This window comes from Streptomyces viridochromogenes DSM 40736 (assembly GCF_000158955.1).
Taxonomy (GTDB): Bacteria; Actinomycetota; Actinomycetes; order Streptomycetales; family Streptomycetaceae; genus Streptomyces; species Streptomyces venetus.
This window is the reverse complement of the sequence record NZ_GG657757.1, coordinates 7,303,274-7,348,168: the sequence shown is the minus strand read 5'-3', so window position 1 is coordinate 7,348,168 and position 44,895 is coordinate 7,303,274. Positions and strand designations below refer to the sequence as shown.

Below are 44,895 nucleotides of genomic sequence, written 5' to 3'. Positions count from 1 at the left end.
GCCCGGGGACGAGACGCCGGTCGGCGACGTCGTCGTACGGGCCGTGTCCGCGCGGCACGACGGGCGGCGGCTGCCGCTCGGACCGCACCGCTCCCCCGCGCTCGGCTACGTCATATCCGGCGAGGGCCCGGACGTACTTCGCCGGGGACACCGGGCTGTTCGACTCGATGGCCGAGGAGGTCGGGCCGGTCGACGTGGCACTGCTTCCGGTGGGCGGCTGGGGGCCGTACCTCGGCGAGGGACACCTGGACGCGGGCCGGGCGGCTCAGGCTCTGGAGCGGCTGGCGCCGCGCAGTGCGGTGCCGGTGCACTACGGCACGTACTGGCCGATCGGGATGGACGCCGTGCGCCCCCACGAGTTCCACGCGCCGGGTGACGAGTTCGTACGGCTCGCGGCCCGGCGCGCGCCCGGCGTGGCGGTGCACCGGCTCGGGCACGGGGAGAGTGTGCGCCTGGAGGTCGCGCGGTGACCTGGACCGTGCCCTTCGCACAGGCCGGCGGACCCCTTCTCGCGGCGTCGGCCGTCACCCCGGCGTCCATCGTGCCGGAGTCCACTCAGCAGGCGGTCGGTTATCCCACCCTCTTCCTGCTGGTGCTGGCCGGGGCGCTGGTGCCGGTGATCCCGACGGGGGCGCTGGTGAGTTCGGCCGCCGTGGTCGCCATCCATCAGACGGCGCCTTTCTCGCTGCTGATGGTGTTCCTGACGGCGTCGCTGGCGGCGTTCCTCGGGGATGCGGCCCTGTACTGGCTGGGGCGGCGCGGCATGGGGTCGAAGAACGGCTCGCGCTGGCTGGAGGCGATCCGGTCGCGGGCGCCGGAGGACCGGCTGGCGCAGGCGCAGGAGAAGCTCGCGGCGCACGGGGTCGCCGTGTTGGTGTTGTCCCGGCTGGTGCCGGCGGGGCGTATCCCGGTGATGCTCGCGTGTCTGATGGCGAAGTGGCCGCTGCGGCGGTTCTCCCGGGGGAATCTGCCGGCCTGTCTGGCCTGGGCCGTGACGTATCAGTTGATCGGGATTCTCGGGGGGTCGTTGTTCGACGAGCCCTGGGAGGGGGTGCTGGCGGCGGTGGGGCTGACTCTGGTGATCAGTGCGGTGCCGGCTGTGTGGCGGCGGGTTCGGTAACGCCGTGGGGGTGTGCGTTGTCTTCCGGGTGCGGGTTGCCGGGGGCTGGTCGCGCAGTTCCCCGCGCCCCTTGCCGCACTAAAGGATCTTTGAAGCGCCGATCGGCATGTCCCAGAGGTTCTCTCGGGGCAGGCCTGCCTTTTCCCATGCTGCCTGTACCCGTGTGAGAGGCTCCAGGACCGGTTCCGCCGACAGGACGAAGGTCGCCCAGTGCATGGGGGCCATCCTGGTGGCGCCGAGGTCCTGGGCCGCTTGGACGGCTTCCTCCGGGTCGCAGTGGACGTCGCGGAGCCACCAGCGCGGGTCGTAGGCCCCGATGGGCAGCAGTGCCAGGTCGATTCCGGGGTAGCGGCGGCCGATACGGGAGAACCAGTGGCCGTAGCCCGTGTCGCCGGCGAAGTGGACGCGCTGCCCGTCCTGGTCGGTGAGCACCCAGCCGCCCCACAGGCTGCGGCAGGTGTCGGTGAGGGTGCGCTTGGACCAGTGGTGGGACGGGACGAAGTCGAAGCGGACGCCGCCCAGTCGGGCCCCCTCCCACCAGTCGAGCTCGGTCACGCGGGTGAAGCGGCGGCGGTGGAACCAGCGGGCGAGACCGGCCGGGACGAACACCGGGGTGTCGCGCGGGAGCCGGCGCAGTGTGGGGGCGTCCAGGTGGTCGTAGTGGTTGTGGCTGATGACGACGGCGTCGACGCGCGGCAGCGCCTCCCAGGGGACGCCCACGGGTGTGATGCGGGCCGGGGTGCCGAGGATCCGGCGGGACCAGACCGGGTCGGTGAGGACGGTCAGACCACCGATGCGGATCACCCAACTGGCGTGTCCCGCCCAGGTGACGGCGACCGTGCGGGCGTCGACGCGGGGCAGCGGGCCCGGTTCGTAGGGCAGCCGCGGAATGTCGGCGAGGCCTTCCGGGCCCGGCCTCACGGCGCCTTCGCGGGCGAAGCGGGCCATGGCCTTCAGGCCGGGGAGCGGGGCGGTCAGCCGGTCGTGGAAGGTGCGCGGCCACACCCGGTGTTCGGCCAGCGGTCTCGGTTCGGCCAGCGGCGGGTACGGGGACGGGAGGGCCGGGTCGCCGGTTTCCTGGGTGGTCGTGCTCGTGGCCGACTCGGACTGCTGCGTCATCGAGGAGACTCCCATCGCTGAGCGTCGTCGCGGAGATCGTCGAAGACCGACTTCAGCCGGGCCAACGCGCGTTGCACGTGCGGCAGTTCCAACGGCGTGGGCGAGGTGAGGCATTCCGCGCGTTCCGGGTCGGAACCGGCCAGCAGTGCGCCGGTGGAGAGCCGCACGCGTGGGGCTTCGAGCTCGTCGCCGAAGCGGTGGCCGCCCGGGGCCGGCATCCCGAGGCGCGCGGAGAGGAAGTCCTCCAGTTCCTGTGCGTCGCCGACGCCGTGCGCGTTCAGCGCGGGGCGCAGCGGCGTGAGGTCGGCGTACAGGTGGCGGCCGGCCTGCGGGGGCCGGGCGAGGGCGCCCGCGGCGACCACGGCCGAGTGCGCCTCGGCGGCCATGCGCGCGTGCAGGCGCACGGCCATGGCGACGCGCTCCGTGACGGGTTCCGGTTCCCCCAGGGCGTAGGCGGCCGCGGCGGCGACGGGGGCGGCGACCCGGGCGTCGAGCGCGGTGAGGACGTCGAGCACGCGCGCGTGGAGGCCGCCGGCGTCATCGCCGACCGGGAACCGGGCCACGGCGGCCGGCCAGCCGGGCGGGAGCAGGGCACCGGCCAGGTCGCTGACGACGGTGACCCGGTCGGGCTGCATCTCGGCGGGGCTGAGCAGTACGGGGTCGTGCGGGTCGTGCAGGGTGTCACGCCAGGTCTCGTCGCTGACCATGTGCAGGCCCTCCCCCATGGCGGCCTCGACGGTCTCGTGCAGCAGCTCGGGAGGGGCGACGGTGGCCGTGGGGTCGTCGGCGACTGACAGCACGAGCAGCCGCGGGTCGCCGCCCTCGGCGCGGACCCGGCGCACGGTCTCCAGCAGGGCGTAGGGGTCGGGAACACCGCCGCTCTCCGGCGGGGTCGGCACATGGAAGGCGGGGCGTCCCAGCAGGCGGGCGTACGGCGCCCACCAGGCGGCGCAGGGCCTCGGCACCAGGACGTCGCCGCCGAGGGCGGCGGTCAGCGCGAGCAGCAGGGCGGGGGCTCCGGGGCCGGCGGCCACGCGGTCGGGGTCGCAGTGCAGTCCGCGCCGGTCCCAGTAGCCGCAGGCGGCCTCGCGCAGGACCGGGCCGCCGCCGACCGGCTCGTGGCCGCCGTGGGAGGCGGCCGCCGCGAGCACCGCGGACAGTTCGGGGAGCACGGGCAGTCCGTCCTCGGGGAGGGGCGGCCCGAAGCGGACGGGGCCGTGGCCTTCCGGGTCGGTCCGCCGCATCCGTACCTCCGCAGTGCCTGGTGCCGCCTTGTGTCGCCTCCGGCGCGCACGCCCGGCTGGTGCCCTCGGCCACTGAGTACCCAGGGTGCCGTCGCCCCATGGGTGCGCGGCCGGGTCGTGACGGTCACAGCATGAGCGGGCCGGGCCGGGGAAGCGAGTGCCGTCCGGGGCCACGGGCGGCGCCGGCGGTCAGCGATACGGGTCGGCCTCGCGGTGGCGCAGCCGGTGCACCGCGGCGGCGCACGCGCCCGCGATCAGCACGCCGCCCGCGACCAGGGCGGGTACGGAGTCGGTGAGGGCGCCGCCGTCGCCGGCGCGTACCCCGCGCTGGACGGCAGCCCCGCCGCACTCGGTGCCGCCGCGCTGTGCGTCCTGGGCGGTGCCGAGGGGGACGTCGGGGCAGGGCTCGTGGGTGGGCTCGTAGGTGGGCTCGTGCGGCTGCTCGTAGCCGCCACCGCCGTCGTGGCTGTCGCCGCCGGCACTGCCGCCACCGCCGTCACCGCCTGCACCGCCGTCACCGCCTGCACCGCCGCCCTGACCGTCACCGCCGTCACCGCCGTCACCGCCGTCATCGCCGTGGGCCACCGTGAACGTCGCACTCCACTCCGTGCCCTCCCCTCCGGGAGCGGCCGGGCAGGTGCCGTCGACGGTCCATGCCGAGTCGTCACCGAGGGCGTCCGGATCGTCCTCGAAGCTCTCCGCGGAGGCGATGTGCGCCGTGCCCCGGTAGGCGGGTCCGGACACCTCGTCGTCGTTGCCGGTCACCTTGCGCAACGGGACCGTGCCCTCGTCGAAGGCCTGCGAGGTCGCGTCGATCGTGTCGGGGGGCGGTCCGCCGTCCGGATCACAGCTGACCGAGACGGTGATCGTGCCTCCGGGTGCGACGGTGGCGGGACCGACCTCGGCGGTGGGGTCGGCGGCCACGAGGGGCGCGAACCCCATCAGGGCCGAGCCGGCCAGGACGGTGACGGAGAGTGCGTGGAAGGTACGGCGCATGCTGCCATCACAGCCCGTTCACGACGGGCTCGCGCGAAACCGGACCCCATTAGCGGGACGGCATCCGCCGACCGAGTGAAGTGGACCGGCCTTCAGAGGCGCGGGGCTGTATCGACAGGCGGCTCCGCCGCGTGGGCGCGACCAGCCACATCCGGCCCGCGCCCGCCACCCGGCATCGATCCCACGGCGCTACGCGACATCCCGCATGACCTGCTCCCGCACTCGACCGCAGGACCGGCTGATCAACCGGGACACGTGCATCTGCGAGATCCCCAGCTCCTCGGCGATCCGGCTCTGTGTCATGTCACCGAAGAACCGCATGTACAGGATCGCCCGCTCGCGCTCCGGCAGCGCCGCCAGCCGGGCCTTCACGGACTCGCGGTCCACGACCGTGTCCAGCGCCGGGTCCACGGATCCCAGCGCGTCACTCAGGGAGTACCCGTCCTCGCTGCCGGGCAGCTCCGCGTCCAGCGACAGGGCGGTGAAGCTCTCCAGCGCCTCCAGACCGGCCTTGACGTCGTCCTCGCTCATCTTCGCGTGCTCGGCGATCTCGGCGATCGTGGGCCGGCGTCCGGAGATGGTCTGGGACAGGTCCTGGGAGGCGACGCGCACACGATTGCGCAGGTCCTGAACCCGGCGGGGAACGTGCAGGGTCCACATGTGGTCGCGGAAGTGCCGTTTGATCTCGCCGGTGACGGTCGGCACCGCGTAGCTCTCGAAGGCGTTGCCGAGCTCGGGGTCGTACCGGTCGACGGCCTTGACCAGGCCGAGGGCCGCGACCTGGCGCAGGTCCTCGAAGCTCTCGCCGCGGCTGCGGAAGCGTCCGGCGAGACGGTCGGCCATCGGCAGCCACGCCTCGACGATCTCGTCACGGAGTGCGTCGCGCTCGGGTCCGGCGGGAAGGGTGGCCAGCCTGCGGAAGGCGTCGGCCGTGTCGGGGGCGTCGTCGTGGGGGTGCCGCTTCGTCCTGGTGTGGGTCGCCATGATGCGTCGCAATTCCCTTGCATGGTGCTTTGGGTTCGACGGTCACCGTGGGAGCGCGAGCTGTGGGACAGAGGCGCCGGCGGTGGCTCTGCGGCGCCACTCCCACGGACGTGCCTCCTGTCCGAAGCACTCAGGTGCGCCTGCCCCCGGCCCCCACCCGCAAACCCGGAGAGGTTTTCTGCCGTCGCGCAGGGTGACTCGGACTGCTGGCTCTGCCCCCATACGTCCGGGAGGTCGTACATGAGCACCAAGGTCGCCGACCATGTCCTGCAGAGGCTGCGCGAGTGGGGGGTGGAGCAGGTCTTCGGCTACCCGGGCGACGGCATCAACGGCCTGCTCGCCGCCTGGGGCCGGGCCGAGAACGAACCGCGTTTCGTGCAGTCGCGGCACGAGGAGATGTCCGCGTTCCAGGCGGTCGGCTACGCCAAGTTCAGCGGCCGCCTCGGGGTGTGCGCCGCGACGTCGGGACCGGGGGCGATCCATCTGCTGAACGGCCTGTACGACGCCAAGCTGGACCATGTGCCGGTGCTGGCGATCGTCGGCCAGACGCACCGCACCGCGATGGGCGGGTCGTACCAGCAGGAAGTGGACCTGCACACGCTGTACAAGGACGTCGCCTCGGAGTTCGTGGAGACGGTGACGGTGCCGGAGCAGCTGCCGAACGTGCTGGACCGCGCGATCCGCACGGCGTACGCGCGGCGCTGCCCGACCGCGATCATCATTCCCGCCGACGTGCAGGAGCTCGACTACTCGCCGCCGACGCACGAGTTCAAGATGGTGCCCTCCAGCCTGGACCGCAGTTCGTGGACGGCGATTCCGTCCGACGACTCGGTGCGGCGGGCGGCGGAGATCCTCAACTCCGGTGACAAGGTGGGGATCCTGGTCGGCCAGGGCGCGGCCGGTGCGCGGGCCGAGGTGGAGCGGATCGCCGAACTGCTCGGCGCGGGCGTCGCCAAGGCGCTGCTCGGCAAGGACGTCCTGAGCGACGAACTGCCGTACGTCACCGGCTCGATCGGCCTGCTGGGCACCCGCCCGTCGTACGAGCTGATGCGGGACTGCGACACGCTGCTGACCATCGGCTCGTCCTTCCCGTACAGCCAGTTCCTGCCGGAGTTCGGCAAGGCGCGGGGCGTGCAGATCGACATCGATCCGCACATGATCGGGATGCGCTACCCGTACGAGGTGAACCTCGTCGGTGACGCGAAGGCCACGCTGGAGCGGCTGATCCCGCTGATCGAGGGCGGACGCGGGCGCGAGTGGTACGACACGGTGTGCGCCAACGTGAGGCGCTGGCGTGACGTCATGGAGCGCCGGGCGGGACTGGACGCCGATCCGATCAACCCGGAGTACGTGGCCCGCGCCCTGGATCCGCTGTTGCCGGACAACGCGATCGTCACGTCCGACTCGGGTTCGACGGCGAACTGGTACGCGCGGCACCTGACCATGCGGCCGGGCATGCGCGGCTCGCTCTCCGGCACGCTGGCGACGATGGGCTGCGGGGTGCCGTACGTGATCGGCGCGAAGTTCGCGCACCCGGACCGGCCCGCGATCGCTCTGGTCGGGGACGGGGCGATGCAGATGAACGGGATGGCGGAGCTGATCACGGCGGCGAAGTACCGCCACCTGTGGGACGACCCGCGGCTGGTGATCGCGGTGTGGAACAACCACGATCTGAATCAGGTCACGTGGGAGATGCGGGCCATGGAGGGCGCGCCGTCGTTCCTGCCCTCGCAGGAGCTTCCGGACGTGCAGTACGCGGCGTTCGCGCGCTCTCTGGGGCTGACCGGCATCCGGGTGGAGAAGCCGGAGGACGTCGAGGCGGCCTGGCGTGCCGCGCTGGAGGCGGACGCTCCCGCGGTGGTCGAGTTCCTGACCGACCCGGCTGTCCCACCGATCCCGCCGCACGCCACCTGGGACCAGATGGAGGCGGCCGCCGCGTCGGTCCTGAAGGGCGACGCGGACCGCGGATCGATGGTCAAGCAGGGCTTCAAGGCAAAGGTGCAGGAGTTCCTGCCGGGGCGGGAGAAGAAGTAGCCGCGGCGGCGGGGTTCACGTCGGCCGGTTCGCGCCGGCCGGCGTCCTCCTGCGGCAGCAGCAGTTCCTCGTACCGGCCCAGCACCAGCACCGCTCCGAGCATGAGCAGCGGAATGAGCACAGCGAGCATCGCCATGGCGTGTCCTTCCCCAGGGATGTGTGGGGGGTGTGACCCGGGTCTCCCGCAGGCCGTGGCGCAAACCAATGCGACGGCGGTGATCCGGTGCGCCGCGCCTGTGTCGGCCCGTGGTGTTCGGGTACGCGGTGCGGGCCCCCGAACGTCTGGAGGGAGACATGCAGCGAGGCAGCGACCGGCTGAGCGTCCACCGTGACGACGAGATGAAACACGAACTGCAGGGTCTGCTCAGGTCCGGGCACCCCACGCGCAGTGAGGAGTGGCACGACCCCGAGCCGGCCGCCGATGACGACCCCGAGGTCGCGTACGGGCCGGTGGCGCCGGGCCGTGCGTCGACGTCCCTGGAGTCGGTGCGGCTGGAGCTGGCCCGGATCCTGGGCCGCAGGGCGTTCCCCGCGAACGCCCGTGAGCTGACCCGCGAGCTGCGCGGGCACCAGGCACCCGACGTCCTCGTCGAGGCCGTGGAGCGGCTGCCGCACCAGGAGCGCTACGGCAATGTGCAGGAGCTGGCCGAGGCCCTGATCCGGGCCAGGGAGACCGGACCGGAGGAGTACGCGTAGGGACGGCGCCGGGGCGCACCGGGTCCGGCGTCGTGCCGGCCCCGGTGCCCCCGCCCGCCAGGGAACGGAGGGAGGGCACAGTGAAGGCCGAGTTGGTGAAGGACGTGATGACGCCGGGTGTGGTCGCCGTGCGCCCGGACGCCTCGCTCGTCGAGGCGGCCCTGTTGATGCGCACGCAGAACATCGGCGACGTGGTGGTCGCCGAGGGGCAGGACGTGATCGGTGTGCTCACCGACCGTGACATCACGGTGCGGGCCGTGGCCGACGGCGCCGATCCGATGACGGTGAGCGTGCAGACCGTGTGCACGCCGGATCCGGTGACGGTGACGCCGGAGGACCGGGTGACGACCGCCGTCACGCTGATGCGTGAGCACGCGGTACGCCGGCTGCCGGTGGTGGAGAACGGGCTGCCCGTCGGGATCGTGAGCCTCGGCGATGTGGCCGAGGCCGAGGATCCCGCGTCGGCGCTCGCCGACATCAGCCGCGCCGATCCGGATGCCCGGGGTGGTGCATGAGCACGGACCAGGCGAAGCGGATCAGTGCCACCGGCGTCACAGTGGACGTAGGTGACGCCACGACCCGCTATCTGCTGTACGGGCTGCTGCCCAGCTGGTTCGTCCCCGGTGTGGCCGACTGGGTGATGCACCGGCGGACCCGTATCGAGGAGACGGCGGGCACCAAGGAGTCGCTGATCCACTCGCTGATGATGGCCGAGGTCGGCATCCCGATCGCCCTGACGCTGCGCTACGAGGTGAACCCGCTGCTGCTGACCGTGCAGTTGGGCGGGGCCGCGGTGCACGAGGCGACGGCGCTGTGGGACGTGCGCACGGCCGTGCGGAGCGAGCGGGAGGTCAAGCCGATCGAGCAGCACATCCACAGTTTTCTGGAGTCGCTGCCGTTCGGGGCGCTGGCCGCCCTGATGTGTCTGCACGCCGACCAGGTGAAGTCGCTGCTGCGCGGCGGCGCGGGTGATCCGGACGCGTGGCGTCTGGTGCCGCGCCGGAGGCCGCTGTCGCCCGGCTACCTGGCGGGCATCGCCGCCGCCATCGGCACCTGCGTGCTGCTTCCGTACGGCGAGGAGTTGCTGCGGTGCGTGCGTGCCGGCCGCAAGAACAGCAAGAGCAGCAAGAGCAGCAAGAGCAGCAAGAAAGGACGTTGAGCATCATGCGTATCGCGTTTCTGGTCGCGCCCGAGGGCGTCGAGCAGGTCGAGCTGACCGATCCGTGGCAGGCGGCGAAGGACGCCGGCCACGAGCCCGTGCTGGTGTCGACGCAGCAGGGCGAGATCCAGGCCTTCAACCACCTCGACAAGGCGGACACCTTCCCCGTCGACGAGGTCGTGGGCAAGACCACGCCGGATTCGTTCGGGGCCCTGGTGCTGCCGGGCGGTGTGGCCAACCCGGACTTCCTGCGGATGGACGACAAGGCCGTCGCGTTCGTCCGGGACTTCTTCGAGCAGGGCCGCCCGGTGGCCGCGATCTGCCACGCGCCGTGGACGCTGGTCGAGGCCGACGTCGTACGCGGCCGGGAGCTGACCTCCTGGCCGAGCTTGCAGACCGACATCCGCAACGCGGGCGGCACCTGGGTCGACAAGCAGGTCAAGGTCTGTGACCACGGGGCCGGCAAGCTGGTGACCAGCCGCAAGCCCGACGACCTGAAGGCGTTCTGCGAGACCTTCCTCGACGTCTTCGCCGAGGAGGCCGCCTGATGGCGTTGCCCGCCGACCGCAAGCAGGAGCAGCGCGAGGCGTCCCGGGCGGATGACCCGGCCGGCGGGCCGCTCACCACCGACCAGGGGGTCGAGGTCGATCACACCGACGACTCCCTGGCCGCCGGGGAGCGCGGCCCGACGCTGATGGAGGACTTCCACTTCCGGGAGAAACTCACCCGTTTCGACCACGAGCGGATCCCGGAGCGGGTGGTGCACGCGCGGGGCGCGGGCGCGTACGGCTGGTTCGAACCGTACGAGTCCTGCGCGGAGTTCACCCGCGCGGCGTTCCTCCAGGACCCGTCGGTGCGCACGCCGGTGTTCGTGCGGTTCTCGACCGTGCAGGGCCCGAAGGGCTCGGCGGACACCGTGCGGGACGTGCGCGGCTTCGCGACCAAGTTCTATACGTCGGAGGGCAATTACGACCTGGTCGGGAACAACTTCCCGGTCTTCTTCATCCAGGACGGCATCAAGTTCCCTGACTTCGTGCACGCGGTGAAGCCGGAGCCGCACAACGACATCCCGACGGGCGCGTCCGCGCACGACTCCCTGTGGGACTTCGTCTCGCTCCAGCCCGAGACGCTGCACGCGATCACCTGGCTGATGTCGGACCGGGCGATCCCGCGCAGCTACCGCATGATGCAGGGCTTCGGCGTGCACACGTTCCGGTTCGTGAACGCCGAGGGGCGCGGCACGTTCGTGAAGTTCCACTGGAAGCCGAAGCTGGGCGTGCACTCGCTGGTGTGGGACGAGGCCCAGGAGTGCCAGGGCCGGGACCCGGACTTCAACCGGCGTGACCTGTGGGACGCGATCGCGGCGGGTGAGTATCCCGAGTGGGAGCTGGGCGTACAACTCGTGCCGGAGGAGGACGAGTTCGCGTTCGACTTCGATCTGCTCGACGCGACGAAGATCATCCCGGAGGAGCAGGTGCCGGTACGGCCGATCGGCCGGATGGTGCTGGACCGCAACCCGGAGAACTTCTTCGCGGAGACCGAGCAGGTCGCGTTCCACACGGCGAACGTCGTGCCCGGTATCGACTTCACCAACGACCCGCTGCTCCAGGCACGGAACTTCTCCTACCTGGACACCCAGCTGATCCGGCTCGGCGGGCCCAACTTCTCGCAGCTGCCGGTGAACCGGCCGGTCGCGCCGGTGCGCAACAACCAGCGCGACGGCTATCACCAGAGCGCCATCCACTCCGGCACGAACTACTTCCCGAACTCGCTCGGCGGTGGCTGCCCGGCCCACGCGGGCGCCGGCTCGGGCGCCTACACGCATTACGCCGAACGGGTGGACGGCCACAAGATCCGGCGCCGCAGCCCCAGCTTCCAGGACCACTACAGCCAGACGGCGCTGTTCTGGAACAGCATGGCGGACTGGGAGAAGCAGCACATCGTGGAGGCGTTCCGGTTCGAGCTCGGCAAGGTCGGCGCGAGGACCGTGCGGACGCGTACGGTCGAGCACCTGGCCAAGGTCGACGGGGACCTGGCCGCGCAGGTGGCCCGGGGCATCGGGGTGCCGGAGCCGCAGGCCGCCGAGGCCGCGTCCAAGCAGTCCTCCCCCGCCCTCAGCCTGGAGTCACTGCGCGGCGACGGTTCGATCCGGACCCGGCAGATCGCGGTGCTCGTCACGGACGGCGTGGACGCGGAGCAGATCACGTCCGTGCGGGAGCGGCTGGCCGCCGAGGGGGCGGTCGTCGAGGCGCTGGCCGCCACGGACGGGACGATCACCGGGGCCGACGGTGAGACGTACGCGGTCGACCGTGCGCTGCCGACCGTGGCGTCCGTGCTGTACGACGCGGTGCTGCTGCCCGGCGGGCCCGTCGGTACCCCGCCGACCGTGGCCGACCCGGACGCGGTGCGGTTCGTGCGGGACGCCTACCGGCACGGCAAGCCGGTCGGCGCGCTGGGCTCGGGGGTGGGCATCCTGTCGGCTCTGGAGCCGGAGGGCCTGCGGCTGTCGACGGAGTTCCACCGCGTGGTCACCGACCAGGGCGTGGTCACGGACACCTCGCCGGGTCCGGCGAGCGAGGAGTTCCTGGACGCGTTCGTGGGCGCCGTCGCGGCGCATCGGCACTGGGGACGAGGGCCGGTGCGGCACTGAGCGGGGGCCGGGCCGGGCTCGTTCCGGTCCGGTCCGGTCCAGTCCGGTCCGGTCCGGTCCGTTCCGGTTCGCCGTGACCGGTCCGCCGTGACCCGGTTCGCCGTGATCCGGTTTCCTTCCTCCGAGGGGCTCAGGTGCTGGGGGCGGTGGGAGTCGCCGACTCCCCGCTCCCCCGCTCCCGGGCCCCTTCGCGTGTGCGGCCCGCGGCTACCGGGCGGCTCGGGTTGCGGCGCAGGTACTCGCCCTCGAGCTGGGCCATGCGCTCGTTGTGGGCGCGCAGCGCGTCGTTCGAACCGTAGAGCAGCGTGTCGTGGCGCGTGCGGTGGATGTTCTCGAGCTCTTTCATGAGCTGCTGGTCGTCCAGCCGGTCAGGGTCCACTCCGGTCATGGTGTCGCCCCGCTCCTCGTGTTCGTTCATGCGGTCCGGGTACCCGCCCGGGGAGCAACTGAGCACTACCCCCGAGCGGCATCCGGGAGGGAGCCATGGATCTCGCTTTTCTGCACCCACTCTACGAACACTCCGGCCCCTGGGCCTCCGTGTACGTCGACACCTCCCGGCATACGGAGGACACCCCCCACGAGCGGCGCCTGACGGCGCAGGCGATGGCCAGGGAGCTGGCCGCGCAGGGCGCGGACGAGGCGACCTGCCGGGCCGTGCAGAGCGCGATCGAAGACCTGGCACACTCATCCGAACCACACGGCCGGGCCCTGTTCGCCCGTGCCGGCGAGGTGGTTCTCGACCCCTCGCTGACCCGTCCCCCGCAGGGCGGCGACTGGGCCGAATGGGCGCCGCTGCCGCGGGTCACGCCGCTGCTGGAGCTGGCGGGCGAGGACCCGGTGTGCGTGGTGGCGTACGTCGACCGCAAGGGCGCGGACTTCGAGCTGCGCAGCGCGCTGGGCCGGGAGGACTCCGGGAGCGTCACCGGCCGGCAGTGGCCGGTGCACCGGACGAGCTCCGCGGACTGGTCCGAGCGGCACTTCCAGCTTCGGGTGGAGAACACCTGGGAGCACAACGCCGCGGAGATCGCCGACGCGCTCGCCGTGTGCCAGGAGGAGACACGGGCCGACCTGCTGATTCTCGTCGGTGACGAACGTGAGCGGCGGTCCGTGCACGAGCGGCTGCCCAAGCGACTGCACGACCTCGTCGTCGAGGCGCCGCACGGCAGCGGCAGCCGGCTCCTCGACGAGGACGTGGAGCGGGCCCGTGCCGAGCACGTGGGGCGCCGGGCCGAGGCGGAGCTGGACCGGTTCAGGGCCGCACGGCACTCCGACGAGGAGGGCCGGGCCGGCGCCGTGGAGGGCGTGCCCGCGCTGATCGAGGCGGCTCGTGAGCACCGCATCGACGAGCTGCTGATCAGGCTGGACGGGCCGGACGCGCACCGCGAGGTGTGGATCGGTGAGGATCCGGACCAGGTCGCGGTGCGGCGTACGGATCTGAAGGTGCTGGGCGAGCAGAACTCGTGGTCGGCCCGGGCGGATGATGCGTTGATCCGGTCGGCGGTGGCTACTGACGCGCCTGCGCTGGCGGTTTCCCAGGAGGAGGTGCCTGTGGGGGGTCTCGGGGCGTTGCTTCGTTGGAAGTGAGCGGGGAATGTTGTGCGCCCAGCCGCCGTAAGGGTGCTTCACACATCGCGTGTGCGGGTGCCTTTTGGCTGGTCGCACAGTTCCCCGCGCCCCTGGGGGCCGCGCCCCCAGGGGCGCGGCCCCCTAGCGGGCTCGTTCCACGCGGCGTTCGTCCCAGACCGGGGTCGGGGTCTCGCGGACTCGGCCGTCGCTGCCGAAGACCAGGTAGCGGTCGAAGGAGCGGGCGAACCAGCGGTCGTGGGTGACCGCGAGGACCGTGCCCTCGAAGGCCTCCAGGCCTTCCTGGAGCGCCTCGGCAGACTCCAGGTCCAGGTTGTCGGTCGGCTCGTCGAGCAGCAGGGCCGTCGCGCCCTCCAGCTCCAGGAGGAGGATCTGGAACCGGGCCTGCTGGCCACCGGACAGGCGTTCGAAAGTCTGCTCGGCCTGGTTCGTCAGCTCGTAGCGGCGCAGCCGGGACATGGCGGCGCCCCGGTCCTGGGCGTGCTCCTTCCACAGGATGTCGAGGAGGGTGCGGCCCCGCAGCTCCGGGTGCGCGTGGGTCTGCGCGAAGTGGCCGGGGACGACCCGGGCGCCCAGCTTCCAGCCGCCCGTGTGCGCCACGTCGTCGCCGGCGAGCAGGCGCAGGAAGTGGGACTTGCCGGAGCCGTTGGAGCCGAGGACGGCGACACGTTCGCCGTAGAAGACCTCCAGGTCGAAGGGCTTCATCAGGCCGGTCAGCTCCAGGCCCTCGCAGGTGATGGCCCGGATGCCGGTGCGGCCGCCCTTGAGCCGCATCCTGATGTCCTGCTCACGGGGCGGCTCCGGGGGCGGGCCGGCCTCCTCGAACTTGCGGAGCCTGGTCTGGGCGGCGCGGTAACGGGAGGCCATGTCGTGGCTGTTCTCGGCCGCTTGACGGAGCGTCAGCACCAGCTTCTTCAACTGTGCGTGCTTCTCGTCCCAGCGCTTGCGCAGCTCCTCGAAGCGGGCGAACCGCTGCCGGCGCGCCTCGTGGTACGTCGCGAATCCGCCACCGTGCACCCAGGCGTCCGCGCCTGCCGGTGAGGGTTCCACGGAGACGATCTTCTCGGCGGCGCGCGCGAGGAGCTCGCGGTCGTGGGACACGAAGAGGACCGTCTTGCGGGTCTCCTTCAGCCGCTCCTCCAGCCAGCGCTTGCCGGGCACGTCCAGGTAGTTGTCGGGCTCGTCGAGCAGCAGCACCTCGTCGGTGCCGCGCAGCAGTGCCTCCAGGACGAGGCGCTTCTGCTCACCGCCGGAGAGGGTGCGGACGAGCCGCCACTGCGCCTTGTCGTACGGGACGCCCAGGGCCGCCGTGGTGCACATGTCCCACAGGGTCTCCGCCTCGTAGCCGCGGGCCTCCGCCCAGTCGGCGAGGGCCTGGGCGTACCTCAGCTGGGCGGCCTCGTCGTCGACGGTCATGATGGCGTGCTCGGCGGCGTCGACGGCCCGGGCAGCCTCGCGGATGCGGGGCGTGGCGACGGACACGAGCAGGTCCCGCACGGTCGTCTCGTCGCGTACGGATCCGACGAACTGGCGCATCACGCCGAGGCCGCCGCCCACGGTCACGGTGCCGCCGTGCGGCTTGAGCTCACCGGCGATCATGCGCAGGAGGGTGGTCTTCCCCGCCCCGTTGGGTCCCACGAGGGCCACCACGGCCCCCTCCCCCACCCGGAAGGACACATCGCCCAGCAGGGCCCTTCCGTCGGGCAGGTAGTACTCAAGATGTGCTTTTTTCGAGTTTTACGCATGGGGCCCGATTCTGTGGGGAGCGAGGGAGCGGCGGCAAACGCATTATGTCCCCGTGGGGCCGCGGGACGCCCCCGTGGGGCCGCGGGTCAGGAACCGAGTGCGGCGCCCTGGTCACGCAATCCGCGCCATCGGCGGCTGGCCCGCCGGGGTGCTCGCGGCCGTGCGCGTGCTGCGGGCCGACCGGCACCCGCTGGAGGCCGAGTTCCAGGGCCGTACCCGCCCCCTGTGGCTGCTGTTCGCCGGGAACGGCACCTACCACCGCATGGGGCTGGCACCCGGCCGCCGGACGGACCTGGCGGACGGGCAGCTCGACGTGCGGGTCGCGCACGGCGGGCGCCGGCCGGCCGTGCGGCTCCTTGCCGCCGCCCTCGCCGGACCCCTGACCCGCTCCCCCGTCCATGCCGCCGTCCACGTGGGACGACTGCACCTGGACCACGTGGCGCCCGGCACGCTCCTCGCCTACGACGGTGAGGTCACCGAGGTGGCGGGCCGGGTGACGCTGGAGAAGCTGCCGGAGGCACTGACCGTCTACCGGCCGATGCCCCGCCGCTGACTGACGCACTGTCAGTCCATATCGCGGGATACGGGTCTCATTATTCGGCCTGACTGCGTACCGTGATCCCATGCCGACCCGAACGGAAGGGGTGGGATCCGCCATGCCGGAACCACGGGAGACCGCCGTCTACACGCACGGGCACCACGAGTCGGTGCTGCGCTCGCACACCTGGCGGACCGCCGCCAACTCGGCCGCGTACCTCCTGCCTTCCCTCAAGCCGCACATGAGGATCCTGGACGTCGGATGCGGGCCGGCCACCATCACCGCCGACCTGGCTCGGCTCGTGCCCGACGGGCACGTCACCGGCGTCGACCGGGCGCCCGAGATCCTGGAGCAGGCGCGCGCCACGGCGGCCGGGCAGGGGCTCGGCAACGTGGACTTCGCGGTCGCCGACGTGCACGCCCTGGACTACCCGGACGACACGTTCTGTGTTGTGCACGCCCATCAGGTGCTCCAGCACGTGGGCGACCCCGTGCAGGCGCTGCGCGAGATGAAGCGCGTGGTCCGGCCGGGGGGTCTCGTCGCCGTGCGGGACGCCGACTACGAGGCCATGACCTGGTTCCCGGAGTCCGAGGGGCTCGACGACTGGCTGGACCTCTACCGCCGGGTCGCCCGTGCCAACGGCGGTGAGCCGGACGCCGGGCGGCGACTGAAGGCGTGGGCGCTGCGCGCGGGATTCACGGACGTCACGGCGAGCTCGGCGACGTGGACGTTCGCCACGCCGGACGAGCGCGCCTGGTGGAGCGGACTCTGGGCCGACCGGACGACGGCGTCGGCCTACGCGGAGCGGGCCCGGCTGGGCGGGCACGCGACCGAGGAGCGGCTCCGGGCCGTGGCCGACGCCTGGCGGGAATGGGGGCGACGGGAGGACGGCTGGTTCAGCGTGCTGCACGGAGAAATTCTCTGCAGAAAAGAAGCCTGATCCCCGTTTTACGGGAAACCAGTAGAGCAGGAGGTTCGAATTATGGTTCCCATTCTGCTGGTGCTGCTTCTGGCTTTGATTCTGTTCGGCGCCGGATTCGCGGTAAAGGTGCTCTGGTGGATCGCGTTGGCGGTTATCGTGCTGTGGCTGCTGGGATTCGTCGTGCGGGGCACGTCGGCGTCCGGGGGCAGGGGCCGCTGGTACAGGTGGTGAGTGAGCCCCGTGGTACAGGTGGTGAGTGAGCCCCGGGGACGGGGGTCAGCCCCCGTCCCTGGGGAGCAGCGGTCCGAGCGGCCCGAGGTCCAGATTGAGGTCCTCGGGCCGCAGGTCGTAGCGCTCGCGCAGTTCCGTCATCCGCTCCTCGAGCAGCATCAGCGTGAGCCCGATCCGCTCCTCCTGCTCCTCGCTCAGGTCCCCCACGTCGAACCGGCGCAGCGCCTGGCGCTCCATGAGCTGGCGCAGCAGCTCCACCACCGTCAGCACGAGTTTGAGCAGGTCACGCTCGACGGTGTCGGGCTCCAGGTTCAGCCTGTTCCGATGCTGCCCGGGGCGCTTGTCGGGGCTGTCGGACGACGTCACAGCAACTCCTCGAACGGGGAGGGCACCTGGGCGTTCACCGAGCTGATGAGCGCGTTGAGGTCGATACGGACGAGATCGACGTCGGCGATGCGCAGGGTGATGTCCCCCGTGATCACGACACCGCCGGCGAGCAGCCGGTCGAGCAGGTCCACGAGCGCGACCTCACGGCGTTCCACTACTGTCACGGCTTCTCCCCGCCGGTCATGTGGCCTCCCCGGCGAACGAATAGGCCGCCCAGGGGCCGGTGAGTTCTATGCGCATTCCCGGCAGTTCACCCTTGGTACGGTCCACCAGTTCCACGAATTCCTCGGAATGCGCCCGCGGCACGAGATATGCCGCGTTCAATACGTTCCGCCCGGTGGCCTTGGAAAGGGCGGGATTCTGCGGCGGGTGCAGCCGTGCATCCTCCGCGAATGCGGAAAGCTGCTCGTGCAGGTGGGTCGAGAAACTCTCGGCCTTTTGCCACATTTCCTCGTGCGACCGGGTCTGAGCACGCCGCTGGCGAAGGTAGTCCCGGCCCGAGGCCGCCTTCTGCGCCGGCTGGGCGGCCTTCTTCGGCTCGGACTCGGCGTACACCTTGACACCCCACTCGACCCGGCCCTCCAGCCGGTCGAGGGTGCGCCGGAAGTCCTCCTCGCGGGCCTCCAGCATCGTCCGTACGCCGCTGTCGTCCCGGAAGACGGTGCCCAGCCGGAGCGGCAGCGGCGTCGTGACGGTCGTCAGCGCGTCGATCACGCCCTGGTGGGCGCGGGCGGTCTCGGTGAGCCAGTCCAGATCCTCCAGATGCCGGTGGAGCGGTTCCTCCGCGAAGTCCCGCTCCGGCACGTGGCTCACCACGGCGACGAGGCCGTGGTGGGTCAGCCCTCTGGGCGGATCACCCGCCACCCCCTTCAGCTGGGACTGGAGCGGTGTGCCGAAGGGGCGGCAGACGGCGTAGACGTACCGCAGACCGGTCACGGTGCCTCCTTCTTCTCCGCGCGGCCGGTCTCCAGTTCCTCCAGCCGGGCCAGCCTCTCGCGCAACTCGGCGTTCTCACGGGTCAGTTCATCACGCCGGGCCCGCGAGGACAGCGCCGGGTCGCTTTCCCACCAGTCGATTCCCATCTCCTTCGCCTTGTCCACGGAGGCGACGACCAAACGCAGCTTGATGGTGAGGAGTTCGATGTCCAGCAGGTTGATCTTGATGTCGCCCGCGATGACGATGCCCTTGTCCAGGACCCGTTCCAGGATGTCCGCCAGGTTGGCGCTGCTCCCCTGGCCGTAGGGCTCGGGCATCCTGCTGGGCGTCGTCATCGCCGGCTCCCTGCCTCCACGTCCTCGTCTTCGTACTCGTCCTCCTCGTACTCCTCCTCCGGCTCACCCTCGGGCTCCTCCTCGCCTTCGGCCTCCTCGTCGTACTCGGCCTCGGCGTCGTCCTCGTACTCGCCCTCGGGTTCCTCTTCACCCTCCTCTTCTTCCTCTTCCTCGTACTCGTCCTCGGGCTCCTCCTCGGTGCCCTCCTCCTCGGACTCCTCCTCGGCGAGCGCGTCCTCATGGCTGCGGACGACGTCGCCGTCGCGGATCTCGCCGCGCCAGCCGTCCTCCGCCTCGCCCTTGATCGTGATGAAGCGGACGAAGTTCTTCAGGTCGAGCCGGGTACGCCGGCCCTGGGCGCGCCATATGTTGCCGGTCTTCTCGAAGAAGCCGGAGGGGTAGTACTCGATGACCAGCAGCACACGGGTCAGGTTGTCGGTGAGCCGATGGAAGGAGACGACGCCCTTCGTGGTGCCCTTGGCCCCCTCGGACGTCCAGGCGATGCGGTCGTCGGGGATCTGCTCGGTCGTCTTCGCCTTCCAGCTGCGGTTGGACCACCAGACCTTCGCCTGCCAGTCCGAGTGGGTGTCGTCGTCGCGACTCGCGCTCTTGACACCCTTCGCGAAGGTGCTGAAGTCCTGGTACTGCGTCCACTGGTCGTAGGCGGTGCGCAGCGGCACACCGACGTCGATGTGCTCGATGATGACGGTGGGCTTGTTGCCGGAACGGCCCTTGCCCTTGCCCTTGCCGCCGCCACCCAGGTTCTTCAGTGCACCAGTGACCTTGTCCTTGACGCTTGAGCCGCCGGTCTCCAGCGCGGCGCGCAGCGGTCCCTTGCCCTCGGCGAGCTTGCGGCCGCCGTCGAGGGCGAGTTTGGCGAAGCCGGGGCTGTTGCCCTCGGCGATGTCGTTCAGCTTGCCGGTGGTCTCGCCGAGCTTGCGGCCGACGCCGGTCAGCATGCGGGTGGCCTGGGCGGCGAGGTACTCCTGCAACTCGGCCTTGAGCCGGTCGGCGGCCTCGCTGTGGGCCAGGTCCGTGAGTGGGTTCTTCGTCGCTCCGTCAGCGGCGGACTTCGCAGAGCCGAGAGTGTCGCTCATCCCTCACCGCCTCCCTTCGGCAGTCGGGACCGCGCACTGCCGCCCCGGCCGCCGGCGGTCGCCTTCTTCGCGGCCGTGGTCTTCTTCGCCGGCGCCTTCCGGCCCGCCGTCTTCTTGGCTGGGGCCTTCTTGGCGGGTGCCTTCTTCGCGGGGGCCTTCTTGGCGGTCTTCTTCGCAGGCGCCTTCTTGGCAGGTGCCTTCTTCGCCGCCGGTTCCGGCTCCTCGTCCTCCTCGGGAGCGGAGTCCTCCGGCTCCTCCGGCTCCTCGTCCTCGTCGTACTCGGCCTCTTCGGCGTCCTCGTCGCGTCCGCCGGGCACCGCGCCCGTCAGCTCGTCGCGCATCTGGGCCGTGCGGCCGTGCAGCCGGTCGGCGAGCGAGTCGAGCTGCCGCTCGACCATGGCGCCGGAGGCCGCCTTGCCCACCCCGCGCAGGTCCCCGCGCAGTTGCTCCCCTATCTCCTTGAACTGCGGGTTGTTCCGCAGTTGCTGCTGGAGCAGCTCCGCGACCATGCGCGGACTCAGGTTCAGCTTCTTCCCGGCGACCAAGCCGCCGACGGCGATCGCCATCTTCAGCTTCTTGGTGCGCCCCAGGAGGTAGCCGGCCCCCACCGCGAGGCCCAGTCCCGTTCGGTTCATTGTGCCGTCCCTTGTTGGCCTGTTCCCGCGCTATTGCGCGTAGCGGTCTCCAACCGGTCGAGGAGTTCGTCCTCGAGGCGGTCGAACTCCTCCTCCGTGATCTCCCCGGCCTCCAACTGCTCCTCCAAACGGGACAGTTCGGCCCGGACCGTGGCGGGGTCGTAGTAGATCCGCTCGGCCTCCTGGAGTACCTGTTTGATGGCCCAGGCGCTGCCGCGCACCGGTGCGAGCGGCAGCAGCAGCACCTCGGAGATCAGGCCCATGTCGTCACCCCGCTCCGGTGTCGGTGCCACTCGCCGCTGTGCCCGCCGGCTCGGCCGGCCCGGACTCGACGAAGCTGTACGGCGGCAGCGGGCCGTTGATCCGCACCTCCAGGTGCGGCATGTCCTTGCGGGCCTGCTCCACCGCGGCCAGGAAGTGCTCGGCCGACTCCCGGTCCACCAGGAACGACACGTTGGCCAGCCAGCCGGTGGACTCGGGGCCCACGCTCACGTCCTCGGCGACGGGCTCCAGGACGCTCTGGAGTGCGGCGGCGTCGTCGGCCTCCTTGGCCTTGACCGCGGCCGCCACCAGCTCGCCGAGCCGGATCTTGTCGTCGTAACTGCCGCCGCCGGACTGCCGGTTGGCCTCCGCGAGACCGCGAATGTCCGGGCTCTCGGCCATCACCTGGTGCAGGACGGCCTCTTCCACGTGGTTGGCCTTCACGTTGTACTCGACCCGGCCGTCCAGGGCCCGCAGGCGCTCCTTATAGTGCTCGGCCCGTTCGGCGAGCACGCCGGTGATCGAGTTGTCGTCCGGGGCGACGCTGCCGAACCGCATGGGCAGCACGCAGGCGGCCGCGCCCGCCTCGCTGAGCACGTTCTGGTGGGCGAGCAGGTCCCTGCGCTTGGGCCGCAGCCCTTCGGGCGCGTCGCTGACGACGGCCGCCAGATCGCCCTCCCGCAGGATGCGCACCGGGCGGGGCGGGTCGCCGACGCCGCCCATTCCCTCGGGGAGGGAGGGGTGCGTACTCGCCGCGATGCCGTAGACGTAGGTGCTCACTCCTGCTCCTCCTTCCGGCGGGACGAGGTGCTCTTACGGGCGCGCGGGCGGGACTCGCCCTGGCGCTCGGAGCCTTCCTCACGCGCCTGCTTGAAGGCGTCGGAGATGGTCTCGGCGGCGCCGGACAGCGCCCCCTTGGACTTGCCGCGGGCGCCGGACTCGGTCATCTCGCCGACCAGGTCGGGCAGGCCGGGGTCCTTGCGCGGACCGGCCTCCAGGTCGAGCCGGTTGCACGCCTCGGCGAAGCGCAGGTAGGTGTCGACGCTGGCGACGACAACACGTACGTCGATCTTGAGGATCTCGATGCCGACCAGGGACACCCGGACGAAAGCGTCGATCACGAGCCCCCTGTCCAGAACCAGTTCGAGCACGTCGTAGAGACCGCTGCTGCCGCCTCCGCCGCCGGTCTGCTGTGCCGGTACGACAGTCATGCCGGATACTCCTCCTTCTCTAGGGGTGTGGGTTCGATCGGGCGGCCTAGCGGCCGCCGGGCCTGCGCGCGTCGGACCGGCCACGCTCGTAGCGACGGACGCGCCGGTAGCCGGTGAGCTGCCCCTGGGAGTCGAGCTCCACCTGGTAGCTCGCCATCAGGCTCATCGTGTCGGGCACGCGCTCGAGTTCGAGGACCTCGACCTCCAGCTGCCAGCCCTCCTCCGTCTGCTCGAAGGACGACACGGACTCGGCTTCCATACCGGTGAGCTCCGCGAGCTGCCCGCGAGCCTGGCGCAGCACGTCCATCGGGCTCGGCCGGTCTTCGGCCTTGTGCCGACCGGTCGATGTGCGCGACTTCTGTGAGTCCTGCTCTTCCTGTGAACCTTGTGACTCTTGCGTGTTCTTTGTGTTCGACATGGCCACCTCCCCCTCCGTGTGGCCGCAAGAGTGTTCGCCAAACCTCTACGGGCGCATGCATCTGCCACCCACCGCCCGCCGCCGGAGCGTGGCTCAGCCGCGCAGGGCGTCCAGCCGCCGCCGGGCCGGGCCCAGCGACCGACCGCGGTTCAGCAGGCCCGACCAGGGGTTCGTGCGGGCCTGCTCGACCGCGTCGGCGATGGTCCAGCGGCGGGCGTGCAGTTCGGGATCGTCCAGCTGCTCCCAGCTGACGGGGGTCGCCACGGGCGCGCCCGGCCGGGGCCGGACGGTGAACGGCGCCACGGCCGTCTGCGCGTAGGCGTTGCGCTGCACGTCGAGGTAGAGCCGCTCGCCGCGGTCCTTCTTGCGGGCGGCGGTGGTGAGCCGGTCGGGGTGGGCGTCGGCCAGCGTGTCCGCGACGTCCCTGGCGAAGGCGCGCACCTCGTCGAAGCCGTGCCGGCCGTTCAGCGGCACGATCACGTGCAGCCCGCGCGAGCCGGTGGTCATCAGCGCGGAGGGCAGCTCCAGCTCGTCCAGCAGCTCCCCCACCAGCCGGGCGGCCTCCCGGACCGCCTCGAAGTCGTCCCCCGCCGGGTCGAGGTCGAAGACCAGCCGGTCGGGGTGGTCGGCGCTGTCGGCTCGGGACAGCCAGCGGTGCAGGGTGATGCTCGCCTGGTCGGCCAGGTAGAGGAGGGTCGCGGTGTCGTCGCAGACGGTGTGGCAGACGGTGCCGCCCTCTTTGGACAGCTCGACGCGGTCGATCCACTCCGGGTAGTGGTCCGGGGTGTTCTTCTGCATGAAGCGGGGGCCGTCGAGGCCGTCCGGGTACCGCTCCAGCATCAGCGGACGGCCGCGCAGATGCGGCAGCATGAAGGGCGCGACGGCCCGGTGGTAGTCCACCAGGTCGCCCTTGGTGTACTCCTTGGCGTCCCCGCCGCCGGGGAAGAGCACCTTGTCCGGCCGGTGCACCTCCACGGTGCGGCGGCCGGCCCGCACCCTGCGCGTGCCGTCGCCGCCGCTCACGGCACGACCGCCTCCTCGACCAGCAGCCGCCCGGCCGCCGCGATCGACTCCGCGTCGATGCCCGCGGCGTGCAGCTGCTCGTCCGGGGACGCCGAGCCCGGCATGTTCCGTACGCCGAGCCGCACCAGGCGCGGTACGGGGCGCCCGTCGGTGAAGGCGTCGAGGACCGCGTCGCCGAGGCCGCCCTCCGGGTGGTGGTCCTCCACGGTCACCAGACAGCCGGTCTCCTCGGCGGCCCGGCGCAGCGTGGCGCGGTCGACGGGCTTCACGGAGTACAGGTCGATCACGCGGGCCTGGATGCCCTCGCCGGCCAGGGCGTCGGCGGCGGCCAGGGCCTCGTGCACGGTGACGCCCGCGGCGACGAGGGTCAGCCGGTCCTCGCCGGAGGAGCGCAGCACCTTGCTGCCGCCGACCGGGAACTCCTCGTCCGGGCCGTAGATCACCGGGCTCTCGCCGCGCGAGGTGCGCAGGTAGCGCACGCCCTCCAGGCCGGCCATCGTGCCGACGAGCCGTGCGGTCTGGTTGGCGTCGCAGGGGTACAGCACGGTCGAGCCGTGCACCGCCCGCATCATCGCCAGGTCCTCCAGGCCCATCTGGCTGGGTCCGTCCTGGCCGATGGCGACGCCCGCGTGCGAGCCGACGAGGTTGATGCCGGCGCCGCTGACGGAGGCCATCCGGATGAAGTCGTGGGCCCGGGTCAGGAAGGCCGCGAAGGTGGCCGCGTACGGCACCCAGCCGCGGGACGCGAGCCCGACCGCGGAGGCGACCAGTTGCTGCTCGGCGATGTAGCACTCGAAGTAGCGGTCGGGGTGTTCCTTGGCGAAGAACTCGGCGCGGGTGGAGTCGCCGACCTCGCCGTCCAGGGCGACGATGTCGCCGCGGCCGGTGCCGAGCGCGGCCAGCGCCTCGCCGAAGGCGTTGCGGGTGGCGACCTCCTCGCCCTTGTCCCACTTCGGGAGTTCGAAGTTCCCGGTGTGGACGGAGTGCAGCATGCGGGCGGCGGGCGGTTCCTGCACCTGGAGGCGGATGTCGCGCGGGCCGCCGAGTTCGGCGATCGCCTCGTCCGCCTCGGGCAGCGGCTTGCCGTGCAGGCCCTCGCGGTCCTGGACGCCCTCGACGCCCTTGCCCTTGAGGGTGCGGGCCAGGATCGCGGTGGGCTGGCCCTTGGTGGACGCGGCCTCGCCGTAGGCGCGGTCGATGGCGTCCACGTCGTGGCCGTCGACCTCGATGGTGTGCCAGTCGAAGGCCTTGAAGCGGCGGGCGTAGGCGTCCAGGTCGTGCCCGTGCCGGGTGGGGCCGCGCTGGCCGAGCCGGTTGACGTCGACGATCACGGTGAGGTTGTCCAGGTGCTCGTACCCGGCGTGCTCGGCGGCCTCCCACACGGATCCCTCGGCCAGCTCGCTGTCGCCGCACAGCACCCACACGCGGTAGCCGGTGCGGTCGAGCCGCTTGCCGGCGAGCGCGATGCCGACGCCGACCGGCAGGCCCTGGCCGAGCGAGCCGGTGGCCGTCTCGACCCAGGGCAGGCGCTGCGGTGTGGGGTGCCCTTCGAGTCGGCTGCCCAGCTTGCGGAAGGTGAGCAGTTCCTCGTCGTCGACGGCGCCGGCCGCCTTGTACGCCGAGTACAGCAGCGGGGAGGCGTGTCCCTTGGAGAGGACGAAGCGGTCGTTGCCGGGGTGGGCGGGGCGGTCGAAGTCGTAGTGGAAGTGATGGGCGAGCAGGACGGCCATCAGGTCCGCCGCGGACATCGAGGACGTGGGGTGCCCGGATCCCGCGGCGGCGGCAGCGCGGACACTGTCCACGCGCAGCTGCTGGCCGAGGTCGGTGAGTTCACCGGTGTTCATGAGTCTCCTTTCGCGGAGTCGTCCGGCGGATCGGATCGCTTGACGGGGCCGGGGGCGGTGTCGGAACCCGGGGGTGGCTGGCCGGGCGGCGGTTCGAGGGTGCCGTGCCGGGGCTGGTTCTTGGCGGACTCCCCGCCGGGCTGGTTCTTCGCGGGTTCGCCCCCGGGCTGGTTCCTGGCAGGCTCGCCGCCCGGCTGGTTCCTGGCAGGCTCGCCACCGGGCTGGTTCTTCGCGGGCTCGCCACCGGACTGGTTCACGGCAGGCTCGCCGCCGGAGCCCTTGGCGGGCTCACCACCCGGCCGGCTCCTGGCGGGCCGCCCGCCGCTCTGGTCCCCTGCCGGCTCGCGGCCCCGTTGCCCCTTCGCCGTCTCCGCCTCGGAGCGCTGCTCCACGAAGCGGGAACCGGGACCCTCCCCGGGCGGCGTCGCGCCCGGGCGGCCCTTCGCCGTATCCGCCTCGGTGCGAGGCTGCGCGGGCCCGGGTCCGGGTCGTACCTGCGTCGATCCGGATCCGGGCTGCCCCTTCGCGGGCTCTTCTCCGGTCCCGCCCCTGCCGGGTTCGTCGTGGGTGTCGGACGCGAGCGCCGCCCCCGGCCCGGACCGGGCGCCGGCCTCCTCCTGCCGTCCGGGCCCGCCCGGCACCCTGGCCAGCTCCGGAGACGACGTGTCCAGCGGTACGGACCAGGACCGGACGAGCCCCAACTGCACGGCCTGCCGCGGCAGTACCGCGTCCAGCAGCCAGTCGGCGGCGACCCGGACACGGTTGCCGGGCATGGCGGCGAGGTGGTAGGCACGCGCCACCACCCCGGCCGGCACCCCGGACAGGGACACGCCCAGCGGGTTGGCGGCAGCCTTCGCACCGCCCAGGTCGACGACGAAACCGAGGTCCCGGTGCCGATAGGGCTTGCGCGCGCCGCCGAGGCCCAGCGAGGCGGCGACGTTCTCCGCCGCGACCTTGCCCTGCCGCCAGGCGTGCTGCGCGGTCATCGCCGTGTAACTGCCCGGCTTCTCCAGATCGGGCACCGCCGCCACGTCACCGCAGGCGAACAGCTCGTCCCGGCCCGGCACCCGCAGGTGCGGGTCGACGAGCAGCCGCCCCTTCTCCAGCGGCAGCCCGAGGGACTCGACCAGCGGATCGGGCCGTACCCCCACGCACCACACGAGCGTCCGGGTGTCGACGAACTCGCCGTCCGTCAACATGACCCCGTCGTGCGTGGCCTCCTTCACGGAGGTGCCCATCCGCACGTCCACGCCCCGCTCCCGCAGCACCTGGTCGGCGGTGGCGGACAGCTTCTCGTCCATCTCGGGCAGCACCCGCGGCGCCACGTCCAGCAGCAGCCAGCGCGGCCGCATGCCCCGCCGCAGCGGGTGCTTGCGAACCTGCGCGTCGGTGAACATCTGCCCGTGCGCGGCGACCTCGGTGCCGGTGTATCCGGCGCCGACCACGACGAAGGTGCACCGCGCGGCACACGTCTTGGGGTCGTCCGCCGCAGCCGCGAGCTCCACCTGCCGGGTCACGTGGTCGCGCAGGTAGAGCGCCTCGGGCAGCCCCCGGAAGCCGTGCGCGTGCTCGGCGACGCCGGGGATGGGAAGCAGCTTGTTGACGCTGCCGGCGGCGAGCACCAGCCGGTCGTAGGAGAGTGTGCCGCCCTCGCCCTCGGGGCCGGTGTAGTGCAGGGTGCGCCCGTCGAGGTCGATGCCGTCGGCCTCGCCGAGAACCAGCCGTACGCCGTGCAGCGTGTCGGAGAGGGAGACCGTGACCCGGCGCGGCTCCAGGACACCGGCGGCGACCTGGGGCAGGAGGGGCAGATACAGGAAGTAGTCGGTCGGGTTCAGCAGGGTGATGTGGGCCCGCCCCCGGGTGATCCGGGACAGGGTGCGGGCCGTGCGGTACCCGGCGAAGCCGGCACCGACGATCACGATGCGGGGTCGACTCACGGTTGGCTCGCCTCCGGCGCTGTCGCGTACCTCGGGAGCCTTCCGCGTCCCCCTGGCCAGGGCACCCAAACGTCCGCCGGGGTCCGCCCGCCCGAACGCGGCCGGTTTCCGGCCCGGCGCCCGGGTACCCGGTGCGGGACACGGACCGCACCACGGAGGAGGCACTCCCCCATGCCCGAGTACGGTTACTTCCTCTCGTGCGAGCAGTACGGACCGGCCGAGCTCATCGAGCAGGCGCGGATGGCCGAGCAGGCCGGCTTCCAGGCGCTGTGGATCTCGGACCACTACCACCCGTGGAACGACGAGCAGGGCCAGAGCCCGTTCGTGTGGTCGGTGATCGGCGCGCTGTCCGAAGCGGTGTCCCTGCCGATCGAGACGGCGGTGACCTGCCCGACGGTGCGCATGCACCCGGCGGTGGTGGCACAGGCCGCGGCGACCAGCGCGGTGATGACGAACGACCACTTCCGGCTCGGCGTCGGCTCGGGCGAGGCCCTCAACGAGCACATCCTGGGCGACCACTGGCCGCCGGCCCACGTCCGGCTGGAGATGCTGGAGGAGGCCATCCAGGTGATGCGCCGGCTGTTCAGCGGGGAGGAGGTCAACCACCACGGTCCGCACTACACGGTGGAGAACGCCCGGCTGTACACGGTTCCGGACGAGCCGATCCCGATCGACATCTCCGGCTTCGGCCCGGCGGCGACCCAGCTCGCCTCGCGCGTCGGCGACGGCTACATCTCGGTCACGCCGGACGAGGCGATGGTGGAGCAGTACCGCAAGGGCGGAGGCGGCGGCAAGCTCGTCAGCGGCGGCACCAAGGTCTGCTACGACACCGACAAGGACGAGGCCGTACGGACCGTGCACCGGCTCTGGGCGAACGAGCAGCTGCCCGGCGAGCTGGGCCAGGTGCTGCCCTCCCCGAAACACTTCGAACAGGTGCAGCAGCTGGTCACCGAGGACATGGTGCGCGAGAACCGGGTGTGCGGCGACGAGGTGGACGAGCACGTGGCGGAGCTGAAGCAGTTCGCCGACGCGGGCTTCGACCGGGTCTACGTCAACCAGATCGGGCCCGACCTGCGCGGTTTCTTCGACTTCTACCGCACGAAGGTGCTGCCGCAGCTCCAGCAGGCCGTCTGACGAAGGCAGGGCGCCATGGAACTCCACCGGCCCGCCGTCTCCGTGTACACCGTGCCGACCGACGCTCCCGAGGCGGACGGCACACTGGCCTGGGACACCACGACCGTGGTGATCTGCGAGGTGTCGGCGGGCGACGCGACCGGGACGGGCTGGACGTACGGTCCGGCGGCGGTCGGTGACTTCCTCGGCGCCGCCCTCGCCCCGCTGGTCGAAGGCATGGGCGCCCTGGACATCCCCGCCGTGCACGACGCGATGTGCCGCTCAGTGCGCAACGCGGGCCGCCCGGGCATCGCGGCCTGCGCGATCTCCGCTCTGGACATCGCCCTGTGGGACCTCAAGGCACGGCTCCTCGAACTGCCCCTGGCCCGGCTGCTGGGGGCGCGGACCGAGCGGGTCCCGGTGTACGGCAGCGGGGGCTTCACGACGTACCACGACACGCATCTGGCCGCGCAGCTGAACGGCTGGGTGCACGGCCAGCACATCCCACGCGTGAAGATCAAGATCGGTGAGAGCTGGGGCCGCGAGGTCACCCGCGACCTGCACCGCGTCCGGTCCGCCCGCCATGTCATCGGTGAGGAGGCCGAGTTGTACGTCGACGCCAACGGCGCCTACACCCGCAAACAGGCGGTACGTGTCGGCCATGCGCTGGCCGAGCACGGGGTGGGCTGGTTCGAGGAGCCGGTCTCCTCGGACGACCTGACGGGCCTCAGAATGGTCCGGGACGCGGTGGTGAGCGACGTGACGGCCGGGGAGTACGGCTTCGACCTGCCCTACTTCGCCCGGATGGTCTCGGCCGGCGCGGTCGACTGCCTCCAAGTGGACGCGACGCGCTGCGGCGGCCTGACCGAGTTCCTGCGCGCGGCGGCGCTGGCCCACGCCCACGGCCTGGAGGTCTCCGCGCACTGCGCCCCGCACGCCCACGCGGCGGCGGCCGCCACGATCCCCAACCTCCGGCACATCGAGTGGTTCCACGACCACGTCCGCATCGAGGACATGTTCTTCGACGGCGCCCTGGACCCCACGGGCGGCACGATCCGCCCGACACAGGGCGCAGGCCACGGACTGACCCTGCGCACCCAGGAGATCGCGGCCTACCGGATCGCCTAGGAGCGTCCCACAGCAGCGCCCCACAGGGGCGCGGGGAACTGCGCGACCAGCCACAACGACACCGCAGCCGCACGACGGCACATCGCGGCACTTCCAGTCGGCACAAACTGGCCTGGGGGCCGGGCCGCGGCCACGCCCATCCACCCCCGGTTCCGCGACACCCACTGCTGCGAACTACCGCCCACCGCCTCCTCGTCGAACCGCCCGTGCGCGCCGAAGTCGACGCCGTGCCGACCGTCCGCGGGCGCCCACAGGTTCGCCGGCCCGTCGTGCGCTCCCGCCTCCGGCCTGGTGTACGTCGTCCGCCGCGGCGGCCACGCCCTTGCGCCCCCGGGCCAGCAGGGCGACCTTGTCACCCCCGGGCGGCGAAGGCCCGGGCCGTGGCCCGTCCCACGCCGCCGCCGGCTCCGGTCTCCACGATGACGCGGCCGTGCTCGTGCCGTGTTCCTGTCCTGCCCACCTCGTATCACGCCGTGCGGCGGGGTACTTCGGGGGCGTCCGAGGGCAGCGGGGGCACGGTGCCCGGGGCGGGCCCTCCGGCGGCTCCGCCGACCGGCCCGGCGGCGGGCGGGGCCGGCGGTACGGGCGGCACACCACCGGGCATACCGGCGCCCGAGCCGGTCCGGGAGGCGGACGGCCGGGCCGCGCCGCGCAGTACGTACGCGAGGACTCCCAGGATCACGGCGGTGATCAGCGCGGCGGCCCAGTCCGGCAGGCCGAGGGCGAGGGCCAGTCCCACGGCGAGCGCGAGGGCCGCGCCCGCGTACAGGGCGAGGGCGCCGGACGCGGCGTACAGGGCCGCCTTGCGGCGCTGCTTGCGTGTCTGCTCGCGCAGTTCGTCCCGTACGGTCTCGCGCGCCACCTGTGCCAGCTCGTCGACCAGGTGCTTGTCCAGATGCTCCAGGTGATCCAACGGCTTCATGCCCGGTCGGGTACCCTCGCCCCCTGGCGCGTAACTAGGCTCGTCGGCATGGAGATTCTGGGTACCACGCTGCGCGTCTGCGTCGACGACCTCGAGACCGCGATCCCCTTCTACGAGCGGCTGGCGGGCGGCAGAGCCCAGCGCTTCGAGCGGGGCGGCGTCCAGGTGGCGGCGATCGGCTGCTTCCTGCTGATGAGCGGCCCCCCTGCCGAACTGGAGGTGCTGCGCAAGGTCGCCGCGACGATCGCCGTGAAGGACGTCGACGACACCCACCGGGTGCTCACCGAGCTGGGCGCCCACATCGTCGCGGGGCCCATCGCGTCACCGGCGGGCCGCAATCTGATCGCCCTGCATCCGGACGGGTCGATCTACGAGTACGTGGACCGCAACCCGTGACGCCCGCCGGGGCCGGTCTCAGCGCCGCCCCGGCCCCTCGATCATCTCGGTGGTGATCGCCCAGCGTTGGTGGTCGCGCCAGGCCCCGTCGACGAAGAGCATCTTCGGCGAGAAGCCCTCCAGGCGGAACCCGCAGCCGCGGGCCAGGGCGATCGACGGGGCGTTCGCGGGCTGGACGTTGATCTCCAGCCGGTGCAGCCGCATCGGGCCGAACGCGTACCGCACGACGAGGTCGAGCCCTTCGCGCATCAGCCCGCGCCCGGCGGCGTGCGCGAAGGCGCCGTAGCCCAGCGCCCCGGACTGGAAGCCGCCCTCGACGATGTTGTTGATGTTGATGAATCCGGCGACGGCACCGTCGTCCTTCTCGCAGACCAGGAACCCGGCCTTGGACGGGTCCTCGATCAGCCGGCCCGCATACGCGGTGTACGCCGAGGCTCCCTCGGGCGGGAAGAGCCACGGGCGGTGCAGGTCCCTGCTCTCCCGGGCGCGGGCGGTGAACTCGGCACCGTCCTCGTAGGTGAAGTGGCGTACCCCCACCCGGGGGCCCTCGACGAGGTAGCGGGATGCGTTGTGCGGCACCCCGCCACAGTAACCTCGCCGCCCGTGAAAGGACGGCCCCGTCAGGAGCCGGGGACCGGCAGCCGGAGCACTCCGGTGTTCCGGGGTCCGCTGACCACGGTCACCGGTTTGACGCCCCGGTTGCCGAAGTACGCGTCGTCGCTCGCCGCGATCACGAACCGCAGCCGGTGCCCCGTGTCGTACCGGTGCACGATGCCGGGCAGCGTGACGGTGAAGCTCCTGGTCACGTCCGGTACGCGGACCGGCGCGACCAGGCGGCGCACCAGGGTGCGGGTGCCGTCGGGGGCGACGTCGTAGAGCTTGGCGAACAGGACGAGCTTGTCGGCCGCGTCGCGGGAGTTCTGTGTGCGCTCGGCCTTCGCGGAGCGCACCCTGAGGGTGGCCCGGGGCGCGCCCACGACGTCGAGGGGGCGTGCCAGGGGGGCGCTGGTCCAGTCGAGGTAGGTGCCCTCGGTGTCGCGCGGCGGGGCGGCGGGCAGTCCGAGGAGGCCGGCCAGCGAGCTCTCCGAATGGCTCGTGGGGACGGTCCAGTTGGTGTAGCTCCGGCTGCCGCGGGCCACCTTGTTCCGGTTGTCGACGAGTTTGCCGTCGCCGGAGAGGTAGAAGGTGCGGCCCTGCTCGGGGAGCCGGTCGGCGGTGGCATAGGTGCGGTCCGGGTCGGTGATCCAGTCCCGGTGGTAGGCGAAGGCCGGTCCGGTGTCGACGTCCTGCCGCCCCCGCAGATGGCGGTCGAACCAGGCGAGGACGCGCCGGCCGACGTAGCTGGTCTCCAGGTTGCCCTTTGACAGGTCGAGTTCACCGGCGGCCGGGCCGGTGGGCCCGGCGCTGTGGCCCCAGGACTGCCAGATCATCTTCACGGGTGTGCCCTGGGCCGAGAGCGTCCGGTACGTCGCCGTCGCCTCGTTGAGGTTGAAGAGGGTGTCGGCCTGCCCCTGGACCAGCAGGGTGGGCGTCCGGACGCGGCGGAGGTACGACGCCGGGGAGACGCTCCGTGCGAAGGCGAGCAGCTCGGCGGTCCGGTCGGCGGGGTAGCGGCCCGAGTTCAGTGTGTGGATGGTCCGGCAGGCCCGGGTGACGAAGTGCAGGCAGCTGAGGGAGTTGACGCGGGACGGGTCGATGTTGGGCTGGAGCAGTGGCTGGCCCTCGCCGATGAGGTAGAAGCCGTTGGTCCACTGCCATTTGAAGACGCCCGGGACGCCCGGGACGCCCCTGCCGCCGGCGGCGTTGTTGGGGGCCAGCGCGTACGCCAGGTCGTTCCAGGTGATCATGGGGACGAGCGCGTCGAGGCGGTGGTCGACGGCGGCCGTCGCCAGCTGGACGGCGCCGCCGTAGGAACCGCCGATCATGCCGACGCGCGGGTCGCCCGGGGCGTCGAGAGTGACGAAGTCGACGGTGGTGCCGTCGTCGGCGGTGCGTCTGCCGCCCAGGAAGTCGAGCAGCTGCGAGGCGGCGGCTCCGTCGATGGCCGGGTCGTCGAGGGAGATGAGGCAGCCGCTCCTGCCGAAGCCGAGCCCGGAGTAGATGAGGGAGACGTAGCCGCGCCGGGCGAAGGCCTTGCCGATGGTGTCCGTGGAGCCGTCCGACTTGCTGCCGCCGAAGCCGTTGGTGCCGAGCACGGCGGGGGCCGGGTGGGCGCGGTCCACGCCCGCGGGGCGGTACAGGTCGGCGTCGACCGTGCAGGGGCGGCCGCCGGAGCGGACGGTGAGCTTCAGCGAGGTGACGGTGTAGGCGGAGTCCGCCGCCGCCGGTGGGGTGAGTGCGAGGGGGACGGCCAGGGCGGCGCTCAGCACGAGAGCGAGCGGTGCGCGGGATCTGGGCACGCGTCGGGACACTCGGACCTCCACGGTGGGGACGACGGCATCCGGGCGAGCTGGATACCGACCAGTAGGTACTGGCCGGTAGTCATGGTGTGACACGTGTCAGGAGGCGTCAATCACCGAAACGAGGGTTCTTGACAGGATTTCAGCGGCGGCGTCCTCAGCTCAGGGCCGGTTCGTCGAACGTCAACGTGCCCGCTGCGGCGTCCAGTTCGGCCCGGGCGCCGAGCGGCAGAGTCAGCGCGCCCTCGCAGTGGCCGAACCCGAACTCCTCCACGACCGGGACACCGAGGCCGCCGAGCCGGTCGGCGAGGACCGCCCGCACTTCCTCGTACGGTCCGCACGACTCCCACGAGCCGAGCACGATTCCGGCGACCCCGTCCAGCCGGCCGGAGCGCAGGAGTTGCGTCAGGTACCGGTCGAGGCGGTACGGGCTTTCGCCCACGTCCTCGATCAGCAGCAGCCCGCCCCCGGCCCCGGCGTGCGTGTGCGGTGTGCCGAGGTCGCTCGCGAGCAGGCTCAGGCAGCCGCCCAGCGTGACGCCCCGGGCCCGGCCCGGCACCAGCACTCCACCGCCCGGGGGTACGGCGGTGACGGTCCGTACGGACTCGGGGTCGAAGAGGGTGGCCCGCAGATGATCCTGGGCCCGGGCGTTCTTCAGGAAGTCGACGCCGGCCGCCGCCGGGCCGTACAGGGTGACCAGTCCCAGGCGGGTGGCGAAGGCCTGGTGCAGAACGGTGATGTCGCTGAACCCGGCGAGCACCTTCGGCCCCGCCGCCCGCATCGCGTCCCAGTCCAGCAGGTCGACCATGCGCTGCGCCCCGTACCCGCCCCGGGCGCACAGCACCGCGGCGACGGCCGGATCGCACCAGGCGTTTTGGAGGTCGGCGGCCCGCTCGGCGTCGGTTCCCGCCAGGTAGCCCAAGGTGTCGTGCCGGCCCAGCACGTGGGGCATCACCATCGGGTCCAGGTCCCAGCCGCGCAGGACGTCGATCCCGGCCTGGAGCCGCTCCTCGGGCACGGGCCCGCTGGGCGCGACGACCGCCACACGGGCACCGGGGGCGAGTCGGGGAGGTCGCAGTAGCTGTTTCACGCGGAGATCCATGGGGAGGGCCCCAGCTCCAGGGTCGGGATGCCGGGCGGTGTCAGGCGGAACACCTGGGCGTAGAGGGACAGTTCGGCCTCCAGGGCGCGCACCATGGTCTCCGCCCGCCGGAACCCGTGCCCCTCCCCCTCGAAGGCGAGGTACGCGTGCGGCACCGGCTGGTCCCCCAGCCGGGCCAGGAACCGTTCGCACTGCACGGGCGGGCAGATCACGTCGTCCAGGCCCTGGAGCAGCAGGAACGGCACGGCGAGGCGGTCGGCGTGGGTGGCGGGCGAGCGCTCCGCGTACCGCGCGGGCACCTCGGCGAGCGGCCCGATCAGGCTCTCCAGGTACCGCGACTCGAAGTCGTGGGTCTCCCCCGTGCCCCAGCCGGTGAGGTCCAGGATGGGGTACTTGATCGTGCCGCAGGCGTAGACACCGGTCGTGGTGAGGGAGGCGGCCGCGGTCCAGCCGCCGGCGCTGCCGCCCCGGACGGCGAGGCGGTCGCGGTCGGCGGTGCCCTCGTCGGCGAGGGCCAGGGCGACGGCGGCGCAGTCCTCGACGTCCACCACGCCCCACTGCTCGCGCAGCCGCTCACGGTACGGGCGGCCGTAGCCGGTGGAGCCGCCGTAGTTCACCTCGGCGACGCCGATGCCGCGCGAGGTGAAGTAGGCGATCTCCAGGTCGAGTACGAGGGGCGCGCGGCCGGTGGGCCCGCCGTGCGCCCAGACGACGTACGGCGGCAGCTCGTCACCGGGCGCGACACAGCCGGGGTGGTGGGGCGGGTAGATGTGGGCGTGGATGTCGCGCCCGTCGGGACCGGTGAAGGTGCGGATCTGGGGCTCGGGGTAGTAGGCGGGGTCCACGGCGTCGTCGTGCCCGGCGCCGATCACCCGGGCCCGGCCGGTGCGGGCGTCCAGCTCCACGACCTCGTAGGCGCTGCGCGGGCTGGCCCCCACGGCGACGACCCTCCCCCACCCTCCGGGCGGGGGGACCCCCGTCTCGCTGCGTTCGCCGTGGGCGGCGAGGGTGGGCGCGAACTCGGTCCAGGGTCCGGCCGCGTCGACGACCTCGCCCGTCTCCGGGTCGAGTATGCCGAGGGCGGTGGCGCCCCGGCCGTGCACGACGGCGATCATTCCGCTCGCGAGCGGTGTGAACCATCGTGAGCCCAGCTTCCACAGCGCCCCGCCGAACTCCTCCTCGCGCGGGCACAGCGGCTCGTCGTCGAGGTAGAGGTTCCACCAGCCGCTGCGGTCGCTCGCGTGCAGCAGCCGGCCGTCGTGGGTCCAGTCCACCTGGGCGATGGACTCACCGGGGCCGCCGGCCACGGTCCGGGCGCCGTGCGGGGTGCCGTCGGGGCCGATGTCGGCGAGGACCAGTTCGGTGCCGTCCCAGGGCATGCGCGGATGGTCCCAGGCGAGCCAGGCGGCGCGCCGCCCGTCGGGCGAGAGCCTCGGCCCGGTGACGAACCGGTGCCGGCCGTCGGTGAGTTCGCGTACGGCGGCGCGGTCCCGGGCGGCGGAGCCGTCGAGCGGGACGGCTGCGAGGACACGGCGGACGTCGGTGGGTGCCTCGCCGGTGAACTCCTCCAGCACGCACCAGACCTCGCCCCGCTCGGGCCGCACCTGTGGCTCCGCCCAGCGCAGCCCGGCGCCCACCGGGGACACAGGCGTGAGCGGGCGCGGCCGCCCGCCCGGTTCCCAGCGGTACAGCCGCTGGTCGGCGAAGTTCACGAACACCACCAGCGGGCCGTCGTCGCCCGTGAGGGCGGCCCAGGGGTGTCCGCCGTACTCGATGACCCGGCTGCGCACGTTCCAGGGGGCGGGCAGCAGTGACTCCTCCGTGCCGTCGGCGTGCCGCCGCACCAGGGTGCGCCGGCCGCCCTCGGCGGGGCGCGGCTCGGTCCACCACACCTCGTCGCCGACGAAGCCCACCCACTCGGGGTGCCCGTCGTGCGCGGCGGCCAGGGCCGCGTCGATGGGCGAGGGCCAGGACCCGTACGCCAGCTTCCGCACCGTCTCCCCCGCTCGCCTAGGCCGTCCGCAGGAACCGGTCGAGCACCCGCACACCGAAGTGCAGCGCCTCGACGGGGACCCGCTCGTCGACGCCGTGGAACATGGCCCCGTAGTCGTAGCCCTCCGGCAGCTTCAGCGGTGTGAAGCCGTAGCCGGTGATGCCGAGGCGGGAGAACTGCTTGGCGTCCGTGCCGCCGGACATGCAGTACGGCACCACGTGCCCCTCCGGGGCGAACTCCTCGACGGCGGCCCGCATCCGGGCGAACGTCGCCGAGTCCACCGGCGACTCCAGGGCGACCTCGCGGTGGTGGTACTCCCACGCCACGTCCGGCCCGGTGAGCCGGTCGAGGGTGTCGCGGAACTCCTCCTCGCCGCCGGGCAGGTACCGGCCGTCCACATGGGCCACGGCCTCCCCGGGAATGACATTGATCTTGTAACCGGCGTCCAGCATGGTCGGGTTGGCGCTGTTGCGGACGGTCGGCTCGACGAGCCTTGCGGCCGGCCCCAGCTTCTCCAGCAGTGCGTCCACGTCGGTGACGTCGGTCTCGATGCCGTACAGCGCGGCGAGTTCGGTGAGCGCGGCACGCACAGTCGGGGTCAGCCGCAGCGGCCACTCGTGCGCGCCGATCCGCGCGACGGCGCCGGCGAGGCGGGTCACGGCGTTGTCCCGGTTCACCTTGGAGCCGTGCCCGGCGCGTCCGCGCGCGGTGAGCTTCAGCCAGGCGGTGCCGCGTTCCCCGGCCGCGATCGGGTAGATCTGCCGCCCGTTGCCGTCGTGGAAGGTGAAGGCGCCCGACTCGCTGATGCCCTCGGTGCAGCCCTCGAACAGTGCGGCGTGCTCGTCGGCGAGGAACCCGGAGCCGTCCTCGGCACTGGCCTCCTCGTCCGCGGTGAACGCGATGACGACGTCCCGCGGGGGCCGGACGCCCTGACGCGCCCAGGCGCGCACGACCGCGAGGATCATCGCGTCCATGTTCTTCATGTCGACGGCGCCGCGCCCCCAGACGACGCCGTCGCGGATCTCCCCGGAGAAGGGGTGCACGCTCCAGTCGGCGGCCGCGGCGGGCACGACGTCCAGATGGCCGTGGAGGAGCAGCGCGTCCGCCGAGGGGTCCGTGCCCTCGACGCGGGCGACGACGTTGGTGCGGCCCTTGGTGCGCTCCAGGAGCGTCGGCTCGATCCCGGCCTCGGCGAGCCGGGCGGCGGCGTACTCGGCGGCGGGCCGCTCCTGGCAGTCGCCCCCGCCCCTGTTCGTGGTGTCGATCCGGATCAGGTCGGACGTGAACGTCACGACCTCGTCCAGCGCCGACCCGTCGATCTGCTCACCCATACTGCTCCTCCACCGCGGCCGAGACGATCGTGGTGACCGCCTTGAAGGCGCGGATGCCCTCGTACATGGTCCCGCTCGTGTACGCCACCTTCCGCTCCCCGATCCGGTCCACACCCGGCACGACGGTGGCGGCCATGGCCAGGTGCTCGGCGTCGAACTCGACGGCGACGGTGAACGGACCCCCGCGCACGGGTTCGTGCCGCACCGCGAGCGAGGCGGCCTCCTTGGCCGCGGCCCGGATGTCGGCGGCCGTCCGGGCGGGCGTACGGCACACGGCCGCGTACCGCGAGACGTGGTCCTTCACCGCGACCTTCAGCGCCCCGGGCGCGTACCCGAGCGCGTCCTCGCAGGCCACGTCGTCCCCGGTGACCAGGACGACCGGCACCCCGTACTCGGCGACGACATGGGCGTTGAGCAGCCCCTCGCTCGCCCGTACGTCGTTCAGCCACACGCCCGTGATGGAGTTCGCGAGGTAGGTGTGGGCGAGGACGCCCTCCATGCCCGCGCCCGCGTGGTAGCCGACGAACGCGACACCGTCGACGTCGCCGTGCTGCACGCCCTCCACCATGGACAGCTCCTTGTGCCGCCCGGTGAGCAGCTGGGCCCGGTCGTCGAGCCGCTCCAGCAGGAGGTTGCGCATCGACCAGTGGGCCTCGTTGATGATCACCTCGTCGGCGCCGCCGTCGTGGAAGCCGAGCACGGCGGCATTGACGTCCGAGGTGAACAGCGACCGGCAGCGCTCCCACTGCGAGGCGCCGGGCACCACGTCGTCGGGCCAGGTGACACCGGTGGCGCCCTCCATGTCGGCGCTGACGAGGATTCTCATGACGGGCGGCCCCGGACGGAGATCTTCATGGTTCGTCACGTTACGCGCTGCGGGCGGAACCGGCTACGAGGTGCTCACCAACGGATCGGCAGGTCGCGCAGGAACGCGGTGAGCCGGTCGGCGAGGAGGCGGTGGTCGTGGGCCGAGTAGTGCCAGTGGCAGCCCGTGTGATCGAAGCCGGTGTCGTCGAGGGGCCAGTAGCGGACCCGGCGGTCCCCCGCCCCGGTGAGTTCCCCGACCACCTGCTGGACGTGACCCGCGAAGGGTCCGGCGCCGACGGCCACGAGGGTGGTTCCGGGCCCGTAGCGCGCACGGAGCTTGTGGAGGAAGCCGCCGTACGCGCTCCGGTAGGCGGCGGCGAGGCTCTCGTCCGTCCACGGCTCGCCCGGGCCCACGGGGGTCGAGAAGTCGTTCGTGCCGAGGTGGACCACCACGAGCCGCGGCCGCCAGGTACCCGGGTTCTGCCAGACGTCGCCCGGGACGTTCAGCAGCGCGCGGTCGTAGAAGGTGCGGTAGGTGACGTCCGGTGAGCCGCCGTTGTAGTTGCGCACCATGCCGAGGCCCGAGTAGGCGTTGATCTGGTAGTCGGCGCCCAGCTCGCGCGCGGTGAGGGCGCCGTAGCTGACGTCGGCGTCGGTGGTGCGCTTCAGCTGTTCGCCGTCGCAGTCGCGGGAGGTCGAGAGGTTGCCGTAGCCGACGGTGAGCGAATCTCCGACGAACTCGATCTGGCGGCCGCGTGCGGCCGGCCTGGCGAGCACGGCGCCGCCGGGCGCGGCGACGAAGCCGCCGAACGCGCTGGTGCTCCAGGGGGTGTCGTTGCGCTTGACGAGCCGGACGGTGTGCACGCCGTCCCGCAGGCCGTCGACCCAGTGGGTGGTCCTGCCCGGCGTGACCAGGGTGGCGACGGTGCTTCCGTCGACCTGGACGTCGTAGTCGGCGGCCGGGTCGTCGAGCACGACGCCCACGCCGGTGCCCCGGATCCGGCCCTCGAAGTACACGCCGGGCCAGCTGTACTGGAGCACGTCCCCGGCGTCCTTGACCCGCCCGGCGGTGTGCACGCTCGCCGCCGGCCCGTGCCCGCCCGGCGCCGCGGCGGTGGCGACCGCGGACGGGGCGGTCAGCACCAGGGCCGCGGCCGACGCGACCAGCATCCGTAACCAGGGCAACGGCATGACTGTCCTCCGGGGGACGAGGCAGGTGCACGGACGGTGAAGAGTGACCGTACTCCGACAAACCCACGCTCACCAGGCCGCGTCGCGTCACCTCCGGAGCCGGTCGAAGCGGATGGAGGGGCAGCCGGTGTCCGAGGAGCCGAGAAGGCCCGGCGAGCGCACGCCCGCGGCGACGACGACCGCCTGCCAGGACGCATGCGACGCGCTGCGGCTGGGCTCCCGGGTGGACGGCGGCTCGACCGTCCACGCGATCGGTGATCTGCGGGTCCACCAGCTCCTGGCGGCGGTGAGCCAGTCCGCCCGCACCCGTCTGCTCGACCTGACCGCCGCGCGGTTGCGGGACCAGCCGGACTGGCCGGCGCCGCGCGACACGATCACCGCGTGGTGCGAGAGCGGCTTCAACCTCGTCCGGGCGTCCGCGGCGCTGCACATCCACCGCAACACCGTCGTCTACCGCATGAACAAGATCGAGCAGCTCTCGGGCCGTCCGCTGCGCGAGCACCGGACGGCCATGGCCCTGTACCTGGCGTGTCTGGCCGACCGGCCGGGCGGCACGGACCACGGACCGGCCCGCACCGGCCGGGTCTCAGACCGTGCGCCCCGCCAGCAGCCACCGCGAAGGCAGCTCGACACGCACCCCGTCGGGGCGGTACTCCGTGGTCGCGAGGGGCAGTTCGCCGCTCGCCAGGACGGCGAGTCCGGCCGAGCGCAGGAACTCCGGCACGGCGTCGTCGGAGACCTCGCCGGGGGCGATGCCGTGCCGGAAGACGGGCGCGAGCTTGGGCGGCGGACCGTCGGGTCCGCTCGCCAGTCCCGTCAGCACCGGCTTGGCGGCGTCCGAGAGCTCCACGAGGAAGGCCCGGCCCCGTTCGCCCACCAGGGTGGCGATCCCGTCCACGAGCGACTGCCGGTCCTCGGACTCGCACTGGTGCAGGACGCCCCGCATGTACACGTTGCTGTCACCGAGCTCCGCGTGCAGGGCCTGTGCCTCGCTCTTCTCGGCGGCGTCCAGCTGCCGGTAGACGGCCTGGCCCGCCGGGTCGGCCCGCCGTGCGTGGTCCAGGGCCGCGGCCGACAGGTCGACGCCCATGACGCGCGGGAAGCGGTCGGCGAGGAAGCGGGTCTGGGTGCCGTTGCCGCAGCCGAGGTCCACCAGCGGCAGCGCGGGATCGGCCAGACGTGGTTCGAACAGGGCGAGGTGCGGTCCGGCCGTCAGGGCCGGTTCCGCGTCCCAGAACACCGCCCCGGGTTCGGCGGACGCCGCACGCCAGAACCCCTCCCAGGCCTCCCGGTACCGATTCGTCACGCTCATGCCCAACTCCCCAGGGTGCGAACGAATCCCGCCATGCGACGGGCGAGTACGGTGTACCGCGCCCTGGTCACCGCCACAAGAACGTGGCGTGATCCTTCACTTGGCGTTCGATCCCCGGTGTTCTTCAGCGGCGTGGGAGGGTCAGCTCGAACCAGACGGTCTTGCCCGCTCTGGTCCGGCTGGTGCCCCACTCCCGGGACAGGGTGCTGACGACCCTCAGTCCGCGTCCGACGTCGTCGAGCGGGCCCGTGTCGAGCAGCGTCGGCAGCTCGTGGTCGTCGTCGTCCACCTCGCACAGCAGGGTGTCGCCGCGGACGAGGCGCAGTTCGACGGGGCGGGCGTGGGAGTGCCGCAGGGCGTTGGTGACCAGTTCGCTGACCATGAGCTCGGCGGGCGGGACCAGCTTCGCCAGGCCCCAGCCGTGGAGTTGTTCGCGCACCGCGGCGCGGGCCCGGGCGGCTTCGGCCGGATCGAGGGCGAGCCGCCACGCGGCGACGTCGTCCGGCTCGATGCCGTTCAGGCGGGCCATCAGCAGGGCCACGTCGTCCTTGCGGCCGCCGCTCGTGTTGAGGGCACGGATGATGGTGTCGCAGGCGTCGTCCATGGACGCTGCCGGATGGGCGGCCGACTCGCAGAGCGTCGCGAGGCCTACGCCGATGTCCTCGCCGCGCATCTCGACCAGCCCGTCGGTGCACATCACCAGCCGGTCGCCGGGCTCCACCCGCACCCGCACCGCTTCGAAGGGCACCCCGCCGACGCCGACGGGCGCGCCCGTGGGCAGGTCGAGCAGTTCGCTGCGGCCGTTCTCGGCACGGACGAGGACGGGCGGGATGTGACCCGCGTTGGCCAGGCGCAGTTCACTCGCGATCGGGTCGTAGACGGCGTACAGGCAGGTCGCGAGGTAGGTGTCGCCGAGGCGCTGGGCGAGGTCGTCGAGGTTGCGCAGCAGCTGGGCGGGCGGCAGGTCGAGTCCGGCCATGGTGTGCACGGCCGTCCGCAACTGGCCCATCTTGGCGGCCGAGTTCAGCCCGTGGCCCATGACGTCGCCGACGACGAACGCGGTGCGGCCGCCGGGCAGCTTCACCGCGTCGAACCAGTCGCCGCCGACCCGTCCGAGGAGCGTGCCCGGCAGATAGCGGGTGGCGATGTCGCAGCCCGCCATGCGCGACGGGATGTGCGGCAGCATGCTGTCCTGGAGCGTCTCGGCGACGTTCTCCTGGAACGTGTACATGCGCGCGTTGTCGAGCACGAGGCCCGCGCGGGCGGCGAGTTCGGCGCCGGTGACCCGGTCCATGTCGTTGAAGACGGGCCGCTCCGGGTGCCGCAGCAGGATCATGAACCCCAGGACGACGTTGCGCGCCTTCAGGGGCACGACGAGCATCGAGCGGCCGGTGATGAGCGGCCGGATGTCGCGCTTGTCGAACTGCGCGGCGATGGCGTGGCCCATCTCCTCGCTGATGCGCGGCACCAGGACGGGTTCGCCGGTGGTCATGCACTGGAAGAACGGCGTGTGCGCCGGGAACGGCATGGCCTCGCCGACGGGTACGACGTCGTCCCAGCGGCCGGGCTCGTCGGTGTGCTCGAGGGCGACCCGGTGCCACATGGTCGTGGTGTCGGGCACGCCTTCCCGGAACCCCTCACCGGCGACGACCTGTTCGCGCAGGTAGGTGCCGGCGACGTCGGTGAAGCGGGGCACGACGGCCTTGCTGACCTCGATGATCGTGCGCGACAGGTCGAGGGAGGTGCCGATGCGGCCGCTGACCTCGTTGAGGAACTCCAGGCGCTCGCGGACGGCGGCGTACTCCAGGTCCTCGCCCTCGTCGCGCAGCTCCTCCGGCAGGGGCTCGCCGGCCGCCAGGGCCTGGGCGGCCCGTTCGCGGCGGGCCCTGCGCTCGGCGCGCCGGGCCACCCCCCAGTCGGGGGTGACGGGCACCCGGTCGTTCTGGCTGAACTCCAGGACGGGGTAACCGAGTTCGAGTACCTGCGCGACGATGCGGGCACTCTCGCCGACGCTCATGCTGGGCAGGATCTCGGGCAGCCGGCGGGCGAGGTCCTCCGCCCCGGGGAAGTCGGTGTGCAGGGCGAAGCCGGGAGCGATCCGCTCGACCGGCCCGTCGCCGGTGCCGCCGGCGCGCAGCCCGTCCGCGTCGGCGGCCAGCACGAGCAGCCGCTCGCGGCCGGGGCCGACCAGGGGGTAGGCCCACCACAGGACGTCGGCCCGGTCGCGTCCGGCCGCGGTGAGCCGGGCGCGGCCCGCGGCGGGGTAGGACAGCCCTTTGTCGAGGGAGGATTCGAGGTCGGGGCCGAGCCCGTCGTAGTCCGCGTACGGGGTGGTGTCCTGTTCCTCGGGGAGCGCACCGGAGACGGGGAGCAGGTCGAGCGCCGCGCGACCGATCGCCTCCTCCCTGGGAAGGCCGAACAGGCGCCGGGCGCCCCGGCTCCAGTGGGACACGAGGCCTTCGCGGTCGACGACGACCACGGCCAGGGGGACACGGCCGGGCTCGGTCGCCTCCGCCTCCGTGCCGTCTCCGGCCGCGGGGCCGGGAGTTGTGTCCCTGTCGGTGCCACGGTCCATGGTCCAGGCCCTCTCTCCCCACGGATCCGCGAGATCTGTGCCGCCGTCACCACCGTACGGTGACGGCCGGTTGCCATGTGCGGCAATGCGGGAATTGCTCGCGCGGGGTGCGCACCGGCGTGCGACCCCGCGCGCCGGTGCGGTTCAGTCCGCGTGTCCCAGCTGGAGGTCCCGCTCGGTGCGTCCGCCTCCGGCCACCTGGAGGACGGTGGCGACGGGCGGGTAGCCGGCGGCGATGACGGTGTACTCGCCGGAGGACAGGTCGACGAACCGGAAGGTGCCGTCGGGGCCGGTGGTGAGGGTGTCGACGACGTTGCCCGCCACGTCCAGCAGGGTCACCCGCGCGTCCTCCACGGGCCGGCCGCCGCCGGCCCGGACGGTGCCGCGCAGCACGGCGCCGCCGGCCAGCTCGATGTCCCGGCGGGTCTCGCGGGCGGCCTGGACGGTGACGGGGAGCGCGGCCGGGCGGAAGGCGGGCGCGCTGGCGGCGAGGGTGTACTCGCCGGCCACCAGCTCGGTGATGATGTAGCCGCCCTCGCGGCCGCTTCGGGTGGTGGCGACGACCTCGCCGTGCACGTTGGTGAGCGTGACGGTGGCGTCCCGCACGGGTGTGCCGTCGGCGGTGACGACGCTGCCGACGAGGTTTCCGGCGCCGCCCAGGACGATGTCCAGTTCGACGGGGCGTTCGCCGACGGTCACGGAGACCGCCTGCGGCTGGTGGCCGCCCGCGGCGGCGATCAGCACGTAGGCCCCCGGGCCCGGGGTGGCCAGGGCGTAGCGTCCGTCCTCGCCGCTCGCGACGCGCCCGGTCTGCTGTCCGGTGATGTCGATGAGGGTGAGCGCCGCGCGGGGCACGACGGTGCCGTCGTGGTGCTGCACCGAGCCGCAGACGGGGACGCCGGCGGCGTGGGGCGCGCGGGCCCGCGGGATCGGGGCGTTCCCCGGCGCCGTGTCCGGGTCGGTGACGGAGGCGATGTGGGACACCAGGGGTTTCTCCTTGAGGAAGAGGGCGATGACCAGTCCGAGGACCAGCACCGGCACCAGGTAGAGGAAGATCCGCGGCATGGCGTCGGCGTACGCCCGGACGTAGCCGTCGCGCACGGCCGGGGGCAGGGTGTGCACGAGCTGCGGGGTGATGGACTCCGGGTCGGGGAACCGGGTGCCCGCGCGCGGGGGGAGCCGGCGGGTCAGGGCGTCGCCGAGCCGGTCGGCGAAGAGGGTGCCGAAGACGGCGGCCCCGACGCTGCCGCCGATCTGGCGGAAGTAGTTGTTGGCACTGGTGGCGGCGCCGAGGTCGGCGGGGCGCACCGAGTTCTGCACGGCGAGGATCAGGACCGGCATCACCATGCCGAAGCCGGCGCCGAGGACGGCCATCCAGATGCTGTAGTGCAGCCGCGGTGTGCCGACCTCGAGGCGGGACAGCAGCCACATGCCGGTGACGGAGAGGGCGCCGCCGAGGATCGGGTAGGCCTTGTAGCGGCCGCTGTGGCTGATGAGCTGTCCGACGATGATCGAGGCG

Annotated in this window: 45 protein-coding genes and 3 pseudogenes; 16 read left to right on the top strand and 32 right to left on the bottom strand. The window is 72.4% G+C overall.

Features of this window, described 5'->3' with window-relative positions:
• Together SSQG_RS32195 and SSQG_RS32190 are read left to right on the top strand one after the other, a co-directional pair.
• Nucleotides 1-470: pseudogene (locus tag SSQG_RS32195) on the top strand (MBL fold metallo-hydrolase); the annotation flags it as partial.
• Between the two features lie 68 nt (nt 471-538).
• Nucleotides 539-1,120, top strand: coding sequence for a DedA family protein (locus tag SSQG_RS32190; protein ID WP_425315023.1), 582 nt, complete (start codon nt 539-541; stop codon nt 1,118-1,120).
• Nucleotides 1,121-1,198: 78 nt separating this feature from the next.
• On the opposite strand, the gene SSQG_RS32185 is transcribed toward SSQG_RS32190, so the two are convergent.
• The 4 genes from SSQG_RS32185 to SSQG_RS32170 all read right to left on the bottom strand — a co-directional run bounded on the left by SSQG_RS32185 (nt 1,199) and on the right by SSQG_RS32170 (nt 5,463).
• Nucleotides 1,199-2,239: an MBL fold metallo-hydrolase gene (locus tag SSQG_RS32185; RefSeq protein WP_039934104.1), complete on the bottom strand. Its 1,041-nt coding sequence runs from the start codon at nt 2,237-2,239 to the stop codon at nt 1,199-1,201.
• Nucleotides 2,236-3,483, bottom strand: a complete 1,248-nt coding sequence (locus tag SSQG_RS32180; RefSeq protein WP_039934103.1) for an aminotransferase class I/II-fold pyridoxal phosphate-dependent enzyme — start codon at nt 3,481-3,483, stop codon at nt 2,236-2,238. The genes SSQG_RS32185 and SSQG_RS32180 overlap by 4 nt, the downstream gene beginning before the upstream one ends.
• Before the next feature lie 189 nt (nt 3,484-3,672).
• Nucleotides 3,673-4,479 (bottom strand): hypothetical protein, encoded by an 807-nt coding sequence (locus SSQG_RS32175; protein WP_003994138.1) that lies wholly within the window; start codon nt 4,477-4,479, stop codon nt 3,673-3,675.
• 189 nt (nt 4,480-4,668) lie between these two features.
• The gene (locus SSQG_RS32170) at nt 4,669-5,463 is read right to left on the bottom strand and encodes an RNA polymerase sigma factor SigF (RefSeq protein WP_003994137.1); all 795 of its coding nucleotides are present in this window, start codon (nt 5,461-5,463) and stop codon (nt 4,669-4,671) included.
• 240 nt (nt 5,464-5,703) lie between these two features.
• Here SSQG_RS32170 and SSQG_RS32165 point away from each other — a divergent pair, with 240 nt between their 5' ends.
• Complete coding sequence (locus SSQG_RS32165) at nt 5,704-7,497, top strand: thiamine pyrophosphate-requiring protein (RefSeq protein WP_003994135.1); 1,794 nt, start codon at nt 5,704-5,706, stop codon at nt 7,495-7,497.
• Here the strand turns inward: SSQG_RS32165 and SSQG_RS39945 are convergent.
• Entirely contained in the window at nt 7,451-7,633 is a 183-nt protein-coding gene (locus SSQG_RS39945; protein ID WP_003994134.1) for a hypothetical protein, read from the bottom strand. The genes SSQG_RS32165 and SSQG_RS39945 overlap by 47 nt on opposite strands.
• 158 nt (nt 7,634-7,791) lie before the next feature.
• Between SSQG_RS39945 and SSQG_RS32160 the strand changes: the two genes are divergently transcribed.
• The 5 genes from SSQG_RS32160 (at nt 7,792) to SSQG_RS32140 (ending at nt 12,002) form a co-directional block, all read left to right on the top strand.
• Complete coding sequence (locus tag SSQG_RS32160; protein ID WP_003994133.1) at nt 7,792-8,193, top strand: DUF2795 domain-containing protein; 402 nt, start codon at nt 7,792-7,794, stop codon at nt 8,191-8,193.
• A gap of 80 nt (nt 8,194-8,273) precedes the next feature.
• Entirely contained in the window at nt 8,274-8,708 is a 435-nt protein-coding gene (locus SSQG_RS32155) for a CBS domain-containing protein (protein WP_003994132.1), read from the top strand.
• A complete protein-coding gene (locus tag SSQG_RS32150; protein WP_039934102.1) occupies nt 8,705-9,352 on the top strand; it encodes a hypothetical protein in 648 nt (215 codons plus the stop codon). The genes SSQG_RS32155 and SSQG_RS32150 overlap by 4 nt, the downstream gene beginning before the upstream one ends.
• 5 nt (nt 9,353-9,357) lie before the next feature.
• Complete coding sequence (locus tag SSQG_RS32145; protein WP_003994130.1) at nt 9,358-9,900, top strand: type 1 glutamine amidotransferase domain-containing protein; 543 nt, start codon at nt 9,358-9,360, stop codon at nt 9,898-9,900.
• The gene (locus SSQG_RS32140) at nt 9,900-12,002 is read left to right on the top strand and encodes a catalase (RefSeq protein ID WP_039934101.1); all 2,103 of its coding nucleotides are present in this window, start codon (nt 9,900-9,902) and stop codon (nt 12,000-12,002) included. The genes SSQG_RS32145 and SSQG_RS32140 overlap by 1 nt, the downstream gene beginning before the upstream one ends.
• 130 nt (nt 12,003-12,132) lie before the next feature.
• On the opposite strand, the gene SSQG_RS32135 is transcribed toward SSQG_RS32140, so the two are convergent.
• Nucleotides 12,133-12,420, bottom strand: coding sequence for a DUF6158 family protein (locus tag SSQG_RS32135; RefSeq protein ID WP_003994128.1), 288 nt, complete (start codon nt 12,418-12,420; stop codon nt 12,133-12,135).
• A 65-nt stretch (nt 12,421-12,485) separates the two neighbouring features.
• Here SSQG_RS32135 and SSQG_RS32130 point away from each other — a divergent pair, with 65 nt between their 5' ends.
• The gene (locus SSQG_RS32130) at nt 12,486-13,586 is read left to right on the top strand and encodes a Vms1/Ankzf1 family peptidyl-tRNA hydrolase (RefSeq protein ID WP_003994127.1); all 1,101 of its coding nucleotides are present in this window, start codon (nt 12,486-12,488) and stop codon (nt 13,584-13,586) included.
• A gap of 123 nt (nt 13,587-13,709) precedes the next feature.
• Here SSQG_RS32130 and SSQG_RS32125 read toward each other — a convergent pair whose 3' ends face one another.
• The gene (locus SSQG_RS32125) at nt 13,710-15,293 is read right to left on the bottom strand and encodes an ABC-F family ATP-binding cassette domain-containing protein (RefSeq protein WP_052310374.1); all 1,584 of its coding nucleotides are present in this window, start codon (nt 15,291-15,293) and stop codon (nt 13,710-13,712) included.
• Between the two features lie 166 nt (nt 15,294-15,459).
• Between SSQG_RS32125 and SSQG_RS32120 the strand changes: the two are divergent.
• The 3 genes and pseudogenes from SSQG_RS32120 to SSQG_RS32110 all read left to right on the top strand — a co-directional run.
• Nucleotides 15,460-15,885, top strand: a pseudogene (locus tag SSQG_RS32120) (phosphoesterase); the annotation flags it as partial.
• 103 nt (nt 15,886-15,988) lie between these two features.
• Nucleotides 15,989-16,810, top strand: coding sequence for a methyltransferase domain-containing protein (locus SSQG_RS32115; protein ID WP_003994124.1), 822 nt, complete (start codon nt 15,989-15,991; stop codon nt 16,808-16,810).
• A 42-nt stretch (nt 16,811-16,852) separates the two neighbouring features.
• Nucleotides 16,853-17,023, top strand: coding sequence for a hypothetical protein (locus SSQG_RS32110; RefSeq protein WP_039934097.1), 171 nt, complete (start codon nt 16,853-16,855; stop codon nt 17,021-17,023).
• Between the two features lie 45 nt (nt 17,024-17,068).
• Here the strand turns inward: SSQG_RS32110 and SSQG_RS32105 are convergent, their stop codons facing one another.
• From SSQG_RS32105 to SSQG_RS32045, 13 genes are all read right to left on the bottom strand, one after another.
• Complete coding sequence (locus SSQG_RS32105; RefSeq protein ID WP_003994123.1) at nt 17,069-17,389, bottom strand: gas vesicle protein K; 321 nt, start codon at nt 17,387-17,389, stop codon at nt 17,069-17,071.
• The gene (locus tag SSQG_RS32100) at nt 17,386-17,574 is read right to left on the bottom strand and encodes a gas vesicle protein (RefSeq protein WP_003994122.1); all 189 of its coding nucleotides are present in this window, start codon (nt 17,572-17,574) and stop codon (nt 17,386-17,388) included. The genes SSQG_RS32105 and SSQG_RS32100 overlap by 4 nt, the downstream gene beginning before the upstream one ends.
• Nucleotides 17,575-17,590: 16 nt before the next feature.
• Nucleotides 17,591-18,346, bottom strand: coding sequence for a GvpL/GvpF family gas vesicle protein (locus SSQG_RS32095; RefSeq protein ID WP_003994121.1), 756 nt, complete (start codon nt 18,344-18,346; stop codon nt 17,591-17,593).
• Complete coding sequence (locus tag SSQG_RS32090) at nt 18,343-18,681, bottom strand: gas vesicle protein (RefSeq protein WP_003994120.1); 339 nt, start codon at nt 18,679-18,681, stop codon at nt 18,343-18,345. Before SSQG_RS32090 ends, SSQG_RS32095 begins: the two co-directional genes overlap by 4 nt.
• On the bottom strand, nt 18,678-19,778 hold the full coding sequence (locus SSQG_RS32085; protein WP_003994119.1) for an SRPBCC family protein: 1,101 nt from the start codon (nt 19,776-19,778) through the stop codon (nt 18,678-18,680). Before SSQG_RS32085 ends, SSQG_RS32090 begins: the two co-directional genes overlap by 4 nt.
• Entirely contained in the window at nt 19,775-20,413 is a 639-nt protein-coding gene (locus SSQG_RS42250) for a hypothetical protein (protein WP_003994118.1), read from the bottom strand. Before SSQG_RS42250 ends, SSQG_RS32085 begins: the two co-directional genes overlap by 4 nt.
• Nucleotides 20,410-20,676, bottom strand: coding sequence for a gas vesicle protein GvpG (locus SSQG_RS32075; RefSeq protein WP_003994117.1), 267 nt, complete (start codon nt 20,674-20,676; stop codon nt 20,410-20,412). The genes SSQG_RS42250 and SSQG_RS32075 overlap by 4 nt, the downstream gene beginning before the upstream one ends.
• Before the next feature lie 4 nt (nt 20,677-20,680).
• Nucleotides 20,681-21,454, bottom strand: a complete 774-nt coding sequence (locus SSQG_RS32070) for a GvpL/GvpF family gas vesicle protein (RefSeq protein ID WP_003994116.1) — start codon at nt 21,452-21,454, stop codon at nt 20,681-20,683.
• Nucleotides 21,451-21,885: a gas vesicle structural protein GvpA gene (locus tag SSQG_RS32065; protein ID WP_003994115.1), complete on the bottom strand. Its 435-nt coding sequence runs from the start codon at nt 21,883-21,885 to the stop codon at nt 21,451-21,453. Before SSQG_RS32065 ends, SSQG_RS32070 begins: the two co-directional genes overlap by 4 nt.
• Before the next feature lie 46 nt (nt 21,886-21,931).
• The gene (locus SSQG_RS32060) at nt 21,932-22,303 is read right to left on the bottom strand and encodes a gas vesicle protein (RefSeq protein WP_078507067.1); all 372 of its coding nucleotides are present in this window, start codon (nt 22,301-22,303) and stop codon (nt 21,932-21,934) included.
• Between the two features lie 93 nt (nt 22,304-22,396).
• Nucleotides 22,397-23,326: a non-homologous end-joining DNA ligase gene (gene ligD, locus SSQG_RS32055; RefSeq protein WP_003994113.1), complete on the bottom strand. Its 930-nt coding sequence runs from the start codon at nt 23,324-23,326 to the stop codon at nt 22,397-22,399.
• Complete coding sequence (locus SSQG_RS32050) at nt 23,323-25,170, bottom strand: transketolase (RefSeq protein ID WP_003994112.1); 1,848 nt, start codon at nt 25,168-25,170, stop codon at nt 23,323-23,325. The genes ligD and SSQG_RS32050 overlap by 4 nt, the downstream gene beginning before the upstream one ends.
• Complete coding sequence (locus SSQG_RS32045; protein WP_003994111.1) at nt 25,167-27,107, bottom strand: NAD(P)/FAD-dependent oxidoreductase; 1,941 nt, start codon at nt 27,105-27,107, stop codon at nt 25,167-25,169. Before SSQG_RS32045 ends, SSQG_RS32050 begins: the two co-directional genes overlap by 4 nt.
• Before the next feature lie 171 nt (nt 27,108-27,278).
• On the opposite strand from SSQG_RS32045, the gene SSQG_RS32040 reads away from it, so the two are divergent.
• Nucleotides 27,279-28,241: an LLM class F420-dependent oxidoreductase gene (locus SSQG_RS32040; RefSeq protein WP_003994110.1), complete on the top strand. Its 963-nt coding sequence runs from the start codon at nt 27,279-27,281 to the stop codon at nt 28,239-28,241.
• Nucleotides 28,242-28,256: 15 nt separating this feature from the next.
• Nucleotides 28,257-29,348 carry an enolase C-terminal domain-like protein gene (locus SSQG_RS32035; RefSeq protein WP_003994109.1) on the top strand — a complete coding sequence of 364 codons (1,092 nt, stop codon included), beginning with the start codon at nt 28,257-28,259 and terminating at the stop codon, nt 29,346-29,348.
• A gap of 466 nt (nt 29,349-29,814) precedes the next feature.
• Here SSQG_RS32035 and SSQG_RS32030 read toward each other — a convergent pair whose 3' ends face one another.
• Nucleotides 29,815-30,270, bottom strand: a complete 456-nt coding sequence (locus SSQG_RS32030; RefSeq protein WP_039934095.1) for a phage holin family protein — start codon at nt 30,268-30,270, stop codon at nt 29,815-29,817.
• A 48-nt stretch (nt 30,271-30,318) separates the two neighbouring features.
• On the opposite strand from SSQG_RS32030, the gene SSQG_RS32025 reads away from it, so the two are divergent.
• A complete protein-coding gene (locus tag SSQG_RS32025; RefSeq protein WP_003994108.1) occupies nt 30,319-30,666 on the top strand; it encodes a VOC family protein in 348 nt (115 codons plus the stop codon).
• Nucleotides 30,667-30,684: 18 nt separating this feature from the next.
• On the opposite strand, the gene SSQG_RS32020 is transcribed toward SSQG_RS32025, so the two are convergent.
• The 8 genes from SSQG_RS32020 to SSQG_RS43185 form a co-directional block, all read right to left on the bottom strand.
• On the bottom strand, nt 30,685-31,245 hold the full coding sequence (locus SSQG_RS32020) for a GNAT family N-acetyltransferase (RefSeq protein ID WP_003994106.1): 561 nt from the start codon (nt 31,243-31,245) through the stop codon (nt 30,685-30,687).
• 41 nt (nt 31,246-31,286) lie between these two features.
• Nucleotides 31,287-33,089: a CocE/NonD family hydrolase gene (locus SSQG_RS32015; RefSeq protein ID WP_003994105.1), complete on the bottom strand. Its 1,803-nt coding sequence runs from the start codon at nt 33,087-33,089 to the stop codon at nt 31,287-31,289.
• Between the two features lie 133 nt (nt 33,090-33,222).
• Nucleotides 33,223-34,155 carry a S66 peptidase family protein gene (locus SSQG_RS32010; protein ID WP_003994104.1) on the bottom strand — a complete coding sequence of 311 codons (933 nt, stop codon included), beginning with the start codon at nt 34,153-34,155 and terminating at the stop codon, nt 33,223-33,225.
• On the bottom strand, nt 34,152-36,161 hold the full coding sequence (locus SSQG_RS32005; RefSeq protein ID WP_003994103.1) for a prolyl oligopeptidase family serine peptidase: 2,010 nt from the start codon (nt 36,159-36,161) through the stop codon (nt 34,152-34,154). The genes SSQG_RS32010 and SSQG_RS32005 overlap by 4 nt, the downstream gene beginning before the upstream one ends.
• A gap of 16 nt (nt 36,162-36,177) precedes the next feature.
• Nucleotides 36,178-37,491, bottom strand: coding sequence for a M20/M25/M40 family metallo-hydrolase (locus SSQG_RS32000; RefSeq protein WP_003994102.1), 1,314 nt, complete (start codon nt 37,489-37,491; stop codon nt 36,178-36,180).
• Nucleotides 37,484-38,317 (bottom strand): M55 family metallopeptidase, encoded by an 834-nt coding sequence (locus tag SSQG_RS31995; RefSeq protein WP_003994101.1) that lies wholly within the window; start codon nt 38,315-38,317, stop codon nt 37,484-37,486. The genes SSQG_RS32000 and SSQG_RS31995 overlap by 8 nt, the downstream gene beginning before the upstream one ends.
• Nucleotides 38,318-38,391: 74 nt before the next feature.
• Entirely contained in the window at nt 38,392-39,468 is a 1,077-nt protein-coding gene (locus SSQG_RS31990) for an SGNH/GDSL hydrolase family protein (RefSeq protein WP_003994100.1), read from the bottom strand.
• 108 nt (nt 39,469-39,576) lie between these two features.
• The gene (locus SSQG_RS43185) at nt 39,577-39,921 is read right to left on the bottom strand and encodes a hypothetical protein (protein WP_039934092.1); all 345 of its coding nucleotides are present in this window, start codon (nt 39,919-39,921) and stop codon (nt 39,577-39,579) included.
• Here SSQG_RS43185 and SSQG_RS43180 point away from each other — a divergent pair.
• Nucleotides 39,914-39,967, top strand: a pseudogene (locus SSQG_RS43180) (helix-turn-helix domain-containing protein); the annotation flags it as partial. The gene SSQG_RS43185 and the pseudogene SSQG_RS43180 sit on opposite strands and share 8 nt — an antisense overlap.
• A gap of 108 nt (nt 39,968-40,075) precedes the next feature.
• Here SSQG_RS43180 and SSQG_RS31980 read toward each other — a convergent pair.
• From SSQG_RS31980 to SSQG_RS31970, 3 genes are all read right to left on the bottom strand, one after another.
• A complete protein-coding gene (locus SSQG_RS31980) occupies nt 40,076-40,801 on the bottom strand; it encodes a class I SAM-dependent methyltransferase (RefSeq protein ID WP_003994098.1) in 726 nt (241 codons plus the stop codon).
• Between the two features lie 124 nt (nt 40,802-40,925).
• A complete protein-coding gene (locus tag SSQG_RS31975) occupies nt 40,926-43,376 on the bottom strand; it encodes a SpoIIE family protein phosphatase (protein ID WP_003994097.1) in 2,451 nt (816 codons plus the stop codon).
• Nucleotides 43,377-43,520: 144 nt separating this feature from the next.
• Nucleotides 43,521-44,895, bottom strand: a 1,375-nt coding sequence (locus tag SSQG_RS31970; RefSeq protein WP_003994096.1) for an MFS transporter, incomplete at its 5' end; no start/stop codon positions are given.

Coding starts and splice junctions, on each gene's coding strand:
- SSQG_RS32185 (WP_039934104.1), bottom strand. CDS start 2,239: ATGACGCAGCAGTCCGAGTCGGCCACGAGCACGACCACCCAGGAAACC.
- SSQG_RS32180 (WP_039934103.1), bottom strand. CDS start 3,483: ATGCGGCGGACCGACCCGGAAGGCCACGGCCCCGTCCGCTTCGGGCCG.
- SSQG_RS32175 (WP_003994138.1), bottom strand. CDS start 4,479: ATGCGCCGTACCTTCCACGCACTCTCCGTCACCGTCCTGGCCGGCTCG.
- SSQG_RS32170 (WP_003994137.1), bottom strand. CDS start 5,463: ATGGCGACCCACACCAGGACGAAGCGGCACCCCCACGACGACGCCCCC.
- SSQG_RS32165 (WP_003994135.1), top strand. CDS start 5,704: ATGAGCACCAAGGTCGCCGACCATGTCCTGCAGAGGCTGCGCGAGTGG.
- SSQG_RS39945 (WP_003994134.1), bottom strand. CDS start 7,633: ATGGCGATGCTCGCTGTGCTCATTCCGCTGCTCATGCTCGGAGCGGTG.
- SSQG_RS32160 (WP_003994133.1), top strand. CDS start 7,792: ATGCAGCGAGGCAGCGACCGGCTGAGCGTCCACCGTGACGACGAGATG.
- SSQG_RS32150 (WP_039934102.1), top strand. CDS start 8,705: ATGAGCACGGACCAGGCGAAGCGGATCAGTGCCACCGGCGTCACAGTG.
- SSQG_RS32145 (WP_003994130.1), top strand. CDS start 9,358: ATGCGTATCGCGTTTCTGGTCGCGCCCGAGGGCGTCGAGCAGGTCGAG.
- SSQG_RS32140 (WP_039934101.1), top strand. CDS start 9,900: ATGGCGTTGCCCGCCGACCGCAAGCAGGAGCAGCGCGAGGCGTCCCGG.
- SSQG_RS32135 (WP_003994128.1), bottom strand. CDS start 12,420: ATGAACGAACACGAGGAGCGGGGCGACACCATGACCGGAGTGGACCCT.
- SSQG_RS32130 (WP_003994127.1), top strand. CDS start 12,486: ATGGATCTCGCTTTTCTGCACCCACTCTACGAACACTCCGGCCCCTGG.
- SSQG_RS32115 (WP_003994124.1), top strand. CDS start 15,989: ATGCCGGAACCACGGGAGACCGCCGTCTACACGCACGGGCACCACGAG.
- SSQG_RS32110 (WP_039934097.1), top strand. CDS start 16,853: ATGGTTCCCATTCTGCTGGTGCTGCTTCTGGCTTTGATTCTGTTCGGC.
- SSQG_RS32090 (WP_003994120.1), bottom strand. CDS start 18,681: ATGACGACGCCCAGCAGGATGCCCGAGCCCTACGGCCAGGGGAGCAGC.
- SSQG_RS32085 (WP_003994119.1), bottom strand. CDS start 19,778: ATGAGCGACACTCTCGGCTCTGCGAAGTCCGCCGCTGACGGAGCGACG.
- SSQG_RS42250 (WP_003994118.1), bottom strand. CDS start 20,413: ATGAACCGAACGGGACTGGGCCTCGCGGTGGGGGCCGGCTACCTCCTG.
- SSQG_RS32075 (WP_003994117.1), bottom strand. CDS start 20,676: ATGGGCCTGATCTCCGAGGTGCTGCTGCTGCCGCTCGCACCGGTGCGC.
- SSQG_RS32065 (WP_003994115.1), bottom strand. CDS start 21,885: ATGACTGTCGTACCGGCACAGCAGACCGGCGGCGGAGGCGGCAGCAGC.
- SSQG_RS32060 (WP_078507067.1), bottom strand. CDS start 22,303: ATGTCGAACACAAAGAACACGCAAGAGTCACAAGGTTCACAGGAAGAG.
- SSQG_RS32050 (WP_003994112.1), bottom strand. CDS start 25,170: ATGAACACCGGTGAACTCACCGACCTCGGCCAGCAGCTGCGCGTGGAC.
- SSQG_RS32040 (WP_003994110.1), top strand. CDS start 27,279: ATGCCCGAGTACGGTTACTTCCTCTCGTGCGAGCAGTACGGACCGGCC.
- SSQG_RS32035 (WP_003994109.1), top strand. CDS start 28,257: ATGGAACTCCACCGGCCCGCCGTCTCCGTGTACACCGTGCCGACCGAC.
- SSQG_RS32030 (WP_039934095.1), bottom strand. CDS start 30,270: ATGAAGCCGTTGGATCACCTGGAGCATCTGGACAAGCACCTGGTCGAC.
- SSQG_RS32025 (WP_003994108.1), top strand. CDS start 30,319: ATGGAGATTCTGGGTACCACGCTGCGCGTCTGCGTCGACGACCTCGAG.
- SSQG_RS32000 (WP_003994102.1), bottom strand. CDS start 37,491: ATGGGTGAGCAGATCGACGGGTCGGCGCTGGACGAGGTCGTGACGTTC.
- SSQG_RS31995 (WP_003994101.1), bottom strand. CDS start 38,317: ATGAGAATCCTCGTCAGCGCCGACATGGAGGGCGCCACCGGTGTCACC.
- SSQG_RS31990 (WP_003994100.1), bottom strand. CDS start 39,468: ATGCTGGTCGCGTCGGCCGCGGCCCTGGTGCTGACCGCCCCGTCCGCG.
- SSQG_RS43185 (WP_039934092.1), bottom strand. CDS start 39,921: ATGTGCAGCGCCGCGGACGCCCGGACGAGGTTGAAGCCGCTCTCGCAC.
- SSQG_RS31980 (WP_003994098.1), bottom strand. CDS start 40,801: ATGAGCGTGACGAATCGGTACCGGGAGGCCTGGGAGGGGTTCTGGCGT.
- SSQG_RS31975 (WP_003994097.1), bottom strand. CDS start 43,376: ATGGACCGTGGCACCGACAGGGACACAACTCCCGGCCCCGCGGCCGGA.